At 45.6% G+C, this 57,671-nt stretch carries 45 protein-coding genes and 3 pseudogenes (2 of these 48 running past the window's edge); 42 read left to right on the forward strand and 6 right to left on the reverse strand.

The annotated features are described in order from the left end of the window. The 15 genes and pseudogenes from ACYCS5_RS19690 to ACYCS5_RS19760 all read left to right on the forward strand — a co-directional run. Nucleotides 1–75: the final stretch of a MetQ/NlpA family ABC transporter substrate-binding protein gene (locus ACYCS5_RS19690; RefSeq protein ID WP_029517585.1), read on the forward strand. It extends 783 nt beyond the left edge of the window; only the last 75 of its 858 coding nucleotides appear in the window; the start codon falls outside the window, past its left edge; its stop codon occupies nucleotides 73–75. Nucleotides 76–542: 467 nt separating this feature from the next. After that, on the forward strand, nucleotides 543–962 hold the full coding sequence (locus tag ACYCS5_RS19695) for a hypothetical protein (protein ID WP_459760021.1): 420 nt from the start codon (nucleotides 543–545) through the stop codon (nucleotides 960–962). 15 nt (nucleotides 963–977) lie between these two features. Next, nucleotides 978–5,945: a DUF5724 domain-containing protein gene (locus ACYCS5_RS19700; protein WP_459760022.1), complete on the forward strand. Its 4,968-nt coding sequence runs from the start codon at nucleotides 978–980 to the stop codon at nucleotides 5,943–5,945. Between the two features lie 230 nt (nucleotides 5,946–6,175). Beyond that, a complete protein-coding gene (locus ACYCS5_RS19705; RefSeq protein WP_029517582.1) occupies nucleotides 6,176–6,670 on the forward strand; it encodes a GNAT family N-acetyltransferase in 495 nt (164 codons plus the stop codon). 200 nt (nucleotides 6,671–6,870) lie between these two features. Next, on the forward strand, nucleotides 6,871–7,854 hold the full coding sequence (locus tag ACYCS5_RS19710; protein WP_029517581.1) for a Gfo/Idh/MocA family protein: 984 nt from the start codon (nucleotides 6,871–6,873) through the stop codon (nucleotides 7,852–7,854). Nucleotides 7,855–8,343: 489 nt separating this feature from the next. Beyond that, a pseudogene (locus ACYCS5_RS19715) lies at nucleotides 8,344–10,560 on the forward strand (glycoside hydrolase family 3 C-terminal domain-containing protein); the annotation flags it as partial. Continuing rightward, a pseudogene (locus ACYCS5_RS19720) lies at nucleotides 10,556–11,395 on the forward strand (glycoside hydrolase family 30 protein); the annotation flags it as partial. The pseudogenes ACYCS5_RS19715 and ACYCS5_RS19720, both read left to right, overlap by 5 nt. Before the next feature lie 195 nt (nucleotides 11,396–11,590). After that, complete coding sequence (locus ACYCS5_RS19725; protein ID WP_459760023.1) at nucleotides 11,591–14,527, forward strand: S-layer homology domain-containing protein; 2,937 nt, start codon at nucleotides 11,591–11,593, stop codon at nucleotides 14,525–14,527. Continuing rightward, nucleotides 14,524–18,576, forward strand: coding sequence for an S-layer homology domain-containing protein (locus tag ACYCS5_RS19730; RefSeq protein ID WP_459760024.1), 4,053 nt, complete (start codon nucleotides 14,524–14,526; stop codon nucleotides 18,574–18,576). The genes ACYCS5_RS19725 and ACYCS5_RS19730 overlap by 4 nt, the downstream gene beginning before the upstream one ends. 255 nt (nucleotides 18,577–18,831) lie before the next feature. Then, entirely contained in the window at nucleotides 18,832–19,173 is a 342-nt protein-coding gene (locus ACYCS5_RS19735) for an iron-sulfur cluster biosynthesis family protein (RefSeq protein WP_029517576.1), read from the forward strand. Nucleotides 19,174–19,385: 212 nt separating this feature from the next. Next, on the forward strand, nucleotides 19,386–19,943 hold the full coding sequence (locus ACYCS5_RS19740; RefSeq protein ID WP_039272489.1) for an SLOG family protein: 558 nt from the start codon (nucleotides 19,386–19,388) through the stop codon (nucleotides 19,941–19,943). Nucleotides 19,944–20,100: 157 nt separating this feature from the next. Beyond that, nucleotides 20,101–21,966 (forward strand): annotated as a pseudogene (locus tag ACYCS5_RS19745) (rhamnogalacturonan lyase). 175 nt (nucleotides 21,967–22,141) lie between these two features. Next, complete coding sequence (locus ACYCS5_RS19750) at nucleotides 22,142–22,375, forward strand: hypothetical protein (protein ID WP_039272563.1); 234 nt, start codon at nucleotides 22,142–22,144, stop codon at nucleotides 22,373–22,375. Between the two features lie 111 nt (nucleotides 22,376–22,486). Further along, complete coding sequence (locus ACYCS5_RS19755) at nucleotides 22,487–23,356, forward strand: DL-endopeptidase inhibitor IseA family protein (RefSeq protein ID WP_209950002.1); 870 nt, start codon at nucleotides 22,487–22,489, stop codon at nucleotides 23,354–23,356. 90 nt (nucleotides 23,357–23,446) lie between these two features. After that, a complete protein-coding gene (locus ACYCS5_RS19760; RefSeq protein ID WP_023987189.1) occupies nucleotides 23,447–23,692 on the forward strand; it encodes an HPr family phosphocarrier protein in 246 nt (81 codons plus the stop codon). Between the two features lie 86 nt (nucleotides 23,693–23,778). On the opposite strand, the gene ACYCS5_RS19765 is transcribed toward ACYCS5_RS19760, so the two are convergent. Then, entirely contained in the window at nucleotides 23,779–24,567 is a 789-nt protein-coding gene (locus ACYCS5_RS19765) for a formate/nitrite transporter family protein (RefSeq protein ID WP_318628264.1), read from the reverse strand. Nucleotides 24,568–24,656: 89 nt separating this feature from the next. Further along, entirely contained in the window at nucleotides 24,657–25,439 is a 783-nt protein-coding gene (locus tag ACYCS5_RS19770; protein ID WP_029517570.1) for a Cof-type HAD-IIB family hydrolase, read from the reverse strand. Between the two features lie 199 nt (nucleotides 25,440–25,638). Here ACYCS5_RS19770 and ACYCS5_RS19775 point away from each other — a divergent pair, with 199 nt between their 5' ends. The 20 genes from ACYCS5_RS19775 to ACYCS5_RS19870 all read left to right on the forward strand — a co-directional run bounded on the left by ACYCS5_RS19775 (nucleotide 25,639) and on the right by ACYCS5_RS19870 (nucleotide 47,742). After that, entirely contained in the window at nucleotides 25,639–26,670 is a 1,032-nt protein-coding gene (locus ACYCS5_RS19775; RefSeq protein ID WP_459760025.1) for a WXG100 family type VII secretion target, read from the forward strand. A 207-nt stretch (nucleotides 26,671–26,877) separates the two neighbouring features. Then, nucleotides 26,878–28,281: a Toprim sub domain-containing protein gene (locus ACYCS5_RS19780; protein ID WP_459760026.1), complete on the forward strand. Its 1,404-nt coding sequence runs from the start codon at nucleotides 26,878–26,880 to the stop codon at nucleotides 28,279–28,281. Next, a complete protein-coding gene (locus ACYCS5_RS19785) occupies nucleotides 28,257–29,666 on the forward strand; it encodes a hypothetical protein (RefSeq protein ID WP_459760027.1) in 1,410 nt (469 codons plus the stop codon). Before ACYCS5_RS19780 ends, ACYCS5_RS19785 begins: the two co-directional genes overlap by 25 nt. Next, nucleotides 29,620–30,333 carry a hypothetical protein gene (locus tag ACYCS5_RS19790; RefSeq protein ID WP_340884485.1) on the forward strand — a complete coding sequence of 238 codons (714 nt, stop codon included), beginning with the start codon at nucleotides 29,620–29,622 and terminating at the stop codon, nucleotides 30,331–30,333. The genes ACYCS5_RS19785 and ACYCS5_RS19790 overlap by 47 nt, the downstream gene beginning before the upstream one ends. Further along, nucleotides 30,330–33,542 (forward strand): AAA family ATPase, encoded by a 3,213-nt coding sequence (locus tag ACYCS5_RS19795; protein WP_340884487.1) that lies wholly within the window; start codon nucleotides 30,330–30,332, stop codon nucleotides 33,540–33,542. The genes ACYCS5_RS19790 and ACYCS5_RS19795 overlap by 4 nt, the downstream gene beginning before the upstream one ends. A 431-nt stretch (nucleotides 33,543–33,973) precedes the next feature. Continuing rightward, on the forward strand, nucleotides 33,974–34,420 hold the full coding sequence (locus tag ACYCS5_RS19800) for a tellurite resistance TerB family protein (RefSeq protein WP_459760028.1): 447 nt from the start codon (nucleotides 33,974–33,976) through the stop codon (nucleotides 34,418–34,420). Between the two features lie 28 nt (nucleotides 34,421–34,448). Then, the gene (locus ACYCS5_RS19805) at nucleotides 34,449–35,042 is read left to right on the forward strand and encodes a TerD family protein (RefSeq protein ID WP_069012933.1); all 594 of its coding nucleotides are present in this window, start codon (nucleotides 34,449–34,451) and stop codon (nucleotides 35,040–35,042) included. Nucleotides 35,043–35,089: 47 nt separating this feature from the next. Further along, a complete protein-coding gene (locus ACYCS5_RS19810; RefSeq protein WP_013308970.1) occupies nucleotides 35,090–35,665 on the forward strand; it encodes a TerD family protein in 576 nt (191 codons plus the stop codon). Nucleotides 35,666–35,695: 30 nt separating this feature from the next. Continuing rightward, on the forward strand, nucleotides 35,696–36,277 hold the full coding sequence (locus ACYCS5_RS19815; protein ID WP_023987194.1) for a TerD family protein: 582 nt from the start codon (nucleotides 35,696–35,698) through the stop codon (nucleotides 36,275–36,277). A 102-nt stretch (nucleotides 36,278–36,379) separates the two neighbouring features. Continuing rightward, nucleotides 36,380–37,648, forward strand: a complete 1,269-nt coding sequence (locus ACYCS5_RS19820; RefSeq protein ID WP_029517566.1) for a TerD family protein — start codon at nucleotides 36,380–36,382, stop codon at nucleotides 37,646–37,648. 26 nt (nucleotides 37,649–37,674) lie between these two features. Continuing rightward, entirely contained in the window at nucleotides 37,675–38,409 is a 735-nt protein-coding gene (locus ACYCS5_RS19825; RefSeq protein WP_029517565.1) for a TerC family protein, read from the forward strand. Nucleotides 38,410–38,576: 167 nt separating this feature from the next. Continuing rightward, nucleotides 38,577–39,764, forward strand: coding sequence for an HpcH/HpaI aldolase/citrate lyase family protein (locus ACYCS5_RS19830; RefSeq protein WP_341038830.1), 1,188 nt, complete (start codon nucleotides 38,577–38,579; stop codon nucleotides 39,762–39,764). Next, nucleotides 39,685–41,163: a phosphoribosyltransferase family protein gene (locus tag ACYCS5_RS19835; RefSeq protein WP_459760029.1), complete on the forward strand. Its 1,479-nt coding sequence runs from the start codon at nucleotides 39,685–39,687 to the stop codon at nucleotides 41,161–41,163. The genes ACYCS5_RS19830 and ACYCS5_RS19835 overlap by 80 nt, the downstream gene beginning before the upstream one ends. After that, a complete protein-coding gene (locus ACYCS5_RS19840) occupies nucleotides 41,160–42,311 on the forward strand; it encodes a cysteine protease StiP family protein (RefSeq protein WP_459760030.1) in 1,152 nt (383 codons plus the stop codon). Before ACYCS5_RS19835 ends, ACYCS5_RS19840 begins: the two co-directional genes overlap by 4 nt. Continuing rightward, nucleotides 42,308–43,144 (forward strand): HAD family hydrolase, encoded by an 837-nt coding sequence (locus ACYCS5_RS19845; protein WP_459760031.1) that lies wholly within the window; start codon nucleotides 42,308–42,310, stop codon nucleotides 43,142–43,144. Before ACYCS5_RS19840 ends, ACYCS5_RS19845 begins: the two co-directional genes overlap by 4 nt. A gap of 17 nt (nucleotides 43,145–43,161) precedes the next feature. Next, nucleotides 43,162–44,193 (forward strand): ATP-grasp domain-containing protein, encoded by a 1,032-nt coding sequence (locus ACYCS5_RS19850; protein WP_459760032.1) that lies wholly within the window; start codon nucleotides 43,162–43,164, stop codon nucleotides 44,191–44,193. A 58-nt stretch (nucleotides 44,194–44,251) separates the two neighbouring features. Next, nucleotides 44,252–44,932: a hypothetical protein gene (locus tag ACYCS5_RS19855; RefSeq protein ID WP_165150031.1), complete on the forward strand. Its 681-nt coding sequence runs from the start codon at nucleotides 44,252–44,254 to the stop codon at nucleotides 44,930–44,932. Nucleotides 44,933–45,028: 96 nt separating this feature from the next. Beyond that, the gene (locus ACYCS5_RS19860; protein ID WP_039272510.1) at nucleotides 45,029–46,129 is read left to right on the forward strand and encodes a toxic anion resistance protein; all 1,101 of its coding nucleotides are present in this window, start codon (nucleotides 45,029–45,031) and stop codon (nucleotides 46,127–46,129) included. Nucleotides 46,130–46,466: 337 nt separating this feature from the next. Then, the gene (locus ACYCS5_RS19865) at nucleotides 46,467–47,012 is read left to right on the forward strand and encodes a hypothetical protein (protein ID WP_029517557.1); all 546 of its coding nucleotides are present in this window, start codon (nucleotides 46,467–46,469) and stop codon (nucleotides 47,010–47,012) included. A 52-nt stretch (nucleotides 47,013–47,064) separates the two neighbouring features. Beyond that, nucleotides 47,065–47,742: a vWA domain-containing protein gene (locus ACYCS5_RS19870; protein ID WP_029517556.1), complete on the forward strand. Its 678-nt coding sequence runs from the start codon at nucleotides 47,065–47,067 to the stop codon at nucleotides 47,740–47,742. Nucleotides 47,743–48,045: 303 nt separating this feature from the next. Here the strand turns inward: ACYCS5_RS19870 and ACYCS5_RS19875 are convergent, their stop codons facing one another. From ACYCS5_RS19875 to ACYCS5_RS19890, 4 genes are all read right to left on the reverse strand, one after another. Next, a complete protein-coding gene (locus ACYCS5_RS19875) occupies nucleotides 48,046–48,336 on the reverse strand; it encodes a DUF3899 domain-containing protein (protein ID WP_449292543.1) in 291 nt (96 codons plus the stop codon). Nucleotides 48,337–48,425: 89 nt separating this feature from the next. Further along, on the reverse strand, nucleotides 48,426–50,069 hold the full coding sequence (locus tag ACYCS5_RS19880) for a peptide ABC transporter substrate-binding protein (protein WP_340954419.1): 1,644 nt from the start codon (nucleotides 50,067–50,069) through the stop codon (nucleotides 48,426–48,428). 197 nt (nucleotides 50,070–50,266) lie between these two features. Then, nucleotides 50,267–51,217: an ABC transporter permease gene (locus ACYCS5_RS19885; RefSeq protein WP_029517553.1), complete on the reverse strand. Its 951-nt coding sequence runs from the start codon at nucleotides 51,215–51,217 to the stop codon at nucleotides 50,267–50,269. 1 nt (nucleotide 51,218) lies between these two features. Next, nucleotides 51,219–52,145: an ABC transporter permease gene (locus ACYCS5_RS19890; RefSeq protein ID WP_029517552.1), complete on the reverse strand. Its 927-nt coding sequence runs from the start codon at nucleotides 52,143–52,145 to the stop codon at nucleotides 51,219–51,221. A 318-nt stretch (nucleotides 52,146–52,463) separates the two neighbouring features. Between ACYCS5_RS19890 and ACYCS5_RS19895 the strand changes: the two genes are divergently transcribed. The 7 genes from ACYCS5_RS19895 to ACYCS5_RS19925 form a co-directional block, all read left to right on the forward strand. Continuing rightward, entirely contained in the window at nucleotides 52,464–53,231 is a 768-nt protein-coding gene (locus tag ACYCS5_RS19895) for an amino acid ABC transporter substrate-binding protein (RefSeq protein WP_459760033.1), read from the forward strand. A 39-nt stretch (nucleotides 53,232–53,270) separates the two neighbouring features. Next, entirely contained in the window at nucleotides 53,271–53,930 is a 660-nt protein-coding gene (locus tag ACYCS5_RS19900) for an amino acid ABC transporter permease (RefSeq protein ID WP_029517550.1), read from the forward strand. A gap of 15 nt (nucleotides 53,931–53,945) precedes the next feature. Further along, nucleotides 53,946–54,698, forward strand: a complete 753-nt coding sequence (locus tag ACYCS5_RS19905; protein WP_029517549.1) for an amino acid ABC transporter ATP-binding protein — start codon at nucleotides 53,946–53,948, stop codon at nucleotides 54,696–54,698. Between the two features lie 285 nt (nucleotides 54,699–54,983). Continuing rightward, the gene (locus ACYCS5_RS19910; protein WP_029517548.1) at nucleotides 54,984–56,198 is read left to right on the forward strand and encodes a radical SAM protein; all 1,215 of its coding nucleotides are present in this window, start codon (nucleotides 54,984–54,986) and stop codon (nucleotides 56,196–56,198) included. Between the two features lie 22 nt (nucleotides 56,199–56,220). Further along, nucleotides 56,221–56,655 carry a pyridoxamine 5'-phosphate oxidase family protein gene (locus tag ACYCS5_RS19915; protein WP_029517547.1) on the forward strand — a complete coding sequence of 145 codons (435 nt, stop codon included), beginning with the start codon at nucleotides 56,221–56,223 and terminating at the stop codon, nucleotides 56,653–56,655. Between the two features lie 3 nt (nucleotides 56,656–56,658). Further along, the gene (locus tag ACYCS5_RS19920) at nucleotides 56,659–57,384 is read left to right on the forward strand and encodes a class I SAM-dependent methyltransferase (RefSeq protein ID WP_029517546.1); all 726 of its coding nucleotides are present in this window, start codon (nucleotides 56,659–56,661) and stop codon (nucleotides 57,382–57,384) included. A 21-nt stretch (nucleotides 57,385–57,405) separates the two neighbouring features. After that, nucleotides 57,406–57,671, forward strand: partial view of a glutamate-cysteine ligase family protein gene (locus ACYCS5_RS19925; RefSeq protein WP_069012388.1) — the 5' end (the start) only. Its footprint extends 1,102 nt past the window's final position; 266 of the gene's 1,368 nt are visible here — the first part of the coding sequence; its start codon is at nucleotides 57,406–57,408; its stop codon lies off the right edge, out of view.

The raw sequence follows: 57,671 nt of genomic DNA on the forward strand, positions 1-57,671 counted from the left end.
AAGCGAATGACCGGACCGGAAGTGCGTAAATTTTTTGAGGACAATTACAAGGATAGCGTTGTTCCAGCATTTTAAATAAATGAGGATTTTGCAAAAATCCAATAAGCGACTTCCAATGAATAAGATATAGATCGAAATGGTTTAGTTCGTCTATATCTTGCACGTTGGAGCGACTGGAATCGAATTTTGCAAAATCCTGAAATAAGTATTGAAACATTATTTATGATGATATTTGACCTGTATAATGGAGTGAAGTCTGTGAAGAGCAGATGGTCTCCCTTGTGCAGGTTTTTTTCTTTTTCATCCTTAATATGGATAAATTTCATCGAAATCAGGGTACAAAGTCTTATTTTTTAAGATTTTAGTGTATTACAGTATTATGAATTTTGGTCATAAAGGGTGATGGAGTAATGATAAGGAACCTATTAAAATAAATATACGAACAAACATTCGTTTTCGATTTCATTAACGGTGTTTTAAATGGGTCAAAAAATTCAGCTGACAACGGGTCAAAAGCGTGAATAAAAAGGAAGGGGAACGGCATGAAGCTGCTTGTAACTGTAAAAAGTCTGGGAAAACGCAAGCCCGCACTCGCACGACAGGAAATAGAGCTGAGTCCTGCTCCAGAAACATTGCGAGATTTGATTACTGCAACCGTTGCTTTGAATGTTCAAAAGCTGCGGGATAAGCAGGAGAGTGTCGCGCTGATTCCATTCCTCACGGGAGAGGAAGTTGAGGCACAAAGCGAGATAGGCAAAGTAGGATTCGGTTCCGTATATAATGATGGTGTCCCGGATATTAAGGATGCTGTGAACACAGCGATGCAGGCTTTTGAAGATGGTTTATACAGAGTTTTTGTGTGTGACGAGGAAACTATTGAACTGGATGCTCCTTTGGCACTTAAGGATGGGAACGAAATTGTATTTATACGCTTCACAATGCTGGCTGGAGGCCTATGGTAGAGGGGGAAATGAAATATGCATCGAGAGAACAATGAGCAAGAATATTTCACCACACTGAAGGAGCGCGCGGCGCAACTGGAGGGACAACAACAGGAGTTGGCTCAGTATGTTGTGGAACTGAGTAAGCTTCATTACATACAGGAGAACGAGGAGCCATTTAACGAATGTCAGCGAATATTAAAAGAACGGGCGACAGAAAGCGGAGAACCGCTGTTTAAGCCACTGACAGAGGTATTGCGTGCTCTAATTGGACAAACAGCGGGCGATGTATTCGCACATCTAACAGAGCATGTGACTGAATATCCATACAGCACCGGGTATGCGCGAAAGCCGTTTCGTACTTCGGATATTACGGCCCATACTTCTCGGATTTATAAAAGAATGGTGCAGTTGATCCGAATGGACTGTATCGGATTCTCTATAATGGATTATTTAACGAAAAAAGGTTATGAATCAGGTAGGGATTACCGGATTCAGGAAACGATTGGTGATTGGATTGCTTACGAGCTAGACAACGGCAATTCACAGGTGCTTGAGGCGCTAAAAGCTATTATTTATGGGGATAATCAGGCGGCGTTACTTACACGCAATATGATTAAAGGCATGCTCCTGAGTCATCAGGAGGAGAATTATCGCATGATCGGCGAGCTCCTGGCAGCCGCCAAACTCCAGGAGGGATTGCGCCAAAGTATCGTGGAACAAATGGATGAAGGAACTCCAGAGGCTCTCATATATCTGTTAAAGGTGATCATCGACCAAGGCTTCATTCGTTACAGTTCGGTGGTGCGGGCGCTTGCAGTATGGACGGGAATGGGCTTAGAATCCGCCAATCAGCGGGTCGTTCGCCAACTGATCGAGCAGGCATATGAAGCATTGACTCGTAGTGAACTGCGCCAGGAATGGCTGACAAGCTCAAATGCTAATGAAGTGTATATGAGTTTGTGGGCTACCGCAGTACATGAGGAACGTGATCTGTATGGACAGGTTCGGAAACTCATGGAGCAAGGAGCAACTTACCAGAAGATTGTAGCACTGTACGTACTGTCTAACAGTGACAACAAGGATGTGCGCCTCGGAATTGCGAGAGAATATCTGGATGAAACGGACCCGGAGCTTCAATATTGGATACTGACGAACTATACAAGCAATTATTTTTATGAATGGATAGAAGGCGGGACGGTCGCGGATCGGATCGTTAAAGTGGTGCGTACTCCTTTGCTGGAGAGCAAAGAGGAGCGGCGTAAGGATTTTGAACGACTTCATAACCTGTTCGTACATATGAAAAAGGGTGAGTCCACAGAGCCCTCCAAGGTGCTGGATTTTGTTAATCTGTATTACCGCTCAGATGCGCCTATTCAAAAAATGCTGTATCTCGCTGGTTATGATATGGACGCTTCTTGGATTGGGGAAATCATAGCCTTAAAGGAACAGATTAGCCCTAATCTGCGTGGCGAACTGTTGAACCATTTTGTGCAAAATCCTGAGGATACGGTACAGCGTGATTTTATTTTTTCCAGTTTGTCGGACAAAAGTATGAGTATCCGTGAGTTCGCTGTGGCCAAGGCGCGTAAGCTGACGCTGTCGGAACCAGAAATGCAACAAATGGAAGCCTTACTAAAGCTCAAGACGGGCTCATTGCGACAAAGTGTCATTGGTGTGTTGCTCTCACAATCGGAAGAGCCGCTCGCTGGCTCATTGGAACGCTTGCTGCGTGCTAAGGCGGAGCTGCAACGATTGGGTGGACTTGAGGTATTGACGAAGATATATGCAGATCCGGATCGTGCCGAACAGTATGAAAACCTGCGGGCTTTGGCCGATATCATTCAGCAACCTACCGCCAAAGAGGAGCAACTGTTGTCCAAGCTGGGACAGGAGGATGCTTATACAGGGTCTAACGGTTTTGGCCTGTACGATCCGAATGTCAAGGAAGCTTGGTTGGAAGAGAAAGTGGATCTGGGTGATTTTAGATTGGCCGATGTTTTTGTTAGTCCATTGGAGAAGCTCAAGCAGTTTTTGACTGGACTGGATGAGCTTGTTCATCATCATCGTGATGTGGAATATACAGCGGAATATTATTCGGGCTACAAAGATACATTGCTTATTGGGACGAACCTTCGTCCTCTACGGCTGGTTCAGGTCGATGAAGAAGTAGATTCCAGGCTGTCTTTATATCCTCTTTACGAGGAGTGGGACCGTTATTTGCAGGAAAGCGGCATAGAAGCGCGTGAACTGCTGGAGCTTGTTTTTTATGACCGATTGGAGCCTATGGACCGAACGCTGGATCGCTACTATCGATACTTTTCTTTTAACATGGACTATTCAGAGCTAAGCAAGCACAAGCTGCTGGAAGGATGGCGTAAAGATTTCGCCGAGCAAATGTATCCTGTGGATCGGATTAACGAGGTTCAAAGATGGATGGCAGAGCTGACCTACTCCGATCAGGTAAGCACATTAGTTAATGCTTATTTTATGGACACATCCGGTGAGCAAACATTTGACGTAATTGACCTTGCTTTAAATTCACTAATGCAGTGCGTGCCTAAGGACAGACCAGTAGAGGATTTGGGAATGCTCCATCTATTGTCCGGCCCGTGGGTGGCACTGGAGAAGGGGCAGGTCCATGACGATGAGTCCTTTAAGCGCTTTTTCCATACTTTTGTGAACTACGCAGAACTGCCAGGAGCGGAAAAACGTTTTTATTCTCCGCTGGATCTGGAGGATTATTTCAAAGCCTATGAAAAAGGGTTGATCGGTGTAGGGGAAGTATATCGGGAACTGCTGGCCGGTAGTGAAAGCAGAAGACATATGAGTACCTTAACCAATGCCCGCAATACATGGATTTCTAGCAACCCGGAATTTTTGGAGATACGCCGTACGGTTATTGATCGACTGTTAGAGGTTGAATTGGTTCGAGGCGATTTGCCTACCGAGGCTACGCCAAAGGTTATGGGCTTGAACCGAATTGAAGGCATGGATTATTTTATCCGTATTCTGGAGGGTCTCGACAAGGAAACATTCGTGCGTGGTTATGTGTACGGTTACGGTGATCGTATTACCAAAAAGGAATCGTTCAGTCACTTGCTCAAGGCATGTTATCCGAGTGAGGGCGAGGATGCCACGTTGCTCAAGGAAAAGTTAAAGGACACTAAAATTACAGATAAACGTCTGCTGGAGGCGGCAATGTATGCCCCGCAGTGGATTGAGATTGTAGCGGGTTATCTCGGATGGGAAGGACTTCGCAGTGCGGCATGGTATTTCCATGCACATATCAATGAAGGTTTTTCGGCCGAGAAGGAAACGATTGTAGCTCATTACTCGCCGATTGCTCCGCAAGATTTTAATGATGGTGCCTTCGATATTCACTGGTTTCATGAGGCTTACGAGACGTTGGGCGAGGAACGTTTTGATCTGCTGTACGATTGTGCCAAGTATATTTCGGCTGGAGCCAATCATCGTCGATCCCAGTTGTTTGCGGATGCGACGCTGGGTAAGCTCAAACGGAGTGAAATGGAAAAATCAGTGGAAGACAAGCGAAACAAAGACCATTTGCTGACCTACAGTTTGATTCCACTTGCTCAGCCACCTGAACCAGATGTACGCGAACGTTATGATTTTATCCAAAGGTTTCTGGAACAAAGCAAAAAATTTGGGGCACAGCGTAAGGCTAGTGAGGCACTCGTTTCACGAATTGCACTCGGGAATTTGGCACGTAACGCAGGTTATGATGACGTAACCCGTCTCGTCTGGGACATGGAGGCTCGCAAGCTGGATGATCTCCGGTCTTATTTCGAGCCACATGCTTTGGACGAGGCTACAACGGTGCAGCTCGTCATTGATGATGAAGGAGCGGCAGATATTGAAATTGTAAGCAAAGGCAAGACGCTGAAATCCATTCCGGCTCGTTTCAAGAAGGATGAGTATATTACGGCATTGAAGGAGCTTAAAGGAGATCTGGTGGATCAGTATCGCAGAGCTCGGAAGGAATTGGAGCGCTCTATGGAGTCTGGCACGACCTTTATGGTGAAGGAATTGAGAGGATTGCTGGGTAATCCTGTGCTTGCTCCGTTGGTGCGGACACTGGTTTTCAAGGCTGGCGAGCACCTCGGATATTTTAATGGGGATACGTTGGTGTTGACTGATCCTTCTGCTGAACAGCATTCTATAGGAGAAGAGGATAAGCTGATTATCGCTCACCCCCTTCACTTGTTCGAAAGTGGCCGTTGGAGCGACTTCCAGAAGGACTTATTCGACCGTCAGATACGCCAGCCATTTAAGCAGGTGTTTCGTGAGCTGTACCTGCTGAATGCTGATGAACGTGCCAACGCGACCGTTTCCCGTCGATATGCGGGACACCAGGTACAGCCGAATAAGACGGTATCCCTATTGAAAGGTCGCCAATGGACGGTCAGCTATGAGGATGGGCTCCAGAAGGTGTACTATGCTGAGAATCTGATTGCCAACCTGTATGCCATGGCGGACTGGTTCTCACCAGCAGATACCGAGGCTCCTACGCTGGAGACCGTGCAGTTCTTTGATCGGACAACGTATAAGAGCGTACCGTTGGACGAAGTTCCTCCTGTTCTGTTCTCCGAAGTTATGCGGGACGTGGATCTGGTTGTCAGTGTTGCCCATGTAGGCGGCGTTGATCCAGAGGCCAGTCTGACGACGATTGAAATGCGTAGGGTCATTGTGCAGGAATCACTTCGCCTGCTGAAAATTAGCAATGTACGCGTGGATGGGAATTATGCACGTGTAGATGGGACTCTTGGCGAATATGCTGTGCATTTGGGAAGCGGGGGTGTCTATAAGCAAGCGAAGGGAGCGCTGCATATTATTCCGGTGCATTCGCAGCATCGTGGACGCATCTTCCTGCCGTTTCTGGACGAAGACCCAAGAACAGCCGAGATTTTATCCAAAATAGTGTTGTTGGCCGAGGATCAGAAGATCAAGGACCCGCAAATTCTTACACAGCTTCAAGCGTAGAATAGAATTCTGATGTATATAGATTTATAATGAACTCAACGTTCGCATCTAGACAATGGTTTCAAATCCTCGACTGTGTAGGTGGAAACTTAGTTTAGTTGCGGAGGTTGAGTTATTTAATATTGAGCGTTTATCAAGCACGAATAAGGAGATATGGGTAATATTTTAGGTTCTGTGGTTTGATGGAAATCTAACAGTATAACAATTGACGATCATAGGAGAACATAACGATGTTTAAAAGTATCTTTCTAAAAGAGTACTCAACCGAGTATCAATCACAAGTTGTCGATTTAATTTTACATATTCAAAAAGATGAATATAATATCGTCATAACCAAAGAAGATCAGCCAGATTTGCTTGATATTGAAAACTTTTATCAGCGTGGCAACGGCAACTTCTGGGTGGCTCTTCGTGAAGGAACCGTAATAGGGACTATAGCTTTGTTAGATATTGGGAACCGTAAGACAGCACTTAGAAAGATGTTTGTAAAACAAAACTATAGAGGTAAAACATTCAATGTTTCGAATCAATTATTGCATCATTCCATAGGATGGGCTAAGGAAAGGTCTATTGAAGAAATCTATCTTGGAACAACACCACAATTCGTAGCAGCTCATCGATTTTATGAGAAGAATGGATTTGTTAGTGTAGATCCAGGAGAATTGCCGATTAGTTTTCCAGTCATGAAAGTGGATAAAAAGTTTTACAGATACATTATTCAATAAAATGATCCTGAACCAAAACAATGCTGAGGGAAATTCCAGTTCAAAATGTGTGACTTAGTGGCCGCCGTGTCGTCTTGCTGCCAAGCCGCAATATAAACTATCGCTGAGCAGGAATTTCTTTTGTTTAGGACAGGCGTTTGCTAGAATAAAAGGGTATGTTGTAAGTCAACGTTAACCAAATTGCTGGGAGGGACACAAGTATGAGCAAAAAGATTAAATGGGGAATTGTCGGCACAGGCTGGATCTCAGATCAATTTGTGGCGGATTTGGCGCATGTTACGAATGGAGAAGGGTATGCCGTTGGATCACGTACTATTGAAAGCGCTACCGAATTTGCAGCTAAGCATCAAATATCACGAGCTTACGGGAGCTATGAGGAATTAGCACAAGATCCCGAGGTAGATGCTATTTACGTAGGGACTCCTCATCCTTTTCATAAAGAAAATGTTCTGACGGCTCTTCGGGCGGGCAAAGCGGTCTTGTGTGAGAAACCCTTCACCGTCAATAGTAAAGAATTGGAGGAACTAATCGGCTTTGCACGTGAGCGTAAGCTATTCCTGATGGAAGCAATGTGGACACGTTTTTTGCCTCCGATTCGCCAAGTGCAGGAGTGGATACATGCGGGACACATTGGCGAGGTAAAGCTGGTTAAGGCAGAATTTGGTTTTCGGGTAGATTGGAACCCGGAGGGCCGGCTTTTGAACCTTGAGCTGGGCGGAGGTGCTCTGTTAGATGCAGGAATTTATCCGGTTTCTTTTGCTTCAATGGTCTTCGGTCCTGAACCTGAGCATGTATGGAGCACTGCTCATATCGGGGAGACAGGCGTTGACGAGACATTTTCGATCTTGCTGGATTATGGGCAAGGACGCACGGCTATGCTTAACGGGGCAGTCCGTCTCGGATTGACGAATGAGGCATACATCCATGGAACCAAGGGCTATATTCACATTCCGTCATTCCTAAACAGCACATCGGCTACTTTAGTTGTGGACGGTGAAGAGGCACAACACTTTCAGGATGACCGATCCTCTACAGGCTATGCCTTTGAAGCAGAAGAAGTCGGGCGTTGCTTGAACGAAGGTTTGCTCGAAAGTTCTACTATTTCTTTAGATGAATCATTAGGAATTATGAAACTGATGGATCAGATTCGTTCACAGTGGGGACTTCGGTATCCGTTTGAATAATCATATTCATTCCAGGGACCTTTCAGGTTCTCTGGAATTTTTTTGTTTGTGAGCGTTATTTTTGTATACATAAGTCTTTCCAATTCCCAAATAGCGACTTTGGTCGCACGCTAGGTAACGCCATATGAGTAAGTCAAGAGTGGGACATATGAATCATTTTTTGTGATTTAAATTAGTTAAAAAACCGTCATTAAAAAGTTACAAAAGTGTAATTTATTCATCGGTTAACTGAATTGTAAACGCTCTCTTTTTATGAAAAAGAATGAAGGTCCTAGTATTGAATTTCCAAAAACTTTCAATGAAATTTCCGAAAATGTGCGGTAGGGTGGTTAACGTGTCACTTGAGCCATTGCGGCTTTTGCTGACTTGCTTGCTTATCCCGTGGCTCTGGATTCTTGTCGGAGCTCGCAGGATCGAGAGCCTTTACAAGCCTGTGAGCGTTGAATAGGCATTCACCTCATGACCTAACATCAAGGAGGAATTACAAACGTGAAAGTGAAATCAACATGGTTGTTCCGTATGGTGATGATGACAGTGATCGCGGCTGTTGTGATCGGACCTATGAATATTGCAGGAGCGGCAGGAAGCCGGACAGATCGGCCTTGGATGAACGCGAGCCTGTCGGCTGAGAAACGGACAGCGCTGCTGCTACAGGAAATGACGCTGGAAGAAAAAATAGATTTGGTAACTGGCAAGGTCAACAATTACTATGGATTCTATAATAATTCGATGGAGCGGTTGGGCATTCCGGCGCTGACGATGGCAGATGGACCTGCAGGTGTACGTATCGCTAATCCGGATGTGCAGGACAAGCAATCGACTGCGTTGCCTGCTCCAATTGCGCTGGCTGCAACGTGGGATACCCAAGCTGCCAAACAGTATGGGGATTTGCTCGGAGACGAGGCTTTTAATACAACTCATAATGTGGTGCTTGGACCCGGGATGGATATTGCCCGTATTCCATGGGGATCGCGAAACTTTGAATCTATGGGCGAGGACCCGCTACTGCAATCTCAAATGGCGACCGCTTATGTCAAAGGTATACAAAGTCATCCTGTTCTGGCGACTGCCAAACATTACCTTATGAATAATCAGGAGACAGAGCGTTTCACAACAAATGTAAAAATCAGTGACCGTGCGCTGCATGAAATTTACATACGTCCGTTTCAGGAGGCTATTGCCAAGGCAGACTTGGGCGGAGCTATGTGCTCCTTTAACAAGGTCAATGGCGAATCGGCATGTGAGAACAAGACCATCATGACAGATCTCTTGAAAAAGGAAATGCAATTCAAGGGCTTCGTGATGAGTGATTATGGCGCGAACCTGAGTACAGTCGAATCGGCAAATAGTGGCTTGGACCTGGAAACACCGGGGACTCCTTATGGAAAATGGGGAGATCAGCTGCTGGCTGCTGTCAAGAATGGTAAGGTAAGTGAAAAAACGATTGATGATAAGGCTGGGCGCATTCTGGTGCAAATGTTCAGCAAAGGTTTATTTGATCACCCGGCTCAAAATAACCAAATTGATGCCCGTGACCATGGCAAGACAGCCCGTCAAGTGGCTGAGGAAAGTATGGTACTGCTTCAAAATAAAAACAATGCATTGCCATTGTCTAAAGATAAACTCAAGTCTATTGCTGTGATTGGCCCCGATGCAGATAACGGCACTGTGGCAGGCGGAGGCAGTTCGCTGGTGAATCCGACGTATACCGTGAGTCCGTTAGAGGGCATCCGCAATCGTGTCGGCAAAGGAGTTACCGTCCAATATGCACCGGGCACAGACCCGATCTCTGCAGGAGACATTATGCCAGGGCCATCTGCTGTTCCGTCTTCACTGTTGACTACATCTGATGAGAAAGAGGATATCAGTGTTGGATATGCGACTTATGGAGATGGCGAACAGGGACTTCGAGGCGAATACTGGAAGAATAACAAGATGGAAGGCAATCCGATTCTTGTACGCAATGATGACCAAGTCAATATGAACCTTGGATTTTATAATTATCAGGGCTTCAATGCAAAGTCTCCTAAAGTTCCAAATACACCAACGACACTGAACGGCTTGATATCTGCACGCTGGACAGGGGCAATTGCAGCTCCCAAGGATGGTGACTATGCATTGTCATTAACCAGTTTGGGATCAAGCAAGCTGTATCTCGACGATAAGCTTTTCGTGGACAATCAAGGTGAAAAGCTGGGCACTACGAAGAAAAACATCTCCCTTAAAGCGGGTGAAAAGCACAAGATACGTATTGAATACCGCGCTGATTATCCGACCAATGGTCGGGATTCCGGTGGTATGGTTCGTCTGGGCTGGGAACCTCCGGCAGATACGTCAGATAAGCTGATTGACAACGCTGTGAAATTGGCGAAAAAATCGGATGTTGCGATTGTTGTTACGCGCACGTATGAGAGTGAGGGATATGTTGAGCGTTCCGATATGGAGCTCCCGAACAATCAGGATCGGCTGATCCGTGCGGTTGCGGCTGTAAATCCGAAAACCATTGTCGTACAAATGAGCGGTAGAGCCGTGCAAATGGATACATGGCAGGACAAAGTCCCTTCCATCGTACAAGCATGGTTTGCTGGACAAGAGCAAGGGAATGCTATAGCGCGCGTCTTATTTGGAGATGTAAATCCTTCGGGTAAGTTGCCGGTAACCTTCCCAGTTAACGAGCAGTCTACACCTGTATCCTCACCAGAGAAGTTATGCTGACTATTTTGTTCGTTACCTACAGGCTTATGCGAACGAAGGGATTCCGATTCAGGCGATTTCCATTCAAAATGAGCCAGAATTCACGACGTCCAAGTATCCCAGCATGAGTATGGGGGCAGCAGAACAGGCGAATTTTATTAAACAATATCTGGGCCCAACCCTAAATCGAAACCATTTATCTACTCAGATTATTGCCTTTGACCATAACTGGGATACAGGGAGTGAATATGCCAAGACCGTGTTAGGAGATGAACAAGCTCGAAACTATACGCATGGAACAGCCTTTCATTGCTACAAAGGAGAACCTACGGCGATGAAAGATGTGCATCATGCTTTTCCAGATAAGCCTGTATATATGACAGAATGTAGTGGGGGAGCGTGGAGTCCGGGCTTTGGAGATGATTTGAGCTGGGATATGTCCAAGCTGATCATTGGTGCACCCCGAAACTGGTCGCAAAATGTCCTCTTTTGGAATATCGCACTTGACCCGTCCGGGGGGCCGACCAATGGGGGGTGCACCAACTGTAGAGGTGTAGTGACCATCGACCCGTTAAGCGGTGCAGTTACGAAAAATGTGGAGTACTATGCGATTGGGCACGCCAGCAAATTTGTCCGTCCAGGTGCGGTACGTATTGATTCTACACATTATAGTGGAAGTATCGAAACGGTCGCCTACTGCAATCCGGACGGTACGCTTGTCCTGATTGCCGCCAATACAGGAGAGAACACAAAGACATTTAAGGTTCGGCAGGGAAATAAGGTTTTCAAATCTACCCTTCCATCCAAGTCCGCGGCTACCTTTCAATGGAATCCTACGGCTTTCTGACACGGTCTGTACATCAACGTTTTATAGAAGTTTTAGAGCGCTTAGCCCATCTGGCTGAGCGCTCTTTTTTCATTTGCTACAAAATCCAGACTGCGAAAAAAATAAAATTTTAATATTGTTCAGAATTGGTTCAGAGGCGGATGATAAGATCTTTTCACTAATAACAAGAATGAACCGTTTACGGGGGAGAGTCTGATGAATCAAGAAACAAATAAAGAATGGCAAAAAGTGCTGATGGTGACGTTGCTGGCAGGTATGGCATGGGGGCCCCAGCTTGTTCATGCGGAAACGAAAGGGAAGACGTCTGCGATTGTGACTAAAACCAGTACAGTCTCTTTTACAGATCAATCCACTATGTCATCCCAGGCATTACAGGCGGTGCAGGAGGCTGTGAAGCAAGGACTAATCACGGGTTATCCAGATGGTTCCTTCCGTCCAGATCAACCGTTAACGCGCAAGGAAATGGCAGCTTTGCTGGCTAATGCACTTAAGCTTGACGCTACGGAGCAAGCAGTAACTTTTAAGGATACGCAGGGGAGTTGGGCCGCTTCTTATATAGAAGCTGTGCGTGCGGCAGGTCTAATGACCGGAGATGAATCAGGTGCTTTCCGCCCGAATGCTGCGGTGAGCCGTGAGGAATTGGCAGCAATTCTGGTGAGAGCGATTGGAGGAACCCATGTTCAAGGCGGAGATGTTCAAGACATTTCTGATGGGGATCAGGTGAGTTCATGGGCCAAAAACAACGTAGAAGCAGCTCTCAAACTGGGGTTAATGGATACGCCGGATAATCGGTTTGACTCTAAAGTACAGGTAAAACGTCAAGATATCGCAGCCTTTCTGGTGAATGTGTTCCAATCGGGTGAACGGACGGGAATCCTTTCTCGTATCGACGGGGATATCGCTTATATGGATGGAAAGCCCTATTTGATCGGCCAGCAATTGAAGCAACTGTTCGGAGCGGACAATGTGCCGGCGCTTCAAGGGGCTACCCTGACCTATCAGGCATCGAACCGAAACGTAGCTGATCTGTCGGCGCTTCAAATTGTGCAAAGTGGTACGGCCCAACATCCGGTGACTTTATATAGCAAAGGGTCAGAATTTAAAGGCAAGTTAGCTATTGCAGCGGATTTTGTGCGAATTCAAGGAGCTACGTTACCTCAGGTAACCTTGATGCAGGGCGCCAAAAATGTAGAGATTCATGCAGACGTAAACGAAATGATCGTAGATACGCATGAGCCTATTCAGATCCAGGGAAGTGGTGTATGGCAGCAGCTTAAACTGAATTTTGCCGATACACAGGTACGTCTCGCCAATGGGATACAGACTGTACAGACCCGTCTTGCGGAGCGGGGAACAGAGACTCAAATTATACGTGATACCACGTTGGATGCATCTTCGGATACATCCTCAACAAGCACTAAAAAAAGTTCATCCGGTGGTGGCGGTGGCAGTTCTACAACGAATCCAACGCCAACACCAATACCAACACCTAATCATGTACCTGTCTCAGCTATAGTTCCTTCCGATCAATATGCCATTATGGGTTCCGGAGATACGCTAGTGGATTTGAAAAATGTGTTTTACGATGCCGATCAGGATGAGTTGTCGTATCATGCGGTCACTTCGGATGTATATGTAGCAGAAGCAGAAGTGGCAAATAAACAGCTTACTTTAAAACCTAAATCAGTAGGAAGCACACAGGTATTTGTTACGGCAGAGGATGGAAAAGGCGGCAAAGCGAGCGTGTTTTTCAACTATACAGTGACCAGCTCTACTTATGAGGAGGACATTAATCATAGTCCTGTCGCGAGCAACAGCCTAAATGACATTCCTTTGCTCTTAAATGAAGGTGGCAAGCAGATTAGTCTGTCTGACTTGTTTAATGACGAGGATGGCGATGCACTGACCTACACGGTGGAATCGGCTTCGCCAGAAGTGGCCACAGGAGAAGTTACAGGCGATCAGCTTATACTTACGCCGCTTCAAGCTGGCACTAGTCTAATGACGATAACAGCCCATGACGGCAAGGGAGGCACAGCCTCGCTTCAGTTAGCTGCTATGGTGAATGCGCCTTTGCCTGATCCGCAGCCTGAGAATCACATACCTGTGGCTTTGCCTCATTTACCTATCGTAGTTACTAATGTGTTACAGGACAAGCTGATGCTGTATCCAGGTTCGTTATTTATGGACCAGGATGGCGACACCTTGACGTATACCCTCACTTCCTCCAATCCCCAAGTAGGCAGTGTGGTGGAGAATGGAGAAGATTCATTTGTAGCACTGCATAACGCTGGTATTACGATGATTGAGATTTCGGCGAATGATGGCCGTGGGGGCGTTTCTTTCACTTCATTTATGCTCCAAGTTGAAGCTCCTCAACCCGTAAATCATCGTCCGGTAGTGACCCGTGTGCCTGAACCTCAATATTTGGACCCGGGAGATGGTCAGCAAATATTGCAGCTGAATGATATGTTCTCTGATGAGGATGGCGACACGTTGACCTATACTGTGGTGTCTTCTGATCCATTGGTGGCAGGGGGGCAGGTAGAAGGGAATACACTTTTCATACAACCGTTGCGTAATGGTGTGACGTTCCTTACGATGACAGCAAATGATAATCGTGGTGAAACGACATCTTTTACGATTCCAGTGATTGTTGAGAAAAGAGATTTGTTCATTTCCGAAGTCGTGTGGCAAGGCGAACCGGATTATCTGGACCAGGCGATTGAATTGTACAATCCGACCAACAGACCGTTGGAGAAAAATAAAATCTGGATTGAGCGATCCGACCAACCAGACCCGATTATCATAAATGCCAATGACGGAGATGTCATTATGCCTGGGCAAACCTTTGTAATTGCGAATGATTTGAGTTCGTTCGGATCGGAAGATTGGTATTATACCTTCCTGCAGTTACAACATAACAATTCGGAACCCGTTACGCTTAAGCTGTACTACAACAACGTGCTCATTGATATGGCAGTTATTGGTCAAGGGCAGGCCTTGGGACGGAACAGTGGTACGGTCATTGGTAATACAGATCCATATCAAGCTGGCGAATGGAATGTTGAGGGGACGAACTCCCCTGTTAATTTAGGTGACTTTATCGGTAGGGAGAGAATGACACCATGAAAAATAAGAAGTTAACCGCTCAGCTGGCAGCTGCATTGCTGCTGCTGAGCCCCTCGCTTCCTGCCGGAGCAGAGCAAGCTACCGTGATAGATGCGGCTTCCGTAGCCAATGGGCCGACAGGGAACAATACTGCCACCTGGACGGACGTACAGCAGCTTACAACACAGCAATTGGAACAACTGCAAAAAGCCCGTGAACTCGGGATTATCCAAGGCGACCCCGCCGGAACGCTCCGACCTGGGCAGAAGCTCACACGTCAGGAGCTAGCCGCACTGCTGGTCAAAGCGTTGCAGCTTCCGACGGGCAACCTGGACGGCGCTGCCTCCTTCACGGACGTGCCCGCCGATAGTTGGGGGCGCCCGGCTATAGAGGCAGCCCGTAAGGCCGGGCTGATGCAGGGCGACGCCAACGGACGCTTCCGTCCGAATGACCTGATCAGCGCCCAGGAACTGGTCGCGCTGTTGGTCAGGTCCGCTGGGACGGGGACGTCTGCGGGCACGCCCGCTAGCACAACCGACTCGCCGTCGGCACAGACGCTGCCGACGGCGTGGAAGGACGCCAGCCCGTGGGCGGCCCCGATGATTCGGGCGGCGCTGAATAACGGGCTGATGAGTGAATTTGGCGGAAATCTACACGCCAAAGACTCGGTAAGCCGCGTAGATGCGGCCAGCCTACTCGTATCTGCTTTGTTTCCACAGGAGCGTGCTTCGCAGCTCGAGGAAATGGACGGCAAGCAGATACGGATCAATGGCATCGCGTATGACGTGGCAGAGCCGCTGCGCGGCATTTTTCACGCGGATAATCAGACCGCGCTGCGCAACGCGGGCATTCGTTTCCATGCCACAGGCCGAACAGTGGACAAGGTGACTTGGTTGGAGCTTCGCAGCAGCGGGACTTCGGCTCGTGACGGCGAAGCAGAGTTCAGTGGAAACATTGTGCTGAACGGACACGGCTCCACGCTAAACGGAGATTTGGTGATCGCTGGTGATTTTACATCCGTACTGCACTTGAATGTGGAACAGCAGTTAACGGTGGATGCCCGGGTACAGCAGGATTTTTATGCACAGGATGTACAGGTGCAGGGACAGACCCATATTAATGGCGGAGATAACAATACAGTTGTATTTGATAGCTCAACGTTGACGCAAATGGATGTCACAAAGCCAGAAGTTCACGTTGTACTTAGTGGTACCGCAAGCGCGACGATCATGAACGTCCAATCCAGCGCAAGCATTGAGGTTAGCGCGAATGCTTCCTTGCCGCAGCTGAATGTTAATGAAGGGGCGAACAAAGTCAATCTTCAGGGAACGGTTCAGACCGTTCAGGTAAATGGCAGCCAGTCCGTCGAGATGACAGGTAATAGTACAATCCAACAGCTGACCGTCACAGGGACGGGGGCTTTGGAATTGAAAACGACAGGCAGTATTGAAAATATTCAAGTCAGCAACCCGGCAGCTAAGGTAAATGTGAGTGGAAATGTACAGGTTTCTGCGGTCACACTGGGTACCGGAGTAGCTTCCAACGCTGTTACGGGTCTAGCTGCGGCAAGTGTAACAGGTACGTCCTCATCTTCTGGAAGCTCATCCAGTTCAACCAGCAGCGCTAACCGTTCACCGGAAGTCGTAAATGCTTCAGTAGAGCGTGTAATTACAGAAGGCGCTGGTGAACAGTTGTACGATTTACGCCAATTCTTTACCGATCCTGATGGGGATAACTTGACCTTTTCGGCAGCTTCTCTTCAATCCGGCATCGTACGGGCGTCCGTATCGGGCAATACATTAAAGCTTACGCCAGTCAGTGTCGGAAAAGCATCCATCAGTGTATCAGCTAATGATGGACGGGGAAAAAGGGTGTCGTCTACCTTCAAAATCACCGTGAATGGCCAGCCAGTGTCTGCGGGTATACCAGATCAGGCCCTTACTGTGGGACAATCGGACTCGGTACTGCATTTGAATGATTATGTTCAGGACCCGGAAAATGCAAGCTTAACGTATCAGGTTACGGTTGATGATCCTGCTGTAGCGTCGGTGGTGCTTGCGGAGGATGAATTGCGTCTGAGTCCGCTTCGAGCGGGCAGTACGAGCGTTCATGTCACTGCCAATGACGGACAGCAAGGAGAGGATGGTAGCACAGGCCAAAAGCAGATTGATTTCAAGCTAACGGTTCAGGGCGCTCCTAACCATGCTCCACATGGACAAGCCCCTCAGCCGTTAACCGTCACATTGGGCCAGCCGGATATGACACTGGATCTTTCAACAATATTTACGGATGCAGATGGCGATCCACTGGTGTTCACAGCGATCAGTTCGGATGCTTCCATCGTACAGACTACCTTAATGAGAGCTCAGCTCTCTTTGCAGTCGCTGCAAGCGGGGAGTGTAAGTATTACCTTGACGGCAGACGACAGCAAGGGTGGAACAGATACAGTTACCTTGATTGTAACGGTTTTGCCCATACCTAACAGTAGCCCGGTAGTAACCCGTGCACCAGACGCTGTACATCTGATTTTAGGCAAGGCTGACGGAACTGTGGATCTGTCCACCATCTTTGCTGACCCGGACCATGACCCGATTCGTTATGAGATCAGTGCGTCTGATCCAGCCGTGGCAGATGCTACAGTTCAAAATGATCAGCTTGTTATTCATGGGTTGACTAGCGGCAATACCGTGATTACCATCACGGCTAAAGACGATAGAGGCGGAGAGATTAGCGCAGACCTACAGGTTCATCTATTGGAAAATGCGGTTATTACAGCGATCCCTGAGCAGTTGCTTCAATTGGGAGATGCTGCATCAGAACTGGATCTCTCACCGTTCTTATTGAACTGGGATCTAGCATCCCTGTCAGTGACAGCAGACACGTATGATCCAGGAATTGCTACGGCCCATATGAATGGTCAGAAACTACAGTTAAACCCAGTAAGTGTAGGGACCACGAGTGTAACACTCAGTGTGTATGATCAGTACGGACGTGCAGAGGGAGCGACGTTCCCGGTTACCGTCAGCATGCCTCAGCTAAATCAAGCTCCTCAAGTCGTAGCGGCTATAAACGAGCAGGTATTGACTCCCGGAGTTACACAGCAAAGAGATTATGATTTGCAACAGCTGTTCAGCGATGAGGATGGAGATGTGCTTCAGTTTACGGTCAGCTCCAGTGATCCGACATTGGTGAGTGCATCAATTAATGGCAGTATCTTAACGGTGGCTTCTGGAACAGGTAGCGGTCTTGCCACTGTTACCATTACAGCCACGGATGGTCGGGGAGGTTCTGTGCAATACACGTTGAATACACGCAATGCCGAACTGGTTTCCGGCGGGATCACTCCGATAGGGGTTAAATACGGCTTGCCGCACAGAACCGTGGATCTGTCCAGTTATTTCCCAGGACAATCTAAATTCCTGGTATATAGAGGAACGCCATCATCGACATTCATCGGTCCTGTAGAACTCATGGGCACCTCCATTCCCCTTTCCCCCGAACCTTTACTGGTATGGGTGGTAGGAGCGGATGGAAGAGCTGTCGTATTTCAGGTCCAACAGGAACCACAGCAAGCGCCTGCTGTATATTTCTCGCAATATGTGGATGGCGGGGATGGAAGAATTGTTTTGCAATTGTATTATAACGGGAATGGAGATCCTTCCCATCGGGCAGACGGTTACTCACTGGAGTTTCATCAATGGATGAAGAAAACAAACCAAATGAAAGTTACCACTCTACCGATTAATCCGGTTTATCCTGCCATGCCCTATATAATCATCGACACTATTTTCTATGATTTCATGGATATTACGAATGCTTGGTATTTCAATGATGAGGGCGATTTCTACAACCCGAACGAATTTAACACTGTTGCATACGTTTTAAAATACCAAGGACAAGTGGTGGATGTATTAGGAAATCCAAATTCACATGAACAGTTTACTCCACAAGGAGGAACGTTCGTCCGCAAGTCAGGAATATCCTATGGATCGTCTGCCTATAATCAGCCAGATGAGTGGAATGCGTTCCCGAAAGGGACCTTTCAATTTGTCGGCATTCATACACCATAAACGGTATGTTTGTCTGCGATCGCCTGTTTTTTGAAGACAGGTCATGAATTCTTAAAAAGGTGTAACCCATCAACTATGGAGGGTTACACCTTTTTATGTACAAAGAGGTAATGATAAAAGAGATCATTTATAGCAGTGAGTGCAGTCACATAGACATATACAAAAACATGACTATAATGTACATATAGTTTAAATTTAGTCTTTTTGGGGCTGACGGTTCCACACACTTTACTCACAAAGGAGAGGATTCATCTCATGAGCATACATTTGGAATTGGATTCCTTATCCGTTGAAAGGCTAGAAATGGCCCTTTCAGGACGACCGGGAATGTTCAAGCTGTTTTATGACACCGAGGATTGTGGATGCAATGGCGTACTCGTCATTTTGGTTGTCACCGCGCCCAATGCAACTGATAAAGCAGTACAGTCTGAGCCTTATTCTTTTTGGGTAGATCAGCAGCAGGAACAGCAGTTCGATAGCAGAATGCGGCTTGAGGCAGACCCTAGTTACCCGTCGTTCAAGCTAAGTAGTGATGCCGGTATATTTAGTAGCAATGTTAGAATTCAAGATCGGCGCGCGAACTCGTCCGAGGAGTGATGTGCGGAGGTAATAGGAATTCATTAAGCACCAAAAAAGCAATTCTGATTTACACCAAGTTTCCAAAAGACGAACCTTGTTTAGCCTATATGGCAGAGGTTCGTTTTTTTTGTGTTATATTCCAATCGTTCCACCAAAAAATGAAGTGTTTAGTGGCCTGCTCTGAAGTGGTACAATAACCTTTATGATAATCGGAGAAGGACGTTGAGAAGATGAAAAACTTGCTCGTTTCGGGCTATCGTGCCCATGAGCTGAATATTTTCAGTCAGAAGCACGAAGGCATTCCATATATTAAAAAGGCGATTGCAGGCAGGCTTATTCCCCTGATCGAAGAAGGGCTGGAATGGGTGATTACCCCTGGCCAATACGGGGTGGACTTGTGGGCCTGTGAGGTCGTTACTGCACTAAAACAGCAATATCCCCACCTAAAATGCTCTATTATGATGGCTTATCAAAATATGGAAGAAAAATGGAAGGAGGACAAAAAGGAATATTTTCAGCAGATTTGTGCCGAAGTTGACTATGTGGGAGTAGTCAGCCGTCAGCCCTATCAGGGAATATGGCAACTCAAGGCACGGGATGAACTCCTTTTCCGCAAAACAGACGGTTTATTGCTTGTTTACGATGAGGATGCCGGAGAGGGCAGCCCGCGTTTTATGAAGGAACTGGCATTGAAAAAACAACAGGCAGAGGGCTATCAGTATATCAGCATCAGCTCGGAGGATATCCAGAGCATCGCGGATGAAGAACGATTATTCATGGACCTCTGATTTTTAAAGCATTAGCCCGGATTTTTGAACAAAAAGGACGTATTCGTCCCTTTACATTGATGTAAGCGCTATCATAGAATTTAAACAACAATAACTTATCAGTCACATAAAATAAATTTATTGAAAATACAAACTATGAAAGGAGCTAATGATTCAGATGAACAAAAGGTTTCGGTATACTGCGTTACTCTGTCTCGGTGTCATGTTGTGTGGAGTGGTCACCCCGATGGATAGCCAGGTCTCTGCTGTCTCTACGAGACAAATGGAAAAGCTGAACCGGGGAGCCGTCGCTGTTAAGGTGCCTGAGGGTGTACTGGTGAGCTGGCGCTTGCTGGGCACAGAAGCGGATTCGGTCGGCTTTAATTTGTACAGAGGGACAAGCAAGGTGAATGATGCGCCGATACCATCGAGAACCAACTTTTTGGACAAGGCAGGTTCGACCTCATCTTCGTATACCGTTCGTGCCGTGGTCAATGGAGCAGAGCAGGCCGCTTCTCCTGCGGTGAAGGTATGGAACAACAACTATCTGGATGTTCCGATCCAGCAGCCCGCGGGAGGCACAACTCCGGATAATGTGAGCTACACGTACCATGCCAATGATGCCAGCGTAGGGGATCTCGATGGGGATGGCGAGTATGAGATTGTGTTAAAATGGGACCCTTCCAATGCCAAGGATAATTCGCAATCCGGTTATACGGGAAATGTATTTTTGGATGGCTACGAACTGGATGGAACGCGCAAATGGCGGATCGACCTGGGACGGAACATACGGGCTGGAGCCCACTATACGCAATTTCTCGTCTATGATTTTGACGGAGACGGCAAAGCAGAGATCGTATGTAAAACAGCAGACGGCACGGTAGATGGTACAGGTGTAAAGATCGGGGACGCTTCGGCTGATCATCGAAACACGAGTGGATATATTTTGAAAGGTCCCGAGTTTCTCACTGTGTTCTCAGGTGATACAGGCAAGGCTCTTAGTACGATTGACTATGTGCCACCACGCGGAACGGTATCGAGCTAGGGAGATAATTATGGTAACCGTGTAGATCGTTTTCTCGCCGGGGTTGCTTATCTGGATGGCGTGAGACCCAGCATAGTGATGGCACGTGGGTATTACACTCGCACCGTTCTGGTCGCATATGATTGGCGGAATGGTAACCTGAGCCGACGCTGGACCTTTGACAGCAACAGCTCCACCAATGCCGGAACGGCTGGACAGGGGAACCACAGCTTGAGTGTAGCGGATGTGGATGGAGATGATAAGGATGAGATTGTGTATGGCTCGCTGGTTGTAGACGATAACGGAGCGAAGCTGGTTAACACCGGGATGGGACATGGTGATGCACTTCATGTTGGCGATCTAGACCCCGACCGTTCGGGCTATGAAGTGTTCAAGGTGAACGAGGACAAAAATGCCACCTACGGAGCTGCCATGTACGATCCGCGTAATGGAAATATTTTATGGGGCGTAAATACAGGCAAGGATACCGGAAGAGGCATGTCAGCAGACATTGACCCGCGGACCAAAGGGAACGAGCAGTGGGCACCGGGTATTGGGTTGCGTTCAGCCAAGGGACAGCTCATCACCAACACGCTACCGTCTTCCATTAATTTTGGCATCTGGTGGGATGGGGATCTCCTCCGTGAACTGCTGGATCATACCTCATCAAGCGCTGGAAAGATAGACAAGTGGAACTACACGAACTCGACTACTTCCAACTTGCTTACGGCAACAGGAACGAGTTCCAATAACGGAACCAAAGGAACGCCGTCCTTGCAGGCCGATCTGTTCGGTGACTGGCGTGAGGAAGTCATTTGGCGTAAAAGTGATAATTCAGCGCTGCGTATCTACACAACACCATACGAGTCAGAACATCGATTTTACACGCTTATGCATGATCCAGTGTATCGCTTGAGTGTTGCCTGGCAAAACGTAGCTTATAATCAGCCGCCGCACACCGGGTTTTATCTGGGAGAAGGGATGTCCAAGCCCCAGCAGCCGAATATATATACTCCTTGATATGTCGTTAGACAGTGGTTTGAAAACAAATAAAATGAACAAAAACAGAGAGGGCTCCAAGCGAATTGGAGCTCTTTTTGTTATGATAGCCCGCAAGATAACGTATGACTTTCATAAAAATGGGAACATTAGTTCTTATAAATGGAATATATGTATGAAAAAGGAGGCGGAATCTGTGAGTTCTTTAACGACTGAAGGTATGATCGAGCTCGTAACTAATGTCGGATTCCCTGCTGCATTAAGTCTGATTCTGTTAAAATACATCCTCGTCACTTTGAGCCGCAGATTAGAGGAGCTGGACCGATCTGTTAAGCAACTGTCGCTATCTTTGGAAGAGATGGAGGCAAAGCAAGTGAAACAGTCAGAGCAACCGTCCCCGGCAAATACGGACAAACTTCGTGCAGAATGAACAAAAAAAGGCAAATAGAAACAATTTAGCAACCCAATCGAGAAGCGAAATTCTTATAATAGAAATGTCTGCAGTTTATGCAGACATATGATTATGGAGGTGTATATAAGTATGAAATTAAATACGAAGCTATCCGCACTATGCATTGCGGCCACACTTATGAGCGTGGCACAGGCCGCCGCTGCCGCGCCCGCTGTGACCGCTCCAGCGGAAGCGACGCAACCGAGCGTTGCCAGTCCGGCCGCATCCGCCCCGGGTCAGGTGCCAGCACCAGCAGCGTCTGCACCGGCTACGACTCCAGCCCCGGCGCAAGCGCCGTCGGCTCCAGCAAGCTCGCCCCCGGCTGCAGCCGCAGGTTCTGCCAAAGCCGCTACACCAGTAGCTCCGTCTGCACCAGCACAGCGTCCATCTACATCGGTAGCACCCGCAGCTGCTCCGATCGTACCTTCGACTGTGAAGCCGTCTAAGCCGCAACAGCCGTCCACTTCAGCGCCAGCAGCAGCGGCTACCAACGTGAAACCGACGCAACTGGACAAGCTGAACCACGAGAGTGCGGTTCCGCTTGTGTTGGAGGCGCAGTCTCGTTATCAATATGCAATCAGTGGTGGCAGCCCGGTGGGTAAGTCGTTCCAGTTGAACGGTAAAAGCTACCGCTATCTGTCCGAGGACATCGGTACAAAGACCAAATTGATCAGCTATCTGACGCAGGCCTACACAAAGCAGGCCAGTGAGCAATTTGTCGGTAAATTTTTCGTCGAAGTTAATGGCAGATTAGCTCAGTTGAACGCAGATGGTGGCAATTTGTTAGAGTTCAACCGGGCTACGGCGAAAATGGTAACCATGACTCCGGTGAAGCGCAGCTACCTGCTGACCGTGCCTTATCCGGCAGAAACCAAGCAAGCGAATGAGAAAATCACCGTGAATTTTGAAAAGGTCGGCAGCTACTGGAAAATCAGCTCTGCGCCGCATGTCATTTTCTAAATTAAGATTTTGCAACAGGCTTCATATGGGGTAAAGTGATGTTAAGGCTTGTTTCGTAAGCCTCAATTCAATGCAGGGGAGTGCTGTGCAATGATGACACCCATCAAGGTAAAAGACGTTAAGGATATTGAAAAAATCAATCAAATCGTATCCAATTATACGTATGACATCTGGATTCATGGCAAAAGCGGCATGGCAGATGCCAAATCCATTTTAGGCATGTACGTGCTGAAGCTGGATGAGCCGCTAACTCTGGTTGTACCTGACAATGTTAATCCCAAGAAGTTGTTCAAGGAGTTGGAGGAGTTTATCCATTTTCCTGCTCAAGAAGGATAAAAGGCAAGAAACTTGTAAACACTGGATGATCTATTACTAAAATAACGCAAAGAAGCCGTGGAACCTAAGTCCCACGGCTTCTTTTTTTAGTGTTCTTTCTCATCCAAAAACGGGAGATTCACCGAATAGTACATAACCCCCATAAGCAGCACGCCGCCAACCAGATTTCCGAGCGTAACCGGAACGAGATTATGGATCACGCCAGCGACAGAAACTGTACCCGGATGGTCCAGCACGAGCGCAATGGCGAAAGTACACATATTAGCCACACTATGCTCATATCCCGAAATGAAAAAGCAGAACACAAACAGCATCATGGCAAACATCTTTGCACCATTTTCCTTCATAAACATGGGAACAAAAAAGGCAAGACAGACCAGCCAATTACACAAAATAGCTCGGAAGAATAGCTGCATTGCAGGCGCTTCCATTTTATGCTCAACCACGCTCAGTAGAAAGCTGTTCACGCTGGAGGAGTCAAACAGACCGGTCAAGTAAATAAGGAGTGCAAATACCCCCGCACCCAGCAAATTACCGCCATAGCTGGTAGCCCATAATCGAAGCACCTGCCCCCAGCGTAGCTTTTTACGGAGCGCAGCATAAGTGTAATAGAAGGTGTTACCTGTAAACAAATCCCCGCCGCCGTAAGCGATCAGAATGATAGCCGCTCCGAATGTGAGCGCCGCCATGGGATAAGTGAATGGAGAATGCTCCATGTAAAAAAAGTTGCCCGTCTTGAAGGCTACAATAACGCCGAACCCGATGAACATACTCGCCAGCATGGAACGTGCCAAATACCGGAGTAGGCTCTGCTTGTAAATTTTGTACTTCTTCATGGCTAGCTGTTCGACATTGCGTAAGCCTTCCGTCTCCATATTTAAGGACAACCTCCTATTTTCTCATATGTAAGTCTTTAAACAGACTTTATTTTTCCCGAAACATGTCCAGTCTATCAGCAATTCTGTTAGCTTAACAAACCAAGCTTTTGCAGTCCGTACAAAATACCGTCTTCATCTGCGCGTTTTGTGACCATTTTAGCTGCGGCTTTGGCTTCATCACAGCCGTTGCCCATCGCGACGCTGTTATGTATAGCTGTCAGCATCTCCACATCATTTAAGCCATCGCCAAAGGCGTATTGATTTTCAGCGGCAATGCCCAGTCTGGACGTAATTTCGCGGATACCCTTCGCTTTGGAACCAGCATGAGGAACAACGTCCACAGAACTCGGATGCCAGCGCACAAAGTCAAACGCCTTGAATACCGTTTCATAGAAAGGCTCTTCTTCTGCTGTACACATTAACAGCGTCTGATAAATATCTCTTCCTTGGAAATAGAGCGGATCGTATCCAACTGAAATCTTAGCCTTAAGCGTTTGGACCGATTTCTCTACAAGCTCATCGTTAGGAATATTGGCCTTCATGTCCATATGATCCATATATACAAGGGCATGATTATGTGTGAGGGCCAGATCGGTCATCGTTTGCAAGGCTTCTCTGTTCAACGGATTGGTAGCGACCACTTCCCCGCGGAGCACGACATATTGCCCATTAAAGCTGACGTAGGAGTCAATTTCCAACTGCTCGCGGATATCTTTGAACATAAAAGGTGCACGGCCTGTTGCAATGGCCACCTCATGTCCCAGCTCTTTCAAAGCAAAGACGGCCTTTTCTGCCGTTAACGGCATTTTCTTGTCATCGTCCAGTAACGTACCGTCGATATCGAAAAAGATAATTTTTTTGTCTGACATGTCCCTACACCTGACTTTCAATAATGTATTTGTCGAAATGAACTCATATGGATTCATTATATCAAAGGAACTGCTTCTGAATACACAAATACGTATAAATCCTCATGAATGTCCGACCTTTATAGCTTACAATATGAAATAAGGCTTACTGTAAAATATAATTTCTATCTCCTATTTTCATAGATGGGATGTGATCACCATGACAAAAATCCAAGTCACACCGGAGCAGCTGGACAGCGTGGCCTCCCAATTTGCCAATGCCCACGGCACACTGTATAACCAGCTAAATGGCCTGGATAGCACAATGAACCACCTTCACAGCCAGTGGGATGGTATGGAGAGGAATCGTTTTTATAATGACTATCGAACGGCTAAATATACACTATCTTCTGTATTAAATAAGGTTCAATCCATTGAAATTGAGCTGAAAAGCATCGCTTCGAAATTTAGAAATGCGGATGGTGAGAGCACACGTGGCTTCTGGACAGCCCTAGCAGCGGCAATGAGCGCTAGCGCAGCGCTGGCAGGCAGTGGAGAGGCTGGAGATCATGGTGGTGAAATTGCCAAGCAGCCCAAAAACATTGACGAATGGGAGCAGTCAGACGCGGTTAAATATCATCAATATGAGGAACTACTGAAAAACGCCGAGGCCATCGGCGACAAGCAGGTTATGCAGAAAATTCACGACCAGATGAATGTCCTGCAGCTGCAATATGAGGACTCCGTTACCCGTACAGATTACAATACAGGAGAGACCTCCAAGATCACATCCGATTCCCTTGTCGCCGTCACCGAACTGACAGGTAAAGACGGAAGCAAAACGGATATATCTATAGATAAAAAAGGGAATGTTGTGAGTTATGAGCAAAATACGGATAAATATGATTACTGGGTCCAAAAGCATACCCAATCCGCCGGAGAGCATGCTCTAGGTAAAACGGCCCAGACCGTCACCGGATATGGAATAGGTCTTATTTTGTCGCGCGGGGCTGGTGTTAGTGGGGGAGGTTCGGGCATCGGTACTGGCGCAGCCTCCGGCTGGGGGGAACACGTCGTTGGCATTGGTGGCGGCATGCTCAGTGACAAAGTACTTTTCTCTGTACCCGATGAGGGCGAAACCCGTACCATGATCTACCGAACGAATAAAGAAACGGGACATATTGAGAACATGATCATCGTCACCAAAGGTGAGAATGAAATGGAGTATCGCTATTGGGAAGATTATAACTGAAGAAGTGTGTAATCCAAAGTTTGGGGTTTACGGATGCACCGTTCATTTCGTATTATGCGATTTGAACGGTGCTTTTTATGTTGGAAGGATAAGCGAACCCTTTAAATTAGGGTTTAATGAATTCGAGTTTAGTTGATAGAACATCATCTAGCTTTGGTGCTATGTGATACAATGGTTGAAAAATGTAGCCATGAACGGGAGATTAAAGTGAACGAATCGAAGATACAGCATTTGGAAGTGTTGTCATTCATAGAAGGGAACTATGTTAAAAAAGGAGAAGAACTGCAAAATAATCTTTTTACAGGTAACTCTTTTGATATAGAAATTATGAAATATTCCACCAGGATTTATAAAAAAATAGGTAATATAAGAGGCTCTTGTCCACGAGAGAATTTGATCCTAACGGGTGAAGATTCTCGTATGTTGCTAACGATTTTTCACAGTACTCTTGTGAAGAAGACGGAAAAGCAGCTTTATAGCCTTGAGATGGACATAACCCAGGAGCGACTTAGCGATTGGGTTGAAAAAGGACTGATTTATCGGAAGACTGAATATTTAAAAGATGGCAAGACAATGAAGAGAATTTTTTATGTGATGGGATATTTACTTTACAGTATGCAGAGGAAAAATTATAGAGCGGAACAGGAGGAAATGCTTAAGCGATTGACAGGCTGGATTAGCCAGACGGAAACACTGCTAAACCAGTTACCAGATGTTCGAAGTATGGACAAATATCAGGATGTAGCGTTGAACAAGCTATATGCATATATAGAAAAATTACGCGCTGCCCTTATGGACAGCTATAGAGAACAAGCATTCCAGCCAGTTAGCGCTGCATTAGAAGTGCAATGGAGAGAAAGCCGCCTTAGCAAGTATGTTCATTTTGTGCTGGCTGTTGCTACTGTGCGAATGGAGCATGAGCAATTTGACTGGAAGCAGATTGGAGCTGCTTATTATGGTCAAATCGGGGGCTCTAAAGCTTTTGATATGGACAAAAAAGACTTCCTGGGCAAGTTGGAGGAAGACTTGGGCATGCCTTTGCACTTTATTGGCTTAGTTAGTCTGGGAGCAGTTACGCCAATCCTGTTTGCTGGTGAACTGGCTGGAAGTTCAGGACTTTACTACCCGACAGGTTTTATGCACGCCACCACAGATCTGACGGTGTTTGAAATGGAGTTTAGCACTCCATGCCGGGTCATCTGGCTTGTTGAAAACAGAGCGTTGCTCACTCGGCTGTGTGCAGATTCTCTTTTTCTTCGCTCCAGTGGAAGCCTCGTTATTGGATTGGATGGTCAGATCAGAAGTGGTCATCGCAAGTTGATTCAGGACGTTATGGGCAATTCACCGTCCGTTACCCAGGTACTTGTCTGGTGTGATACAGATCAGTCTGGTGGAGTGATAGCTGCTCATGTAAGGGAGCTGTTACAGCCTTTTCAGCGACTGCAAGTAAAATGGCTACTTTCTGAGCCAATGAACAGGCAAGTGGGCGCTTATAGCACGTGGGAGCAATATCAACAGGCTATACAACAGGTTCTGCTTGAGGGCAGGCTCATGGAACAGGAGGAATTCCTTGGAGGAGTAGAACTATGGAAAACATGGATCAACGGTTAGTTTCAATATTTGATGAGAATGCTGATACACCTCTTGTCAGGGAATCACTCCGGGATGTGATTAAGCTGTCAGGTGTGTTGAATGAGCTGCGGGAATATTTTGAGGAACCGCTAAAAGTGCTACATATGCTCCAACTGCTTAATCTGATTCACGAGGAGGCCTTGGGCCTGGAACAACCGCTTGAAAATGCCAGTGCTCTTTATTATCGTTATCGCAATCGTTATGGAACAGAACCGCCTGTATCTGTAGACAGGTTGTTGAATGTACTGGAAAAATATAATTGGATTATGCGGGGAAAACGTCGAATTTTAATGATGGATGTTGGTAAGCGATTGATGGATGTGCTTATCCGACTTGCGAACGATTCCCTTGCTTTTTACATGAGAGATGAGATTGCCAGATCGTTATTTCAGGCTGCGCGTGATGCGGATCTGAGCGAAGCTTATGACGATAAGGGGATATCAGGCGGAAATCGATTAGCCAGTATGGTTCGGAATGTGGAAGAAGCCGTTGACAAGCTTCAGGAGCGTCAGCTTGAATTTTTGTCAGACAGACATGCTCTCCCGCAGGTGCAAATTATTGTGGAATTAATGGGACAATTGGACAAGCGACTTAATGAACGAATGGATAAAATGAAGACATTTGAAGAGGGACTTAAATGGGATCGTTTATTCAAAAAAGGAACATTCGTTATGCTGCAAGGTACGCAAATTAGCTTGTCTACACTGCAAAAAATATTAAAATTTGCCCATATTCGAGAAACAGAAATTGGTATACAAATTGATTCGATGGCTTTTAAGCAGTATGTGATAGACTCCTTTCATAAAAAACCGGATTCTACACAACCGAACGGTACGGAAATATTGAGCTTTATGGAACAGGATCGGGATGAGGGGGAACGTCTGGACGGATTATGGATTCCTGTGAAGTTTGCTTCCCCTATACCGGAACGGCAGATCACATCTGCAATTGAATATTTGGAAAATTATAAGCCTTCTATAGACCCGATAGAGTCGGATATCATAGAGGAGTTTACGGATGCAAAAGAATGGACAGAGCATGAACTGAATGATCATATGGAGAATGCGGCTTGGCAGTTGACCAAGACAATGATCCGCACAGAGGATGTGGAGCGCGTTCTCTCTTTGCACAAGCAAATAGGGATTGAGCCCCTCATATTAGAGGCTGGATCAGAACAGTGGACAGATGCAATCAATGCACTGTTGGCGATATCGGCTGTCGTGTCCAATCGGCAAGCTGAAATATTTAGAGAATCTTCTGAGGCAGCAGAGTTGGATTCGGAAGAGTCGGTTAGAGAAAAGGAGTGGGAATGGATTGATGAATCAGACCGACGATATGTTGTTCGAACAACCCGAAACGAATGATGATAACTATGTTGATAATTATCAATCTTTATCCGCAATGGCGTCCTTGACGGCTGTGCTAAAACCGGAAGAAGAACACGCATTTATGCAAATTATGTTTTCCTCTTCGGCTACGGTACGCAAAGACAATTTTGGTCTTTCTAGACGGGAAGTTATGCGTTTGCTTAAGCTTAAGCCAGAAGAATTAGAGGCTTTTCAACAATTTATCGTGCGTGTTAACCAATCGGTTGCCCGATATTTTCAACTTGTGTACGATGAGCGGAAGGATCAGACCATTGTGCTCATGCGCGTTCCTGCACAGCAAGCAAAGGAAATGTTATCTGCTGAAAGCCTGTCACTACTCATGTTTATTTTTTATCATCAGGATGTTCTGCAAAATGAATTTACCTTATTCAAACAATTGGTCGAAACGTTCGGTCATGAGACATTAGATATTCGTAGAAAAATGAAATCCAATCTTGAACCATTACTCAAAATTGGAGCTATTACACTTTTTAACAGTGATACAGATGAGGAAGCCTATGAGCTTACAGCCATCGGCAGCCGAATGTTTGGCAATGCTTACTTAAAGCGCTTTACAGAGTTTAGTCAATCTCAACAGTTGCATATGGATGAAGTGCTAAAATTTTTTAAAAGATATAATTTTGGGGGCGGAGAAGCACGATGATTCCTTGGGAAATAAGTATTTCCGGCATACGCGATTACCCGCCAACACGTTTGGATCTGAGCGGGGACATGGAGCATATTCTTATCACAGGACCCAATGGGTCAGGTAAGTCGACGTTGACATTTTGTATGGGTGCCGTACTTAACTCCGTTAAAGTAGAGTTGGAGGGTCTTCGTTCCAAAAATATTGAGCAGCATCAGGTTTGGAACGCTCAAATTCAGCTTGTGTTCGCTAATATAAGTCCAAATCCGATTGATGCAGCTCCATATATCCAGTTCACATTACAAGTGGAACAAAAGCCTTTCGAGCCGCTTAAACGACAATATTGGATTCGTGAAGGTGAACAAAATGGAGTATGGGACAAGGAGACTCGTTTTACCTCCGGAGACAGTGTGAACAATTTTAAAGAGTATCGTTTTCAATTGCAGCATAAATATGTAGTTGATCCCGATGCATTTTATCTGATCTGGTATCAACAGGACGTGAATCAATTTGCAACGATGAGACCAGAGGAACGGTTTCGCATCTTTGGTGAAATGACGCAAATTGACAAGATGCAGCGTACCTGGGAAGGAGCCAAGGAACAGCTACTGGATGGAATGAAAACCCGTGAGGAAGCGGAACGTAATCAGATTCAACATAATTTTGAGTTGGAAAGATGGCAAAAAGAGCGGGATAAATTGTTGAACCGCAACCGGAGCAGGCTCGATAACTTGCAAATTTTTGTGCGAACATCTGCGAAGCTCCAGGACATGTATCAACGTGAGCAGAAGTTACTAGAGGGCCAAATTGAGCAGTTGGAGTTTGATGAGGCAGAACATCTGGAGAAAAAGGTGACGTTACTTGCGGATATAGAACGGCTGCAGGAAACACAGACAGATCGTCAATCGCAAAAACAGGATCTTGAATTAAGGTTGCAAACTGTAGAGTTACAGCTCATAAAAGTAGAGACAGACATAAAAGAGCGAGATCAAGAACATAAAAATCTTACCAATCTTTTGAAAGGCCTGGCCGAAGAGATGAGGGGGATTAAGTATTCAGCTGAAGAAGTAAATATACTGTTAGCTGATGCTCAAAAGAGAATGAAAGAAACGGAAGAAAAGCGAGGCGTAGCAAATATTGAGGACCTTGAGCTACAGGCGAGAATAGACAAGTTGTTAAGGGAGATAGGAAAATTATCGGCTCTGACCGAGCAGGATCGGGAGGAAGAAGAACGATCACGTGAAATACTTCAGAAATTTGGTGAAAGCTCTCATGTGCAAAGGCAAATTGAAGAGTTGGACGCAAGGCATTTGGTATTACAAGATGAGTCCAGGCAACTATCGCGAAAGCTGGAGAATCTGAAGCAGGAGGAATCTTCTTTAAACACAAATAAATTCATGTCTAAACGACAAGAAGAATCCGTTCGCATGTTCAGACAGCTTGGTATCCAAGTGTACACAATGCAGCAATTACTAGAAATGAATGAGCAGGCACCGTTGGAACAGGAATTTCAATTGGAAGCGGTGAAGTACAGTATTTTTGTAGACAGTAAATCCTTTACCCCACCTAATGATCTGATCCATGTTGAGCTACCTTTGGTTGTTCCTGAACGTTCCCTAAAGCGTCTGGAGAAGTTGCATATTCAGGTTAAGGAAGGTCTGAATGATGAGATGTATGCAGCTGCACAACGAGCGATGTGGTGGTTGTATGAGCTGGAGCAAGGAGTACACTGGACCCGAATAGAGAATGGAATATTGCGTGAGCCATATGTACGGAGAGGTCCGCAGGAAGAAAAGCAGTCGCTGCTTCATACGAAAGGCGTTCTCATTCGCAAACGTAAGGTTCAAGAAGAAATCAGAGCAGCACAGCAGAATTATGACAGCTGTATTGCCGCTTGGGATAAGGTTCAGGAACGGTTAGGGGTGTTTCGTTCTGTCCAACTGCAAGTACAGCAGGCTGAAACCTTTTTAGCTGACAGTGCCGACCGGGAGCTGCGAATAAAGCAGTTGGAACAATCCAACGAGGAGAGCGGAGTGGCGAAAGAGCGACGGACTGTAGTGGAAGCGGAGATCAAGAGTCTGAATGAAACTTTTGCCAAGCTGTATCAGGATTGTGATCGACTTCAAGAATATGCAGACGTGTATGAACGATATGAGCATGAACGGGAACAGATTGAGCGTCTCCAACAGTTAGATAAAGAATTAGAAGAATTACGGGGGCAGAAAGAAGAGTTTATATCAACACTTAAGGATTTGAACAAACGTCTGCAAGATCTTGATACCCAGATTGAGAGCACTAAACGCAGATTACGGGATAAGAAGAGTCAAATGCTAGATACAGAAGGAAGCATTGAACAGATGAATCGGCAAAAGGAAAAAAACATTGAAAAACGTGATGTTTTCCAGAGACAGCAGGCTGAAATCAATCTGGATGTAGAAAAGTGGCATGAAAAGCTGGATTTTTTATGGCATGAAATAGAGCAAGAAAAAATAGAAACGGAAGATATGATATTGAGAACAGAGCCCGCATTGCAAGCCGAGCTTGAGCAAGCTCGTACTCGACTCCAGCTTGCTTGTGATGAGAGGGTTAATGAATTTTCCATTGAAAATTATGAAAGTACCCGAGAAGCATTTGAAAGAGGCACTCAGGATGTACAAAATGCAAGGTTGCTTATGGAACAACTGGAGGAGCAGCTTAAGGAGTTGGAGGATAAGCTATTTAATACTGTTAAAAACGAGGTACATCGCGTCAATCAGAAATTCATTAATTATATGGATTTATTCGGTTTTGATGGAGAAGTTACATGGCACCATCAAGAGGGCAAACATGGGGAGCTTAAGTATTTCTTAAACGTAAGAGCTAGGAAGCAGGGACATCGAGGTCCTTTGGAGGAGGTTAGCCTCAAGGGACGAGGAAATAAAGTAGGTAAAGGTGTGTCTGGCGGAGAAGAATCACTTAGTTCACTGTTGTTTGCTCTGGCTTTGTTAAAAACCATAGAAACCAATCCAGGTTATATTGTTTTGGATGAATTTGACAGCGCTCTGGATGAGAGCCGCAAGGCAAGGGTGTTTGAATTGTATGAGCAGGAACTGACACGCAAAATGATTATCCTTTCGCCAAAATCGCAAAATGCTGATTACTTGCAGCATTTTGATAAGTCATTCGTTGTATACCATGACTCCTCCGTTCCCAAGAGCGAGGTAATTCGTATTAAGAAAAGTATGTGATTGGTGACCGTGTCTCTTATAAATAACAAATATGGCGGTTGCGGATTATGGTAAAAGGCGCAAGGATTCCGTTGAATTGGAAGGCTGTGCCTATTCGTTTTTGAATTAAATTTACTATTTTGTATTATTACTGGAAAAATACTCGTAATTTGATAGAATAATATCTTTTTCCTCTCATACTGTCAATCCATCTAGAAGAATAGGGTTGTATTAAGCTACAGACTTGCAATTGGGGTAGCAAATGATGGATGATAGAAGAGGGCCTTTTATGTAGAAAATAGGGCTAAAGATAGAGAGGATACTAATAATAAATAGATCGGATTTACCGTATTTTTGTATATTATTGTAGAAAAAGATCGTAATTCAGGTTATAGTAAAGGAAGAAATTAACTAGGATGCCTTTACCCAAATACGTAATTGTGGAGGGAAACATGAGTACATTTAAAAATTGGTTGAATACAACTAAAAAAGGACTTGGAGACCAAGTTAAGAAGTTTAAGAATAAAGATTTTATGGAAGCTGTTGTTGCAGGCTGTGCATTAGTAGCATTTGCTGACGGTACGATTAGTCCGGAAGAGAAAACAAAAATGGCCGGATACATAAATATCAGTGAAGAATTGAAAGTGTTTGATATGGGTGAGGTCATCAACCGTTTCAATCACTATGTAGCGAACTTTGAGTTTTCACCTGAAATCGGTAAACAGGAAGCACTGAAGGCGATTGGTAAATTGAAAGGTAAGCCAGAAGTAGGCCGACTCGTCATTGGCGTATGTAGCGCTATTGGCGCAGCTGATGGTGACTTTGATGCCAATGAGCAGCGAATTGTGGCTGAGATTTGCGGCGCGCTTGGTTTGAATCCGTCTGAATTTAGTCTGTAAATTTTACGGAAGGGAGGTGTGTTAATCAGTGGCTGTAATTAATCTGGTCAAGGGCCAGAAAATTGATTTGACCAAGGGAAACACAGGACTGACCAAGGTTATAGCAGGATTGGGATGGGACCCTGTACAGTCCAAAGGATTTTTTGGCTTCAAGAAGCAACCCAATATTGATTGTGACGCTTCTGCCATTTTGCTGGATGCCAACGGAAAACTGACTCAGTCAGATAACGTAGTGTGTTTCCACAATAAAAAAAGTCCATGTGGCTCTGTCGTGCATTCCGGTGATAACCTGACCGGACAAGGTGACGGCGATGATGAACAAATTGAAATTGACCTGGCACGTATTCCTGCCAATGTCGACAAAGTGCTTGTTGTTGTGAATATATATGATTGCGTTAACCGGAAACAGGACTTCGGCATGATCGAGAAAGCGTATATCCGCATTCTGGATGGTGCTAATTCCAAGGAACTGGTGACGTTTAATTTATCTGATAATTATGAGGGGCTGACCGCACTGGTCTGCGGAGAACTCTATCGTCATAACAACGAATGGAAGTTTGCTGCAATCGGTGAAGGAACCCATGCCGTACATATTGATGTGCTGGCTCAGCGTTATATGTAATTTTAGGTTGCTCATACAAAACTTAATGTGAAAAGGGGTTCTTACTCATGGCAATTAACTTATCCAAAGGTCAAAAAATTGATTTGACGAAAACAAATCCAGGTTTGTCCAAAATCACAGTGGGTCTCGGTTGGGACACAAACAAATATGATGGTGGTAAAGATTTTGACCTGGACGTATCCGTATTTTTGGCTAATGCGGAAGGTAAAGTAGAATCCGATAAGAACTTTGTCTTTTTTAATAACCCACAAAATGAGAACGGCTCTGTCGTTCATACAGGGGATAACCGCACAGGTGATGGCGACGGAGATGACGAGCAAATTAAAATTGATCTGGGTAGCGTGCCAGCTAACGTTGAAAAGATCGCTTTTACGATTACAATCTATGAAGCACAAGAACGCAGCCAAAACTTTGGACAAGTGTCCCGTGCTTACGCTCGTATCGTAAACGAAGCAAACAATGAAGAATTGGTTCGCTTTGACCTGGGAGAAGATTTCTCAATCGAAACAGGCGTTGTGGTAGGCGAACTGTATCGTCATAGCGGTGAATGGAAGTTCAATGCCATTGGTAGCGGCTACCAAGATGGTCTTGCAGGATTGACGCGCGATTACGGTTTGGCATAAAAATCTATACAAAGAAAGCAGGTATGCGGAATGACCATTAGCCTTTCCAAAGGACAACGTATTGATCTGACCAAAACGAATCCCGGCTTGACTCGTGTCGTTGTAGGTCTTGGATGGGATACGAATAAATACAGTGGTGGCGCGGACTTTGACCTGGATGCTTCAGCTTTCCTACTTTATGAAGACGGCAAAGCCAAAGCTGCGGATGATTTTGTATTTTACAACAACCCGACAGGTGGAGCAGGATCGGTTACCCATACAGGCGATAACCGCACAGGTGAGGGCGATGGGGATGACGAGCAAATCATCGTTGATTTCTCGAAGATTCCTGCGAACATCCACCGTATCGGGATCACGGTTACCATTTATGATTACGAGGCACGCGCGCAAAACTTTGGTCAAGTGTCCAATGCTTTTGTGCGTGTGGTAGATGCAGCAACGGATCGTGAAGTGCTGCGCTACGATTTGGGAGAAGATTTTTCCACCGAAACGGCCGTCGTATTCTGTGAATTTTACCGTCAGAATGCAGACTGGAAATTCCAGGCTATCGGTAGTGGCTTTGCTGGTGGATTGGGTGCGCTTGCTAAAAACTATGGCTTGGACGCTCAATAATATCCACTTGGGGTGGTGTCCATAGGGCGCTACCCTTTCTTTTTAAGCTATTACATTAGCGTACGCTGACACATGACAAACCGACAGAAAGGTGACACAATCATGGCTGTTATCGTAGTAAAGGGACAGAAGGCGGATTTGACGAAAACAAATCCGGGCCTGACCCATGTCAACGTAGGGATTGGCTGGGAGTCCCCAGCGTCTCTGGAGCTGGATACTTCGGCATTTTTGCTAGGTCCTGGAGGAAAAGTATCGGGTGATGAGGATTTAATTTTTTATAACAATCCGACCACGCCCTTTATCACCTATTCAGACGGACAACAGTCCGGTGACAAAAAGCAATTTGCCCTTGATCTGACGCGAATTCCTGCAAACATCGAGAAGATTGCGTTTACGCTGACGATTTATGATGCGGATCAGAAACGGCAAAATTTTGGACAGGTTCAAGGTGGGTTCATTCGTTTTGCTCATCCGGTTAGCGGAGAGGTTTTGCGGTTTAATTTGGACAGTGGATTTACAGTGGAAACGGCGATTGTCATTGGTGAACTGTATCGTCATAACGGGGAATGGAAATTCAACGCGATTGGCGCAGGTTTTTCCGGTGGATTGGATGCGTTGTGCGTTAATTTTGGGATTGAAGTGGAAAATAATCCGGCTCCTCCCACGCCAGTGCCTACACCTCCGTCTCCAGCGCCTCGACCAGCACCAACGCCGCCACCAGTACCACCTGCTCCGAAGCCAGAGCCATCTGCAACACCGGTGAATCTGAATCTGCGGAAAATTGAGCTGAAGAAGAAGGGCGACACCATTAATCTGAAAAAGGGCTCAGGCGGATTGGGTGAAATCCTGATCAATCTGAACTGGAATCAGGTGCAGCAAAGCAAGGGATTTTTTAATCGCGGCTCCAAGGGTGTCGATCTGGATCTGGGCTGCTTATATGAGATGAAGAATGGAGATAAAGGCGTTGTACAGGCGCTCGGGGAAGTTTTCGGTTCTCTAAATCGCTTTCCGTACATTGCTCTGGATGGCGACGACCGAACAGGCTCTGTGAAAACAGGGGAAAATCTTCGCATCAACGGTGCTAAAATTTCTGAAATTAAGCGAATTTTGGTGTTTACCTTCATCTATGAAGGAGTCACGAACTGGTCACAAGCGGACGGGGTAGTCACGCTGTACCAGAAGGATGGGCCGGACATTATCGTTCACATGAATGAACATGACAATCGCAAAGGGATGTGTGCAATTGCCATGATCCAAAATGTAAACGATGAAACGTTTAGCATTGAAAGACTCGTGCAGTTCTATGGCGGTCATCGTGAGTTGGATCGGGCCTATAACTGGGGCATGCGCTGGTCGCAGGGTAGCAAATAAATTGAATTATCGGAGGCACTCTTTTCATGTTGAATGATTTGTTTAAAAATATCAGCGAAAACTACGGCCATTTCTTTTCATGGAGTGATGTTGTAGGTACGCTTACTGATCCAGTGAGTTGGGGGATTATAGGAACTCTCATTTTGCTGGAAGGACTTTTATCGGCGGATAACGCCTTGGTTCTCGCAGTTATGGTTAAACACTTACCTAAGGAACAACAGAAGAGAGCCTTATTTTACGGGATTTTGGGTGCGTATATATTCAGGTTCCTGGCTATCGGCTTGGGTACATTCCTGATTAAGTTCACCCTGATTAAGGTACTGGGTGCAGCTTATCTGCTCTATATCGCTTATAAGGGCTTATTCAAGTCCGAAGGTGATGGAGAAGTGAAAAACAAACCTACTTCTTTTTGGAAAACGGTATTAATGGTCGAACTGATGGATATTGCCTTCAGTATTGACAGCGTCATTGCAGCTTTCGGTGTGAGCGAGAAAGTATGGGTTCTGTTCCTGGGTGGTATTCTCGGCGTTCTGATGATGCGTGGCGTTGCTCAAGTGTTCCTCAAGCTCATTGATAAATTTCCGGAACTGGAACAGACAGCCTTTATTATGATCGCCATTATCGGGGGTAAAATGCTGGCTGCTGCTTTTGGCTTTCATATGTCGCAGATTTTATTCTTCGGCATTTTGATTGCTGTCTTTGTAGGCACAATGGTTATCAGCTCGGCGAAAAGAAAGAAAAAGGCCGACAAAGAGGCTTAATGTACAAAGTATAGCGAAATCCCTCCTGAAACTAAGGGGGGATTTCTTTTATACCCGGAGCACAGGGCTTCAGTCAGGCAAGAAAGAGCAAGAGGAGGGGAAGAGCCCTGAAATATTTTAATGATTTAACCTCTGAGGAAGTAGAAGCGATCTTTTATACTCCACCGTTGGAGTTTCATAACCGTTCTCCCAAAAGTATATTGGCTTATGCGATAGGAGCGGCTTTGTACATGCCAGCGACCCGCTCGGAAGTAGCGGAAGAGATCAAAAATGGAAAACATGAAGGGTTAACAACGGTCATTTTGGATTTGGAGGATGCGATAGGGGATCAGCAGGTCGGTCAGGCAGAACAATCGCTGGCACAGCAGCTGCTTCAACTATTGTCCTATGTACGGACGGGGATGATGAGTGAACAGCAATTACCTTTGTTATTTGTGCGTGTGCGCTCTGTGGAGCAGTTGGAACGACTACTGAACGGTTTGGGTGAATCTTTGTCGCTGCTCACGGGCTTTGTCTTACCCAAGTTCTCTTCTGATAATGGACGAGCGTATTTTGCACTCATTGCAGAATATAACCGGAGTATGCATACAGGGGCAGGAAACGAAAACAACATGCCTGTGCTGTACGGGCTACCGATTCTTGAAAGCTCCAAAATCATTTATCGGGAAACCCGCTGGAAAGAGCTATTGTCGATTAAAGAAATCTTAGACGAGTACCAGGAATATGTGTTGAATGTACGCATTGGAGCAACCGATTTTTCCAGTCTGTATGGCTTGAGACGCAGCCCGGATATTACGATTTATGAAATTGCCGTCATTCGGGATTGCATCGCAGATATTATTAACTTGTTTGGACGCGTGGGCTCAAATTACGTCATTTCCGGTCCTGTATGGGAATATTTCTCTCACCGAGAACGTGTCTTTAAACCTCAATTAAGAGTATCTCCTTTCGAAGATGCACTTGGGAAGCCGGGCCGACACTTGCGGATGGACTTCATCTCAGATGCCGTAGACGGACTGATCCGAGAAGTCATGATGGACAAAGAGAATGGGATTATCGGCAAAACGATTATTCATCCCTCCCATATTAAGCCGGTACAGGCCATGTATGCGGTGACACATGAAGAGTATATGGATGCACTTGAAATTGTTGAGCGTAACGACGGTAGTCTGGGTGTATTCAAAAGTACCTATGCCAACAAAATGAATGAAATTAAGCCGCATTTGAATTGGGCTCATCGAATTATCAATAGATCAAAAGTATACGGGGTGTTACATGAACAACAACATTTTGTCAGTCTCTTACCCAACCACGAAAACACATCTGCTGCCAATCCTGGAGCAGTTCAGCGTTAAAATTACGGAGACTCATAATCCATTCCGTCTTCCTGTGGACAAGCTGTTTGCGATGGCGGCACGGGTCAATAAAAAGCGTTCATTTTTATTTGTCAGCAAGGTGCTGGGCAAGCATATTCCGGTAAACCCATACACCTCTCTGCTCAGTGGTGCGGCGCTGGCGATCCTGCTATATAAGGAGCTTGTCCCACAAGCGGGACAACAGATGGATGAACTGATTGGAGAGGCCGTGAGAGGACTACTTAACCCGGACTATGCGAAAGAGGCCTACCGAAAGCTGATGGATGAGCGTTTAGCTTTTGCTTTTACGGAGCCGATCAAGTTTGTTGGTTTTGCCGAGACGGCTACAGCACTGGGACACAGTATGTATCGGTTGTTTGACGACGGGGCCTCGTATATTCATACGACGCGCGAGGATATCCCGGGCCTTCGGCCTATTATTCGGTTTGAAGAAGAGCATTCGCACGCTGTTGATCATCGTTGCTATGCACTGGATGAAGGTGCTTTTGCGGGTGATGGCCCGATTGTGCTGGTAGATGATGAAATTACGACAGGGAAAACAACGCTTAATATCATACGGGATATTCAGGAGCATTTTCCGCGTAAACAGTATGTGATTGCTTCGTTATTGGATTGGCGGACAGACAGCGACGAGCAGGCTTTCGCTGATCTGGAGGTAGAGCTAGGCATTACGATTACGCCTTTAAGCTTGCTCAAAGGAAAGATTGAGGTACAGGGAGTACCAATACTGGATCACGCAGAATATGCTGGACAGGCTGGGCACCCAGAACATGCAGCCACTAGCATGGCAGAGGTTAATAAAGATGCTTCTGGAATAATTGACCACCGTTTTGAACAGGAGGCTTCCGGTTTTGAGCGGGTAGTACACAGCTCCATGTCAACGGACGGGTACACCAATACAGCTCCTTATCTAAAATATACAGGCCGTTTTGGTCTACAATCCATTGACAATTCAGCGTTGGATGCAGAAATCACGCGTACAGCCGAACGACTGAAGCAACTTCGTTCTGGGCAACGCACGCTGGTTATGGGCACGGGAGAATTCATGTACATTCCAATGCGGATTGCAGCAGAGTTAGGCCCGGATGTGTATTTTCAATCGACGACACGCAGCCCGGTATATCCCCACCGAGAAGAAGGGTATGGAGTCGCTTGTGGTGTGACATATCCATCGCCTGAGGACAGTACGATACGCAATTTTATTTATAATGTAGACCCTGGTCAGTATGACGAAATATTCGTTTTGATGGAAAGGGAGTCGGACCTAGAGCGGATGAACCCCATGCTGGAGGCTTTGAACCGTCTGGGCTGCGATAAAGTGCATGTCGTTTATTTTAACGGTTTAACTAGACAGGAGAGTAAAGGAGCGCGGATATGAAGCAAGCACTCATGGAGCAAATACAACAGAAGAACATTCATCCGCCCAAACCTCTAGGCAGTTATCCTGCCTCGGATGTCACATTTTTATTGAAGGATTTGAGTAGGGTTACGTTGGAAAAAGGGACGGAGGATCGTGAAGAGGCGATTCAGTCGGGCGTCCATTATTCAGAAATGCTGCCAGTGGAATACGAGCCCACCGCAGAGTATATTGCATTGTTTCACGAAACGCTTGCCCAATCTGCCCAAAAGGTTGCATTAGCGGCAGCTTCTGTGGCTGAGATGATTGTGAGAAAAAGAGGCTTAAATACGGCGATTGTTTCTCTGGCTAGAGCAGGGACGCCCATTGGTATCCTGATCAAGCGTTATATTGACTGGAAGTATAGCGTATCCTTGCCGCATTACAGCATTTCTATTATTCGTGGCAAAGGCATTGACCGGAATGCGATATTATACATTTTACAGCAGCATGGGCTGGGGATTGAACTTCAGTTTGTCGATGGCTGGACGGGGAAAGGGGCAATTCGCCAGGTATTGATTGAGGCCTGTCGTGAGATAAATGCGGATTACGGGTTGCGCCTAAATGATGATCTGGCGGTGCTGGCCGATCCGGGCAGATGTTCAGAAACCTTTGGTACACGAGAAGATTATTTGATTCCAAGTGCTTGTCTGAATTCGACTGTATCAGGTTTGATGAGTCGGACGGTATTACGCAACGATCTCATAGGCCCTGACGATTTCCATGGGGCCAAATTTTATGAATCCTGGCGGTCAGTGGATCAGTCCAATACGTTTGTGGATACGGTATCCGGGTATTTTCAAGACGTGGCTGAAGCGGCCGTTGCATATGCTGAACAAATGACATTGAATCCGCCTGCGGTGACATGGCAGGGCTTACGGGATATTGAGGCGATTCAGCAGGCATTTGGTATTCGGGATATCAATCTGGTCAAGCCCGGAGTGGGGGAGACGACTCGTGTACTGCTGCGCAGAGTGCCGTGGAAAATTCTGATTGATCGCGAAGATAATCCGAATCTCCAGCATATTATGCTACTGGCAAAGGATCGTGGAGTGCCTGTCGAGGTGTTTGAAGGATTGACTTATTCCTGCTGCGGAATTATCAAGCCGCTCAAGGGGGGACAAGAATGATCTACGCAAGTGATCTGGATCAGACACTGATTTACTCCAAACGTTCGCTTGGCGTACCACTGGAGTCCCCTGGTCTGTTGCCTTCGGAACAGATAGACGGGGCGACGTCGGCTTTTATTTCTGAACAAGCCCTGCAATTGCTAAAGACACTGCCTGAAGATGTGATGTTTATGCCCGTGACGACTCGGACGATAGAACAGTATAGACGAATCACCGTGTTTCAGACGGAGTTGGTTCCCGCATATGCCGTGACGAGTAATGGTGGAAACATCATCGTCGGAGGCGAGGTGGATCGAGAGTGGAATCGGCGTATTCATGAACAAGTACGCCGTGATGGTGCTCATGCGGAAGAAGCACGTCAGGTGTTCGGACAGGTGCTGCATGAAGACTGGGTGGTAAACGAACGCTTTTGCGACGAGTTATTCTATGCTTTCATGATTGAACGGGATCGTATGCCGCTGGAACAAGTGCTGGAGAAGGCGCGAATCATGCGTGAAATGGGCTGGGAGGTATCCATTCAAGGTCGTAAGGTGTATTTGGTACCTGCGGCCGTGAATAAACAGGCAGCCGTGGAGCACATCCGTAATCTCACGAATGGAGGTGCTGTGGTTGCGTCCGGTGACTCTTTGCTGGACCGTTGTCTGCTGGACTATGCCGATTATGCGATTGCTCCGCGTCATGGTGAATTGTATCGGGAACAACTGCGGGATAAGCTGGAGGTCAATTATCGTTTTACAGAAGTGTCGGGGGTTTATGCAGCGAACGAAATCATGGCGTATGTTCATGAAATACACCGGAGTGTGTTCGCAGCTCAAACTTCATTTTCAGAATAGATAGGGGACGTGGCTCTGTGAAGAAGGTTAAAGTGTATTTTAACCGCTGGTTTTCAGTGGCGTATCATTATATGAATGCTATTCGTAACAATGAGGACGGTATTCCGTTCGAGATCTATGCGACGCACTCTGATCCGCAGCATATGGCGTTACAGGCCAGTGATGTAGCTGAAGTAGAGCCTCGCACCAGTGGTGTGGAGTACGCACGGTTTTGCGCTGATTTTTGCAGACGGCACGGAATTGATGTCTTTATCCCACGGTGGAATATGCTCGATATTAGCAAGCATCTTTATTTGTTCGATGATATTGGGACAAAAGTGATGGTATGCCAAGATACCGAACTGCTGGAGCAACTGATGGAAAAGGATCTGTTTTATGAATCCATCCGTCAAAAGGACATTGTCACGATTCCCGATTATGCCATTGCCAGCAATGCTGAGCAGTTTAAACAGGCTTATGAGTCGTTAATAGCACTTGGGCATAAGGTATGCTTCAAGCCATGTAATGCGGAAGGCGGAATGGGCTTTCGTATCATCGACAATGAACGTAATCCGCTGGAGGAACTGTTCGGCCATGCGCTGAATCATATTTCATTCGAGGAAACACACCGCGTATTGTCATCCACAGAATCATTTCCCAATCTGATGGTGATGGAGTTGCTGGAGGGATACGAATACAGTATTGACTGCCTGGCCGACCGGAACGGAAAGCTGCTAGCAGCAGTTCCGCGTAGGAAGGCAGGAGGACGATTACGGCTGCTGGAGCAGCATCCCGAGCTGTTGGAGGTGGCACAGAAGGTCGCTGAGGCGTATCATATTCCGTACAATTATAATATTCAGGTAAAATATAACGGCGAGCATGCCAAGCTGCTAGAGATCAATCCGCGGATGTCCGGAGGACTTCATGTATCATGTTTGTCAGGTATCAACTTTCCTTATCTAGCGGTGAAATCGGCTTTGGGTCATGAGATCGGTTCACTTCATCCGCAATACGACATTTTAGCCAGTCATATCGAGCAGCCAATCACCATACGTAAATCCGTACATTGACACACACAAATATTGTTTTCTACAATATGGTAAGGGTTTACGTCAGGAGGTACAAGCTATGACGTCAAAAATGTGGGGTGCCACGATTGCTGTGGTTAGCTACCTGATTGCGCTTTTACTAAGTTTTTGGTTGCCATTGTTTGTGTGTTTGGCGATTCCGATCCTTGGTTTGGGAGGATACAGCGCCCTCATGGCTGTTCGCCATCCTCGCCCCAATCTGACCGGTTCCGTGATTCCGGTGGTGCAGGAGCAGGTCGGTGAGACACAGCAGCATGAAAAGGAAGCTGCCGTTCGACCGCAGTCTATGACAGGACAAGTACGTCAACCAGATCAGGTGAGCAGTGAATTTGCTCAGGTGATGGAGTATTTGGAGGTACTGGAGGATATGGTGATCTCCGAGGGACAGAAGGATGCGCTTGATAACGAGATTGTCGAGAAGGCGCTGGCTCTATTTGCACGTTTGCAGCGGGTCATTCCGCTTTTGCATGAACTGAACAACAGCGAAGTGAATCATACGGTTCGGAGATTGATTTTGAAGGATTTGAATGGGCTAATTAATCCGTTTCTTCGGCTCAGCGGCGATGCGAAGCGTACCAACCGGAGGACGTTGTTAAACGGATTACGGGATGTGGATAGTAAAATATCAGTAATTGTATCCACGGTGGAGCATAAGGATCTGATGGAATTACAGAGCAAAGCGGAGCTTATTCACCAGCGTTATAGCAGTTCCGAATTGTAGGCGATTTGTAAGAAAATAAAAAAGTAGCAAATTAGCTGCTCTGAAAAACAACGATTATACTTGGGAACAGTTGTTTTTTAGAATAGGAGGTAGCGTATGGCGACCCCATGGGCTGAGTTGAAAAAAGAAGATGAACAGAAGGTGACTGAGGAGGCTTCACAGCTGATTCAGAAGGTATCACAAAGCGATGTCATGAGCTTGGATACCTTAATGGATGATATCGGTAAGTTGGGGGTTAAAACGCAGGAACGTGCGGGGCAGACCCTTAAAATGCTGGATCGTCCGGTAAACGACCTCATGTCCGGTGATCGGGCTGAGGTATCCAATATGATCTTAAAGCTGCGTGATGAATGTGAAACGCTCCAGCAGAGCAAAAATGTGAGTTTTTTTGGCAAGCTTCTGCGTAAAAGCCCGTTAAAAAACTACATTTACAAGTATCAGTCGGTGAAGACGAACATCGAGAAAATCATTACTGCCTTGAGAGATGGTAAGGATAATCTGGAAGAAAACATCGTCAGCATGAGACAGTTGAAGAAAGCCTCCATTGAAGAAATCTACAATTTACAGACGAAGATCGCCTTTGGTAATCGCCTGAAAGAACTGTTTGAGACCGAGATTGCCAAGCCGGAAAATGAAAACCGCAAGCCTCATCTGGAGCGGGGATTGCGCAAGGTGGTTACTCGTACGCAGTCTATGACCGAAATGATTTTGTTATACAATCAGGCGATTGCGGCAACGGATATTATTAATGATAACAATGATAAACTGATTGATTCTGTAAATAATGCGATTGATAAAACATCGAATCTGATCACTGTATCGGCTATGATCGCGATGGCGCTGGCGGATCAGGACAAAATCATTTCAGCCGTCGATGCGACCAACCGTACCATTGAAGATCAATTCAAGGAAAATGCGAAGCTTCTCAAAACGACGACCGAGAGAACGACAGATCTGCTTAGCAAGCCTTCTATGTCACTGGAGGCTGTGAATCAGGCGATTGGTGATTTGGTATCTGCTTTGGATCTGTCTGAAAAATCAAACCGTCGGATTATTGAAAGCTGCCATGATTATACAAGTAAAATGACAGCAATCAATGCCAACCTTAGCCAACGTTTGGGGATCGAAGGGAAAGAACCTTCCAAACCGCTGAAGGATAGTAATTCTTCTGAGGGTCTTAGCTCGTTTTTGAACTGATGACAATGTAGAATAATAGACCAATCTATGAAAAAGACGCCGGGATGACTCCGAAGGGCGTCTTTTTTTGGTTTGCCAGCAGCTAATAAAGGACATGATGAACATACATAGCATTCTCGTGCATAAACTCTTAAAAAGCGAATGACAAAAGGAGAGAGCGAGCGTATGATGTCCTTTATTTTAGGGTGTGTGATTGTCTATTTACTCGTGGCTGCCAGTAGCGAAAAAGCAGATTCAGTTGTGGAGTTAAATGATTCTGTGAAATAAAATTTTTTATTGAAAATCATGCATTTTCTGATAGGATAGAGTTAAATATTGGAATCCAAAAGGAGAATGCATGCTGGAATTTTCATTTGAAATCATCGACGAATCGAAAATTAACATTGTATATCAGTATGGAAGCAGCAGCTTCAATTTTAATTTATTTTTTAACTACGGTGTGTGGACGCTGCATCCTTTTGACGGGATTCTACTGCAGAACAAGGAAATGTGCCGTCTGATCGTTACGGATCTGTTTAAGAACAAAGATTTTCATGTCATGCTGGCACGCGAAAATATTTTATTATCAACCCTGCGTACCTCTATTGATCTCAATCCCGAAACTCGGGGAGATCGATATCAGGAACAGGAATTTGATGAACTGTCTGATTTTGCCGAGACACACAGCTTTGAAGAGGTACTGCAAATCGAGCAGGATTCCGTCCGCGAACGTATGGACTTTTTCCAAAACATCATTCAAAAAATGTATATGGAAGGATTCGGCCCCGAAGACAATGATTTTAACAAGGTACAAGCTATTCTTCGAATCTATAAGGCTGCACATGACCAACTCGGAGAATTAAGCGACTTTCCCCTGAGAGGCGACGAACGACGCAGATGGTAGAGTAGACGTACTAGACGTACAAACGCAAACATCATAGAGGAGCGTGGGGAACATGAGCAGTATTTCTTTACTTAAAAAGAATGCGCAACTGGTACTGACTAAAAAGAATCTAACGAATGTGACTGCGAGAGTTGGATTGGTGCTCGATATTTCAGGATCTATGAGAAGTTTGTACAAAAATGGTACCGTTCAAAAGGTGTTGGAACGAATTGTTGCAGTAGCGAGTGCTTTGGATGATGATGGTGTACTGGACGTATGGGTGTATGATCACCGTTTTTCACGGTTACCTTCCGTTACCGAAAATGATGTTGACAACTATGTTGAAAGACATATTCTGTCCAATGATTATTTGCCCAAGTTCGGTCGTAATGATGAGCCGCCTGTGATGCGCGATGTCATCGCCAAATACACCAAGGAAGAACCCTCTTCTGATCCGGCCTTTGTTATTTTTATTAATGATGGCGGTGTGAAGCGTGGAAAAGGAGACAACATCGACAACGCGGTCATTGATTCGTCAGGAGAGCCGATTTTCTGGCAATTTATAGGTGTGGGTGAGTCCGATTTTGGTGTATTAAAGAAGCTCGACAACATACAAGGCCGTGTGGTAGATAACGCTAATTTTTTTCAAATACAAGATATCGAATCTATGGAAGATAATGAATTGTACGAACTATTGCTTAACGAGTTCCCGTCATGGTTGCAAGAAGCGAAAGAAAAGCATATTTATTAAGGATACTAAGTGTTGTAATATGCGATCCTACAAAGCTTCATATAAAAAATACAAAAAGAGAGAGTTCCGCTAGCAATGCGAAACTCTCTCTTTCTTTACACACCTCTAAAACGTATAGAAGCTCTACGGCGGTTGCCAGCGGAGCGGGCAGAATTGTTCTGAAGAAGCGAAGCGTTCGCCTTTATCCCCGGATTTTACCCTTACAGGTTCTATTCAATAGAAATCCGGGGATAACAGCGATCGGAAGAACAATCTGCACGCGCAGCGCCCACCAACCGACCAAAGGCTTCTAATCGTTTTAACCTAACTCATCCCCATTAATATCATCGAGCAAAGGATAAGCCCTGCTCCGCACCCCGAAGTATATACCTTGAGGTGGCGGAACATGGATGTTTTCCAGGCTGACAAAGATTCATCGGAACGCAAACGCTCATTTTCCTCTCGTAATGCCTTGGATTGACGAATGAATAACTGTCCGATGTCGGCAAATCCCCGCAGGAAGAGGGTTAGAAAACCGCTTTGCAGAACGTGGAAGATTGCACCGATCACCAAGCCCAGCAACCCCAACAGGAATAACAGATTTGCAGTAGCCATGTGTTCACGACCATTCAAGAGATGGGGGGTGGCGTACAGAAACCCTAAGGTACTGACAATCAGGGCGATGATCCCAAAACGTAAAATCATTATTTTTCGACCCGTTTCGCAAAGCGCAGGTCTGGGTTCGAACGAGCATCAAATACGATACCTTGAATCTTAGGGCTGATTAATGCAGTGTCCGCAGAGAACTGGATCGGAATAATCGGCAGATCTTCCATCAATACGTCTTCCGCCTGATGGAGCTGTTCAAAACGTTTAGCCGGATCAAGCTCAAAGGTTGAGGATTCAATCAGTTTGTCATACTCCGGGTTGCTCCAGTTGGTAAAGTTGTTCGAGTTTTTGGAAGTATAATGCCCCAATACGCCGAGCGGATCCAGGAAGTTTCCTTCCCAGCCCATACGGGCGATCTGGAAGTTCTTCTGTTTAAAGGTATCAATGTACGTTTTCCATTCCTGATTCTCCAGCGTCACTTCAACACCCAGGTTTGTTTTCAGCATTTCCTGAATCGCTTCAGCTACTTTTTTATGCTTGTCCGAAGTGTTGTATTTGAAGGTGACTGGTGGCAGCTTGGTCAAACCTTCTTCTTTCAGACCTTCGGCCAGCAATTGTTTCGCTTTTGCAGCGTCAAACTCATAGTATTTTTTCGGTGCTTCATCACGGAAGTCCTTGCCGGATGGCGTTGTTGTTCCGTATGGAACATAACCGTAAGCCGGAGTTTCGCCACCTTTGGTTACGCTGGTAGCCAGTGCTTCGCGGTTAATCGCGTAGGCAATGGCCTGTCTGATTTTTTTATTGTCAAACGGCTTTTGTTTTACGTTAAAAGAATAGGTGTACACACTAAAAGACGGATGCGACAGGAATTCCTTGTTGCTCTTTTCCTGATCCAGTGTATCCACGGGAAGGCTCAAAATCAGATCCAGATCGCCCGTTTTGTACATTTGATAATACGTTGTGGAGTCTTGCACCATTTTAAAATTAATCGTTGCCATCGTAATGGCATCTTTGTTCCAGAATTGATCGTTTTTCGTCAGCGTAATTTGTTCGTTATGTTTCCATTCCTTGGCTACATACGCACCGTTGCCGACAATTGTGCCTGCTTCTGCTGCCCATTTGTCATTTTTCTCAACAACCGATTGGTTTACTGGCAGATAAGCATGACCCACGGCGATCGTGGGGAAGAAGCTTAGCGGTGATTTCAGCTCAACAACAAGAGTTTTATCATCTTTGGCTGTAACACCCACGTTTTCAATTTTACCTTTGCCTGTGTTGTACGCTTCGGCACCTTTGATGTAGTAGAGGGCAGAAGGATCGTAGGCAGCTGTTTTTGGATTTAGTACCCGTTTCCAGGAGTATTCAAAATCCTTAGCTGTCAGTGGGTCACCATTCGACCATTTTGCACCGTCACGGATAGTAAAAGTGTAGGTTTTGCCGTCAGGAGATACGTCTACTTTGCTGGCAGCACCTTCTACGATTTTACCAGCCTTATCGTATGTATACAGCCCTTCATACAAGTTATCAATTACAAAATAGGACGTTGTATCTGATGCGAAAGCAGGGTCTAGCGTATAAGGTTCTCCACCTGCCAGATTGGCAGTAATTTCTTGCGGGACATCTGCTTGAGGAGCAGCGGACGGGTCGTTGCTTGCTGTTTTGTCCGTATTACCAGAGCATCCTGCCAAAGCCGTTACGGCCAAAAGTAAGATGATCGTCATCCAATGCATTTTTTTCATCGTGGTTTTCCTCCATTACTGTAATTAGTTATGCCAAAAAATAAGGTACACCTTACCGGGAGTTACTCATCTTCCTTTCCTGCAGGTATGCCGCGTGTGCGCACTTCGATAAAGGAACTGCCGTTCTTCCTGCGGTTAGGCGAGAAGCTGCGGATCATGGTGACACCCCTCCTTGTCCAATTGGGATCTCTCTGTTGTTAATGTTGTGAACGCGGGTCAAGTGCATCCTGAAGCCCATCTCCAAGCGTATTGAACGCTAGCATGGTGAGCGATATCATCAGCCCGGGGAAAAATAGGCGCCACCATTGACCGCTTAAAATAACGCCAAGTGAATCGTTAGCCATCGTCCCCCAGCTGGCCGAAGGAGACTGAATCCCCAAACCGAGAAAGCTCAGGAACGATTCGGCAAAAATAGCCGACGGAATAGTGAACGTTAAATTCACGATAATGATTGCCGCTGCGTTTGGTAGCAAATGTCTGAAGATAATACGCGAATGAGATGTCCCCAAGCTACGGGCTGCCAACACATATTCCTGCTGCTTCAGCTGTAAGATTTGCCCACGTACTACACGTGCCATACCGACCCAGCCAGTAATAGATAATGCAATAATCATCGTGAGCAGACCGGGCTTCATAATGACGAGCAGCAGAATGATGACTAGCAGATAAGGAATACTATACAAAATTTCAATAATACGCATGAGAATGCTGTCGATCCGGTCGCCCGTTTTACCCTGCCCAGCACAATAGCCAGCAACACAGCCGACGAGAATGCCAAGTACCAAATCAATGGCGGCAGCGGCAAAGCCGATCATGAGTGAAATTCTAGCCCCGGCCCATGTCCGTGCCCATACGTCCCTCCCCAGATCATCCGTGCCAAACCAATGCTCTTTGGAAGGAGAGAGATTCGTCTTCAAAAGAGATTGATCACTCGGTGCATAAGAAACCATGGAAGGTCCAACAATCGCCAGCACAATAATCATGATTAGTAGGGAAAGCCCCAAAAGAGCAAGCTTGTTGTTGAAAAGTCTGCGTAGCCGATCCCGCCAGAGTGATTCTTTGGGTCTGGTCAACGTGGCGGTGGGGATCTGGCTGCGGTCTACAAGACTGAACAGACTGTCCTTTTCGACAGTAGGTGCTGCTTTCATGTTAATCTCCTTTACTGACTAATTTGATTCGTGGATCGACAAGGCGATAGGAAATATCAATTAAAAATAAAGTAACGACTAGAATGGAACTGTAGAAAATGGTCGTCCCCATAATCACTGGATAATCCCGGTTAAAGATACTATCTACGAAGTATTTACCGATGCCGGGAATGGCGAATATTTTTTCAACGACAAAGGTACCTGTAATGACGGAAGCGAATAGCGGTCCGATAAAAGAAAGCACCGGAACCAACGCGTTGCGTAATCCGTGACGCAGAACTACTGCCCAAGAAGACAACCCTTTCGCTTTGGCAGTGCGTATGTACTCCTCATGCATGACTTCCAGCATACTCGTCCGCATAAAGCGGGCGATAACGGCAAGAGGTGAAACAGCGAGAGCCAGCGATGGGAGCACCGTATGCTGCCAGGTTCCCCATGAGGCGACCGGAAGAAGGTGCCATTGAACGGCAACATACTTGATTAGCAACGGTGCCAATATGAAGCTGGGTACGGAAATACCAACAATGGCGATAAACATCGAGATATAATCCAGTGGTCGATTATGGTGTAGAGCAGCCAGTGTTCCAAGCGAAATTCCGGCAATAATCGCGACCACGATGGATTGAATACCGAGCAATGCAGAAGGTGGAAAACCTCGGGCGATGAGCATATTGACGTCCGTCGTTTTCGATTGAATAGACGGGCCCATATCCAGTACTAGCAGATTTTTGAGATACAGCACATACTGCACAGCGAGCGGCTTGTCCAGATTGTACCTGGCACGCATGTTTTGCAATACCGCTTCCGGAATGGTTTTGGAATCGTTCGAGAATGGGTCACCCGGAATGATGTGCATGATGATAAACGTTAAAGTGACGATAATCCACAGTGTAATGAACATCGTAAAAAGACGCTTTAAAATGTACATAGGGCTTAATTTCTCCTGTCTATCAAGCTGATTTACATACTATTGCTGCTGAAAATTTAATATAAGTAAAAGTATATAAGAATACTAGGAAATAATAAGACGGTTTAGGTGACATGTCAAGGTAAGGTTTTACATTATAGAACACAGGTCAAATTTTCGTCACAGGTTTTCCATTTATATAAGGCTAAGATTCCGCTCATTCCTCTCGACGAGTATCCTGCGGTGTGTTATGATGATACTCTGATAACGTGTTAACGAACTAAAGCGTTTGCCACCTGTTCTTGGATACGGGGGTCACCATTGTTGGAGGGGAATAAGATGAGAAAAGCAGCCATGTTTACGATGTTAATTGGATTGATGATGATCGTGTTGGCCGGGTGTTCCGGCGGTAAGGATGACAGTAAATTGATTATTGGCATTGATGATAAATTCGCCCCGATGGGCTTTAGAGATGAAAATAATGAGCTGACCGGCTTTGATATTGATTATGCGAAAGCGGTCGGGGAACAAATGGGTAAACAGGTGGAATTTCAGCCGATTGACTGGTCTGCCAAAGAATCCGAGCTGAACAGCGGACGTATTGATCTCATTTGGAATGGATACACCATTACGGATGAACGTAAAGAAAAAGTGCTGTTCACGAAGCCATATCTGAAAAACAGTCAGGTCATTGTCGCTCCGGCTACTTCCAGTCTTTCCAAGCTGGCTGATTTGACGGGCAAAACGGTGGGACTCCAAACGCTGTCCTCAGCAGCCGACGCACTGGATGCGAATCCGATCAAAAGTAAATTGAAGCCAGTGTCTGAGTACCCGGATAACGTTCTTGCTTTGACAGATCTGAAAACCGGTCGCCTGGATGCAGTTGTTATTGATGAGGTTGTTGCCAAGTATTATATGTCCAAGGAACAAGGGACGTATAAGCTGCTTGATGAATCATTGGCCCCTGAGGAATACGGCATCGGTGTGAAAAAAGGGAATGAAGAGCTGTTGACGCAGTTGCAATCCGCTTTGGATGAGCTGCACAAGAACGGAAAAGCTGCTGAAATTTCGAAAAAGTGGTTTGGTGAAGATAAAGTATTAAATTAATACGTAGTGTATTGAACTAAGGTTTAGGAGTCGAAGGTCATGAGTATGGAATATATTTTACGAATTATGAAGCCTATGCTTGAAGGGGCACAGATGACGGTTATTTTATTTTTCATCACGCTCATCTTGTCTATTCCATTGGGTTTTGTCGTTACGTTGCTGGCCAAAAGCCGGATTAAGCCAATCGCTTGGCTGATGCACACGTACATTTATGTTATACGCGGCACGCCGCTTTTGCTGCAATTATTGTTCTTTTGTTTTGGTCTGCCGATGTTGCCTGTCATTGGGGAGTATCTGGTAATGGATCGGACAACGGCTGCCGTGCTGGCATTTGTATTGAATTATGCGGCTTATTTTGCAGAAATTTTTAGAGGCGGAATGTTGTCGATTGATAAAGGGCAATACGAGGCTTCGCAAGTGCTGGGCTTGAGCAAGTCGCAGACGCTGATAAGAGTCATTGTGCCGCAAATGGTACGGATCGCTTTGCCTGCGGTAACCAATGAGGCGACAACACTAGTAAAAGATACGGCACTACTGTATGCAGTAGCGGTACCGGAACTGCTGCATTTTGCCAATACGGCTGTAAACCGCGATTTCTCGATTGTACCTTATGTTGTAGCAGCGGTTATTTATTTGTTGTTAGCTTTGGTGCTGACGCTATTCTTCAGAGCGCTGGAAAAACGTTTTAAATTCGAGTAAAAGGAATGTCGGGATATGAATACTAATGCAATAGAAGTTATCGATTTGAAAAAATCGTTCGGCAAGCTCGACGTTCTGAAAAGAGTGAGCTTTAACGTTAAAGCGGGCGAGGTTGTAGCTGTCATCGGTCCTTCAGGTTCAGGGAAAAGTACCATGCTCCGTAGTTTAGTACACCTGGAAGATGTGACGGGCGGGACGATCCGCATTCATGATAAAGCACTGGTGGAAAACGGTCAGTACGCTCCGGCAGGTGACATTAAAGGCATTACCACCGGTATGGGCATGGTGTTTCAGCATTTTAATCTGTTCCCTCACTTGACGGTGCAGGATAATCTGGAGTTGGCTCCGAAGCTGGTGAAAAAGGTGAGTAAGGCTGAACTGCGCCGCCAAAGCGCCGAACTGCTGGCCAAAGTCGGCTTGGCGGATAAAGCTGACGCGTATCCGTCCCGATTGTCGGGTGGACAGAAGCAGCGCGTGGCGATTGCCCGGGCAATGATGATGAATCCAGATATTTTGCTGTTCGACGAGCCGACCTCGGCCCTTGATCCCGAGCTGACAGGCGAGGTGCTGCGGGTCATCAAAAAGCTGGCTGAGGAGAATATGACGATGGTCATCGTGACCCACGAGATGAATTTTGCGCGAGATGTGGCGGATCGTGTCATTTTTATGGATAATGGCGAAATTGCAGAATCCGGTACACCGGAGCAGATTTTCGGTAATCCGCAGCTGGAGCGGACGAAGGTGTTTTTGAATCGGGTAGAAGCTTAGCCCAAGATGCATATCATCTTTGCATACTTGTGTATATGTGTTTTATATCTCCCAAAAGCGACTTTAAAGAAGTATTCTGATGTAAGCTGAAGCAGGCTATTTGAGCTCTGTTAAGCGAACGAAGAATGCTTTTTTTTTTTTTTGAAATGGTTCTTATTCCAGTAAATGTGATCTATTTCATATGATTGTGTAAGAAATGGGGTTTAACATGTAAAACATGCTACCACGATTTAAACAAATTCTGTTACTAGCTCCACAATTTAAAAGTGGAAGGTTGGGATTTGAATGATTGATCGTTTTCACATTTATTGTCACATTCCGTTTTGCAAGAAGCGCTGTCCATACTGCTACTTTACAGCCAAATTTTCGGAAGAGGAGATGATTAACCTCGATGTAATGGATGAGTATGTTAAAGCCTTGAAAGTGGACATTGAATGCACTGAATTTCCAAAATCAGCAATCACCTCGATAGTTTTTGGTGGAGGAACCCCATCCCTCCTAAATGAAAGTCAGCTAGACACTATTATAAATTCCATTCGAAATAGGATTACCCCAGAACAATTTACCCACATGAAATTTATGGCGTACGAAGTTTCCCCAGATACCGCATCCAAAGAAACCTTGTCTATTTTCAGGAGAAAAGGATTTAATCGTGTAAGTATCGGTGCCCAGTCTTTTAATAATGAAGAGCTCAAATTGCTGGGACGGCCCTATTCACGAGAAAAAATTATAAAGGCTGCAAGCCTGATCCGAGAAATTGATTACGACATGTTAAATATTGATCTGCTAATCGGAATCCCGGGGCAGACGCAGAGCACGGTCATGGAAAGCATAAGGGATACAGTGAATATACGACCGGAACATATTTCGGTTAGTCTTTTCTACTCCTCTTATCCAGGGGGAAAGGAATTTGTCGAGCGATGCGAGAAAAGAGGAAAGCATATTTTAGCATTGTCCGATAAAATCTCAGTTTATGAAGAAGTGTGCGGATTTTTACAACAAAACGGATATATAAGAGTAGATAATACTGTTTTTTCTTTACCAGATTATATATTTCCTTATGAAAAAGATGCTATAAGTGAAACAGAGCCGGTGTTGGCTTTTGGACCCGGATCTGCGGGATATTGGGATAATAATCGTGTACGCTTCACACCTCCTTATATTAAAAATTATATAGAACTTCCACATTCAGTCGAAGAAGAAATTACAGTCGATAATTATGCGTTTACGATTGTATGGGGGCATTTGAATGCCTATGGAAAAATCGAGGAACGAACGTTAGAGCAGTATCTAGGAGTTAATTTTGAAAAAGTAATGGAAATGGAGAAAGATGTTAATATTCTTTTGTCCGTTTTAATTCAAGAAAATCTGGTGGAACAACAAGACTCGGCTTACATATTAAAACCAGAAAGTCTAAATCGCGCGATTGTACTAATGCATTATATAAGGGATGGCTGGGGATACAAGCTCATGACTGCCCCGGATGAAATTAAAAACTAAGAGTAAAGTGAAGGTGAATACAATGAATCAAGAAGAATATTCAAAATGGATTAAAAACGTTTCTATTGCCTATCTGGCAACGTATGATTCATTCAATAATCAACCTCATGTAAGACCTGTAGATGCGGGGACTGTTCACAACGGATATATATATTTCTCTACCTTCAGCAATACAGATAAGGTTGAACAAATCCGGACGTGTGAGAATGTGGAGCTTACTTATTTTGGAGACGGGGCTCAGCTCAGAATGGCAGGTAAGGCCAAACGGGTGAGTGAAAAGAAGGAAGAAGATCTATTTTTGGAAAACAACCCTATGATAAAAGAAACCTTTAGCAATGAGAAAAGAAATCAGTTTGTATTGTTTCAAGTCACACCCCATGCAGTAAGATTTATGGGCGAGGAAGATCATCAATACTCTCCTGTAGATTGGAAGCAGACGGACCGGATAGGCATGTGACTCATGGAGACAGACGAACTGATTTTTGATTTTCTAGGTCCGGATACGATTGAAATGCAAAAGTTTATTGGTGATGTCTGGCCTGAGAAGATACATGCAAGGGTTTTGGACCTGGCTTCAGGGAGTGGTGAACACTTATTTGGTTTTATAAACAAGTCTATTGAATCTGTAACTGTAGTTGATCGTTCGCCGGAATCGTTGCAATTGTTGCTCAACAAGCATAACGATCATGGAAATATGATTAATACGGTATGCTCTGACTTAAATGATTGGTCTTGCCCTCAAAAATTTGACATCGTACACATTGGGGATAATTCTATCCAAATGTTCCCTGCGTATAAAAACCAATTTGATATTTTTAGAGTAATTGCTTCAAGTTTATCAGCCGAAGGGGTTGGAATGGTTAATGTTACGCCAGTGACGGAACATCAAATCATGGAATATGGCGGGGCACCTAAAGTGATTAAATCACTGACTATCGACGGGGAAGCATTTGAAGTATATGGAGAAGTCAAAATCGATGTTTTTAATCAGATCTTAATGATGTATTTCACAGTTTATAAAAATGAAAATGAAACCAGCCGTTGTACCTGTCGATGTCGGATGTTATTGAAACATGAAATAGAGGAGATGGCAAAGGCTGCTGGACTAAAAATAGTGCAAGTTAAACAACAGAAACTTAAACGGGGAAACGATTCTTACTATTACCTATTGCAACTCAATCAATAGAGCAAATGGGAGAATAAGGGTATGTCCAAAACCGTTTCATTGAATCCAACGGCGTTAATGAACAGGGCTTTTTTACGACAACTTAGACAGCTTGAAAAAAATATTTTGGTTACTAAAAATAATTTATCCGGAATTATGGGTTTTGAAACCGAATACCTTCTTTTTGATTTTGAGTTTAATTTGGTAGATGAAAAGGTCCGGAATCGTGTAATTGAAAATGCAACATTTATAAAACGGGAAATAGGTGCCAGCCAAATTGAATTGGTATCCCGTCCTTTCACACTTGC

This window comes from Paenibacillus sp. SEL3 (assembly GCF_054602585.1).

Coding starts and splice junctions, on each gene's coding strand:
- ACYCS5_RS19695 (WP_459760021.1), top strand. CDS start 543: ATGAAGCTGCTTGTAACTGTAAAAAGTCTGGGAAAACGCAAGCCCGCA.
- ACYCS5_RS19700 (WP_459760022.1), top strand. CDS start 978: ATGCATCGAGAGAACAATGAGCAAGAATATTTCACCACACTGAAGGAG.
- ACYCS5_RS19705 (WP_029517582.1), top strand. CDS start 6,176: ATGTTTAAAAGTATCTTTCTAAAAGAGTACTCAACCGAGTATCAATCA.
- ACYCS5_RS19710 (WP_029517581.1), top strand. CDS start 6,871: ATGAGCAAAAAGATTAAATGGGGAATTGTCGGCACAGGCTGGATCTCA.
- ACYCS5_RS19725 (WP_459760023.1), top strand. CDS start 11,591: ATGAATCAAGAAACAAATAAAGAATGGCAAAAAGTGCTGATGGTGACG.
- ACYCS5_RS19730 (WP_459760024.1), top strand. CDS start 14,524: ATGAAAAATAAGAAGTTAACCGCTCAGCTGGCAGCTGCATTGCTGCTG.
- ACYCS5_RS19735 (WP_029517576.1), top strand. CDS start 18,832: ATGAGCATACATTTGGAATTGGATTCCTTATCCGTTGAAAGGCTAGAA.
- ACYCS5_RS19740 (WP_039272489.1), top strand. CDS start 19,386: ATGAAAAACTTGCTCGTTTCGGGCTATCGTGCCCATGAGCTGAATATT.
- ACYCS5_RS19755 (WP_209950002.1), top strand. CDS start 22,487: ATGAAATTAAATACGAAGCTATCCGCACTATGCATTGCGGCCACACTT.
- ACYCS5_RS19760 (WP_023987189.1), top strand. CDS start 23,447: ATGATGACACCCATCAAGGTAAAAGACGTTAAGGATATTGAAAAAATC.
- ACYCS5_RS19765 (WP_318628264.1), bottom strand. CDS start 24,567: ATGGAGACGGAAGGCTTACGCAATGTCGAACAGCTAGCCATGAAGAAG.
- ACYCS5_RS19770 (WP_029517570.1), bottom strand. CDS start 25,439: ATGTCAGACAAAAAAATTATCTTTTTCGATATCGACGGTACGTTACTG.
- ACYCS5_RS19775 (WP_459760025.1), top strand. CDS start 25,639: ATGACAAAAATCCAAGTCACACCGGAGCAGCTGGACAGCGTGGCCTCC.
- ACYCS5_RS19785 (WP_459760027.1), top strand. CDS start 28,257: ATGGAAAACATGGATCAACGGTTAGTTTCAATATTTGATGAGAATGCT.
- ACYCS5_RS19790 (WP_340884485.1), top strand. CDS start 29,620: ATGAATCAGACCGACGATATGTTGTTCGAACAACCCGAAACGAATGAT.
- ACYCS5_RS19795 (WP_340884487.1), top strand. CDS start 30,330: ATGATTCCTTGGGAAATAAGTATTTCCGGCATACGCGATTACCCGCCA.
- ACYCS5_RS19800 (WP_459760028.1), top strand. CDS start 33,974: ATGAGTACATTTAAAAATTGGTTGAATACAACTAAAAAAGGACTTGGA.
- ACYCS5_RS19810 (WP_013308970.1), top strand. CDS start 35,090: ATGGCAATTAACTTATCCAAAGGTCAAAAAATTGATTTGACGAAAACA.
- ACYCS5_RS19815 (WP_023987194.1), top strand. CDS start 35,696: ATGACCATTAGCCTTTCCAAAGGACAACGTATTGATCTGACCAAAACG.
- ACYCS5_RS19820 (WP_029517566.1), top strand. CDS start 36,380: ATGGCTGTTATCGTAGTAAAGGGACAGAAGGCGGATTTGACGAAAACA.
- ACYCS5_RS19825 (WP_029517565.1), top strand. CDS start 37,675: ATGTTGAATGATTTGTTTAAAAATATCAGCGAAAACTACGGCCATTTC.
- ACYCS5_RS19835 (WP_459760029.1), top strand. CDS start 39,685: ATGAACAACAACATTTTGTCAGTCTCTTACCCAACCACGAAAACACAT.
- ACYCS5_RS19840 (WP_459760030.1), top strand. CDS start 41,160: ATGAAGCAAGCACTCATGGAGCAAATACAACAGAAGAACATTCATCCG.
- ACYCS5_RS19845 (WP_459760031.1), top strand. CDS start 42,308: ATGATCTACGCAAGTGATCTGGATCAGACACTGATTTACTCCAAACGT.
- ACYCS5_RS19855 (WP_165150031.1), top strand. CDS start 44,252: ATGACGTCAAAAATGTGGGGTGCCACGATTGCTGTGGTTAGCTACCTG.
- ACYCS5_RS19860 (WP_039272510.1), top strand. CDS start 45,029: ATGGCGACCCCATGGGCTGAGTTGAAAAAAGAAGATGAACAGAAGGTG.
- ACYCS5_RS19865 (WP_029517557.1), top strand. CDS start 46,467: ATGCTGGAATTTTCATTTGAAATCATCGACGAATCGAAAATTAACATT.
- ACYCS5_RS19870 (WP_029517556.1), top strand. CDS start 47,065: ATGAGCAGTATTTCTTTACTTAAAAAGAATGCGCAACTGGTACTGACT.
- ACYCS5_RS19875 (WP_449292543.1), bottom strand. CDS start 48,336: ATGGCTACTGCAAATCTGTTATTCCTGTTGGGGTTGCTGGGCTTGGTG.
- ACYCS5_RS19880 (WP_340954419.1), bottom strand. CDS start 50,069: ATGAAAAAAATGCATTGGATGACGATCATCTTACTTTTGGCCGTAACG.
- ACYCS5_RS19885 (WP_029517553.1), bottom strand. CDS start 51,217: ATGAAAGCAGCACCTACTGTCGAAAAGGACAGTCTGTTCAGTCTTGTA.
- ACYCS5_RS19890 (WP_029517552.1), bottom strand. CDS start 52,145: ATGTACATTTTAAAGCGTCTTTTTACGATGTTCATTACACTGTGGATT.
- ACYCS5_RS19895 (WP_459760033.1), top strand. CDS start 52,464: ATGAGAAAAGCAGCCATGTTTACGATGTTAATTGGATTGATGATGATC.
- ACYCS5_RS19900 (WP_029517550.1), top strand. CDS start 53,271: ATGAGTATGGAATATATTTTACGAATTATGAAGCCTATGCTTGAAGGG.
- ACYCS5_RS19905 (WP_029517549.1), top strand. CDS start 53,946: ATGAATACTAATGCAATAGAAGTTATCGATTTGAAAAAATCGTTCGGC.
- ACYCS5_RS19910 (WP_029517548.1), top strand. CDS start 54,984: ATGATTGATCGTTTTCACATTTATTGTCACATTCCGTTTTGCAAGAAG.
- ACYCS5_RS19915 (WP_029517547.1), top strand. CDS start 56,221: ATGAATCAAGAAGAATATTCAAAATGGATTAAAAACGTTTCTATTGCC.
- ACYCS5_RS19920 (WP_029517546.1), top strand. CDS start 56,659: ATGGAGACAGACGAACTGATTTTTGATTTTCTAGGTCCGGATACGATT.